The following is a 56,833-nucleotide window of genomic DNA, read 5'->3' on the forward strand; positions in this document are numbered from 1 at the left end:
GGCCGACGGCAACGCCGTCACCGTGCTCACCGCCGAGGTGCCGGACTCCACCGGCTACGGGCGCATCGTCCGGGACGCCGGCGGCGCCGTGACCGCCATCGTCGAGCACAAGGACGCCACCGACACCCAGCGCGCCATCCGCGAGATCAACTCCGGCGTGTTCGCCTTCGACGGCGCCCTGCTCGCCGACGCGCTCGGCAAGGTGCGCACCGACAACAGCCAGGGCGAGGAGTACCTCACCGACGTGCTGGGGATCCTGCGCGAGGCGGGCCACCGCGTCGGCGCGGCCGTCGGCAGTGACCACCGCCAGATCCTGGGCATCAACAACCGCGTCCAGCTCGCCGAGGCCCGCGCCCTGCTGAACGCGCGGCTGCTGGAGCAGGCCATGCTCGCGGGTGTGACGGTCGTGGATCCGGCCAGCACGTTCGTGGACGTCACCGTCACCTTCGGGCAGGACGCCCTCGTCCACCCGGGGACGCAGCTCCTCGGGTCCACCCACGTCGCCGAGGGGGCCGAGGTCGGCCCGAACACCCGGCTGAAGGACACCCGGGTGGGCCAGGGGGCGCGCGTGGACAACACGGTGGCCGACGGTGCCGTCATCGGCGAGCTGGCTTCCGTGGGGCCGTTCGCGTACCTGCGTCCGGGGACGGTCCTCGGCACCAAGGCCAAGGCCGGTACGTACGTGGAGATGAAGAACGCGACGATCGGCGAGGGCACCAAGGTGCCGCACCTGTCGTACGTGGGTGACGCGACGATCGGCGAGTACACGAACATCGGCGCGGCGAGCGTCTTCGTGAACTACGACGGTGAGCACAAGCACCACACCACCGTCGGCTCACACTGCAAGACGGGCTCGGACAACATGTTTGTGGCGCCCGTCACCATCGGGGACGGCGCCTACACGGCCGCCGGGTCCGTGATCACGAAGGACGTTCCGCCCGGTGCCCTGGCCGTGGCCCGTGGCCAGCAGCGGAATATCGAGGGCTGGGTGGCCCGCAAGCGTCCGGGAAGCGCTGCCGCGACGGCGGCCCAGTCGGCGGTCCAGGTGGACTCCGACAGCCGTTGAGGTGAACTGACCGGAAACGGGTACGCCTGGGACGGCGTACCGTGATAGGTGCACGCAATTCGGCTGGCTCACCGTGTGCGGGACGGACGCACGCGGGGGCGAGCAGCTTTCAACACGTCTGAGGAGACAGTGCTGTGACCGGGATCAAGACGACCGGCGAGAAGAAGCTGATGCTCTTCTCCGGCCGCGCCCACCCCGAGCTGGCCGAGGAGGTCGCGCACCAGCTGGGAGTCGGCCTCGTGCCGACCAAGGCTTTCGACTTCGCGAACGGTGAGATCTACGTCCGCTTCCAGGAGTCGGCTCGTGGCGCGGACTGCTTCCTGATCCAGAGCCACACGGCTCCGATCAACAAGTGGATCATGGAGCAGCTGATCATGATCGACGCGCTGAAGCGCGCGTCGGCTCGCTCCATCACCGTGATCATCCCCTCCTACGGTTACGCCCGTCAGGACAAGAAGCACAAGGGCCGCGAGCCGATCTCGGCCCGCCTGGTCGCGGACCTGCTGAAGACCTCGGGTGCGGACCGCATCCTGACGGTCGACCTGCACACCGACCAGATCCAGGGCTTCTTCGACGGCCCGGTGGACCACCTGTCGGCGCTGAACGTCCTCGCGGACTACGTGGGCGCCAAGGTGGACCGTACGAAGCTGACGATCGTCTCCCCGGACGCCGGCCGCGTGCGTGTCGCCGACCGCTGGTGCGACCGTCTGGACGCGCCGCTGGCGATCGTGCACAAGCGCCGTGACAAGGACGTCGCCAACCAGGTGACCGTCCACGAGGTCGTCGGTGAGGTCAAGGGCCGCGTCTGCGTCCTGGTCGACGACATGATCGACACGGGTGGCACCATCTGTGCCGCGGCCGATGCGCTGTTCGCGCACGGCGCGGAGGACGTCATCGTGACGGCCACGCACGGCATCCTGTCGGGCCCGGCCGCCGACCGTCTGAAGAACTCCAAGGTCAGCGAGTTCGTCTTCACGAACACCCTGCCGGACCCGTCCGACCTGGAGCTCGACAAGATCACGGTGCTGTCGATCGCCCCGATGATCGCGCGCGCGGTGCGCGAGGTCTTCGAGGACGGCTCGGTCACCAGCCTGTTCGAAGAGCAGCAGTAGGAGTCACCGCAGATCCTTCTGCTGTGATCATTTTTGAGGGCGGCCTCCCCGCCGGGTAGACTCATGAAGTTGCTCGGCGAGGGAGGCCGCACTTTCATGTGCGGGCACTCCGTTATCGACGCGCTCTTCGTAGCAGGCCGTTCCGGCCGGGTGACTGTCGTCCTTTTTCCGTCACCCCACGAGGAGTGAGTATGTCCGAGGTCAAGCTTTCCGCCCAGCTCCGTGACACCTTCGGCAAGGGCTCTGCCCGCCAGGCCCGTCGTGACGCCCTGACCCCGGGTGTCATCTACGGCCACGGCACCGCCCCGAAGCACGTCAACGTCGACGCCCACGCCCTGCAGCTGGCGCTGCGCACCCCGAACGTCCTGATCTCCCTGGACATCGCGGGCGACAGCACCGAGCTGGTCATCCCGAAGGCCGTGCAGAAGCACCCGCTGAAGCGTTCGGTCTCCCACGTCGACTTCCTGATCGTCAAGAAGGGCGAGAAGGTCACCGTCGACGTCGCGATCGTCACCGAGGGCGAGCTGGCCGCCGGCGGCAACATGCTGGAGACCCTCCAGAACACCATCTCCGTCGAGGCCGAGGCCACCCACATCCCGACCGAGGTCACCGTCTCGATCGCGGGCCTGGAGGCCGGCGCCACCATCCACGCCGCGGACCTGGTCCTCCCGGCGGGCACCACCCTGGCCGTCGACGGCGACATCGCCGTTCTGCAGGTCGTCTCCCCGCAGGCCGAGGAGCCGGCCGCCGCCGAGGAGACCGAGGGCGCCGAGGCCTGAGCCTCGCCTTCTCCCCTCAGCAGTTGCTGACCGACCGCCGTCCGGCTCCACTGGAGCGGGACGGCGGTCGTGTTTCGCCCAGGACCTAAGGAGCTTTTGATGTCGGACGACACGGCGCCCTGGCTGATCGTCGGCCTCGGCAATCCGGGACCGGAGTACGCGGGCAACCGCCACAACATCGGTTTCATGGTGGCCGACCTGCTGGCGGAGCGGATCCGTGGGAAGTTCAAGGCGCACAAGGCCCGGGCGCAGGTGGTGGAGGGTCGCATGGGCCCGCCGGGGCCGGCCAATCGGCGGGTGGTGCTGGCCAAGCCGATGACGTACATGAACCTGTCGGGCGGGCCGGTGACGGCGTTGCGTGACTTCTACAAGGTGCCGGTGGAGCGGATCGTCGCGATCCATGACGAGCTCGACATCGATTACCCGACGCTGCGTCTGAAGCTGGGTGGCGGGGACAACGGTCACAACGGACTGAAGTCGATGACGAAGTCGATGGGCCCGGACTACCACCGGGTGCGTTGCGGTATCGGCCGGCCGCCGGGCCGGATGCAGGTGGCGGACTTCGTGCTGAAGGACTTCTCCTCGACGGAGCGCAAGGAGCTGGACTGGTTCGTGGACCGGGCGGCGGATTCCGTGGAGTGTCTGATCGCGGAGGGGCTGGAGCGCGCCCAGTCGACGTACAACTCCTGAGTGACCGGGGGGCGTAGACCGATCGTTACTTCGGACATACCGTCACACAGGAATACAAGAGCATACGAATATTGACGCGTACCTCTTGACTGGTGTGGGACGTCATCAGCAAGCTGGCGGCGCCGCCCCCCACGGCCCGTCTTCCTCACTTGTTCCAGAGGTACTCCATGTCCCCTTCCAGGATGCGCCGGGCGGCATTCGCCGTCGCCGCGACCTCGCTCGTTCTCGCCGCCGGGGCGACTCCCGCTCTCGCCACCGACGCGTACACCGTTCCGCTGCACCAGCAGGTGCCCATCACCGCGGCTTCCTTCGGGTCGACGGAGAAGAAGTGCGCTGACATACCGTCGACCCAGGACGGCTGGCATTTCGTCGCTCCGGGCAACCCCAACGACATCTCCTTCGTGGAGCTGACGGTGACGTTCGAGCCGGGCGGCCAGAAGGTGATCACCACCTTCGGCCCGCCGAACGACAACCACGCCTACGTCGCCTCCGAGCCCGGCGCCAAGCTCACCTCGGCCGTCGCCAAGGTGAAGGGCGGCAAGCTGGAGTGGTTCAACCTGTCGCACACCTGCCCGTCGACCGTGACTCCGAGCGGCACGCCGAGCGGGACGCCGTCGAAGACGCCTTCGAAGACTCCGTCCGGTACGCCGTCGAGCACGTCCTCGGGCACCCCGTCGAAGACGCCGGCCACGTCGGTCTCCCCCTCCGGGTCGGTGACCCCGAGCCGGAGCGCTACTCCGTCGGGTACGCCGAGCGGGACGGCGACCTCGCCGGCCCCGGTCGCCGGCGGTGACCTGGCCAACACCGGGTCCGGCCTGCCGGTCGCCCTGGTCTCGACGCTGGCCGCCCTGCTGGTCGCGGCCGGTGGGGTGCTGGTGGTCCGCCGCCGTCGCACGCAGCCGTAGCCGTAGCCGTAGCCGGTACGCAGGCAGCCCGTACGGGAGAAGCCCCCGCACCTTCGGTGCGGGGGCTTCTGCGTGTCTGCGGGCGGTCGCGGATTCAGCCGGTGTTGCGCAGGCCGGCGGCGACGCCGTTGACGGTGAGCAGCAGGGCGCGGGCGAGCAGCGGGTCGGGATCCTCGCCGCGGGCGGCTGCGGCGCGCTGGCGGGCGAGCAGGGACACCTGGAGGTAGGAGATGGGGTCCAGGTAGGCGTCGCGTACGGCGAAGGTCTGCTGGAGCACCGGGTGGGAGTCCAGGAGCTTCTCGCCGCCGGTGATGCGCAGGACCTCGCGGACGGTGAGCTCGTGCTCGGCCTCGATGCGGGTGAAGACGTGCTTGAGGTCGTCCGGTACGAGGGTGTCGACGTAGTGGCGGGCGATCCGCAGGTCGGTCTTGGCCAGCGTCATCTCGACGTTGGACAGGAAGTTGCGGAAGAAGTGCCATCGCTCGCCCATTTCGGCGAGGACGTCTCCTTGGCCGGCTTCGCGCAGGGCCTTGAGGCCGGAGCCGACTCCGTACCAGCCGGGGACGATCTGGCGGGACTGGGTCCAGCCGAAGACCCACGGGATGGCGCGCAGGCCGTCGAGGCCGGCGCCGGAGTCGGGGCGGCGGGAGGGGCGGGAGCCGAGGTGGAGGTCGGCGAGCTGGTCGACCGGGGTCGCGGCGAAGAAGTACGAGGGGAGGTCCGGGTCCTCGACGAGCTCGCGGTAGGCGGCGTGCGCGGCGTCGGAGACGGTGTCCATGGCCGCGTCCCAGCGGGCGAGGGCCTCGTCGGACTGGCGGGGCGCGGTGTGCAGGGCGGAGGCCTGCAGGGTGGCCGCGACGGTCAGTTCGAGGTTCTCGCGGGCGAGGGAGGGGACGAGGTACTTGTCGGAGATGACCTCGCCCTGCTCGGTGACCTTGATCTCGCCTTCGAGGGTGCCCCAGGGCTGGGCGAGGATCGCGTCGTGCGAGGGACCGCCGCCGCGGCCGACGGTGCCGCCGCGGCCGTGGAAGAGGCGCAGGCGCACGCCGTAGCGGTGGGCGACGTCGCGCAGTCGGCGCTGGGCGCGGTGGATCTCCCACTGGCTGGTGGTGATGCCTCCGAACTTGGAGGAGTCGGAGTAGCCGAGCATGACCTCCTGGACGTCGCCGCGCAGGGAGACCAGGCGCCGGTAGGAGGGGTCGGCGAGCATCTCGTCGAGGATGACGTCGGCGGCGCGGAGCTCGTCGGTGGTCTCCAGGAGCGGGACGATGCCGATCTTGGCCCAGCCGGCGTGGAGGTCGATGAGGCCGGCCTCGCGGGCGAGGACGGCGGCGGCGAAGACGTCGTCGGCGCCCTGGCACATCGAGATGATGTACGACTCGATGACCTCGGGGCCGAACTTCTCGAAGGCGTCCTTGATGGCGGAGAAGACGCCGAGGGTCTTGTGTCCCGCGGCGTCGAGGGGGGCCGGGGTGGGGGCGAGGGGCCGGCGGGAGCGGAGTTCCTTGGCGAGGAGCTTCTGCCGGTAGTCGCGGGGCATGTCGGCGTAGCGCCAGGACTCCTCGCCGAGCCGGTCGAAGAGCTGGCCGAGGGCGTGGTGGTGGGCGTCGGCGTGCTCGCGTACGTCCATGGTGGCGAGCTGGAGGCCGAAGGCGGCCAGGGTGCGGATGGTGCGGTCCATGCGGCCGTCGGCGAAGAGCGCGCCGCGGTGTTCGCGCAGGGAGGTCTGGATGAGGGTGAGGTCGGTGAGCAGCTCGGCGGTGCCGAGGTAGTCGCGGCCTTCTTCGTGGGGGATGCCCTTGGCGAGGCGTTCGCGGGTGTTGAGGAGCTTCTGCCGGATGCAGGTGGCCTTGAGGCGGTACGGCTCCTCGGCGTTCAGCCGCTTGTAGCGCGGGCTGATCTCGGGGAGGCGTTCGAGGTCGGCCTGGAGGGAGGCGAGGAGTTCTTCGGTGGCGCCGGTGTAGCGGATGGAGTTGGAGAGGAGTCCGCGCAGGAAGTCGATGAGTTCGAGTGCGTCGGTGATGCCGTGCTCGTGCTGGAGGATCAGCACGTCGCGGGTGACGTCGGGGGTGACGTTGGGGTTGCCGTCGCGGTCGCCGCCGATCCAGGTGCCGAAGGTGAGGGGGCGGGTGCCGGCGGGGAGTTCGACGCCGACGCGCTGGAGTTCGGCGGCGAGGTCTTCGAGGACGTCGCCGACGGCGCCGGCGTGCAGCTCGTCGAGGTAGTAGATGGCGTTGCGGGCCTCGTCGGCGGGCTCGGGGCGGACGACGCGCAGTTCGTCGGTCTGCCAGACGAGGTCGATGTTCTCGGCGAGGCGCAGGTCGTGGCGGCGGCGGTCGCCGGCGCCGGTGACGGGCTCCTCCAGGAGGGCCGCGATGCGGCGCAGCTTGTTGAGGACGCTGCGGCGGGCCGCCTCGGTGGGGTGCGCCGTGAAGACGGGGCGGACGTTGAGGTTCTTGACCGTCTCGCGCAGGTGCGCGGGGTCGGCGTCCTTGAGCATGTCGGCGGTGCGGGCGAGGAGCCCGCCTTCGGCGGCGCGGTGGGCGCGCAGTTCCTTGCCGCGGTGCACCTGCTCGGTGACGTTGGCGAGGTGGAAGTAGGTGGAGAAGGCGCGCACGAGCTTGGCGGCGGTCTCCAGGTCGGTGTCGCCGAGGAGGGCGGCGGCTGCCTCGCCGTCGGTGCGGGTGAGGGCACGGACGCGTTCGACGAGGTCGAGGAGGTCCTGGCCTTCCTGGCGGACGAGGGTCTCCCCGAGGAGGTCGCCGAGGCGGCGGATGTCCGCGCGCAGCTCCGCGTTGGCGGTGGCGGCCGGGGTGACGGGGGCCTGGCCCTGGGGGGCCTGGTCAGCACTGCTCACAGGTGCGGCTCCTTGCAGTGTTCGAGCGCTACTGGGCGGTGGGCTCCCGGCCGTGCGCGGCGTCGCCGCTCCTGAGGTGCGCAGCTCGGGCTGCCCGTGCGGACCGCGCTGTCCGACGGGACCAGGATAGGTGTCCGAGGCGCGTGCCTGGGCAAATGTCTCAGCAGGCGGCTGGTGAACCGCTCGCGGCACGCTCTCGTGCCGGTTACCGGCGCGTCTCGTCGCGGTCACTTGGCCGACGTCCGGCCGTCCCGGCCGCGCTCCTGTTGCCTCCGGGCTGTCCTTTGCCATACTTACGATGCCGTAGGTTACGGGTCCGTAGGGTCCGCGATCAGGCTCCCTGACTCCTCACCCTCTCCTCACCCCCCAGGGGACACCCATGACCATCAGTCCCGATCTGGCCGAGGGCGTCACAGCGTCCTCCGGCACGTCCACGTCGTCCGCGTCGTCCGCTCCGTCCGTGCCTTCCGCGACGCTCGGCGGCGAGAACAAGCGTTCCATCGAGCAGATCGCCCTCCTGCTGTTCATCACCGTTCCCTTCCTGGCGCTGCTGGCGGCGGTTCCGCTGGCCTGGGGCTGGGGGGTGAGCTGGCTGGACCTCGGCCTGATGGTCTTCATGTACTTCCTGGCCTGCCACGGGATCACGATCGGCTTCCACCGTTACTTCACGCACGGTTCCTTCAAGGCGAAGCGGCCGCTGCGGATCGTTCTCGCCGTGATGGGTTCGATGGCGGTGGAGGGCCCGCTGGTGCGCTGGGTGGCGGACCACCGCAAGCACCACAAGTACTCGGACCACGAGGGCGACCCGCATTCGCCGTGGCGGTTCGGCGAGACGCTGCCGACTCTGATGAAGGGCCTGTGGTGGGCGCACATCGGCTGGCTCTTCGACGAGGAGCAGACCGATCAGCAGAAGTACGCCCCTGACCTGATCAAGGATCCGGCGATCCGGCGCATCTCGCGCGACTTCATCTTCTGGACGATGGTGTCGCTGGCGATCCCGCCGCTGGTGGGCGGTCTGGTGACGATGTCCTGGTGGGGTGCGTTCACGGCGTTCTTCTGGGGCTCGCTGGTGCGGGTCGCGCTGCTGCACCACGTGACGTGGTCGATCAACTCGATCTGCCACGCGGTGGGCAAGCGGCCGTTCAAGTCCCGGGACCGCTCGGGCAACGTGTGGTGGCTGGCGGTCCTGTCCTGCGGCGAGTCCTGGCACAACCTGCACCACGCCGACCCGACGTCGGCCCGGCACGGGGTGCTGCGCGGCCAGGTCGACTCCAGTGCGCGGCTGATCCGCTGGTTCGAGCAGCTGGGCTGGGCCACGGACGTGCGCTGGCCCTCTCAGGGCCGCATCGACGCCCGGCGCAGGGAAAACGAACCGAACGCGGCATGATGGGGGGTGTGGCGATCGACGGCGGTAATTCCAGCAGCGACAAGCCCAGGCGCGGCCGCCGGGTGAGGATGACGGGCGCGGAGCGGCGCCAGCAGCTGCTGGACATCGGCCGGACCCTGTTCGCGGAGAAGGGTTTCGAAGGCACTTCGGTGGAGGAGATCGCGGCGAAGGCCGGGGTGTCCAAGCCCGTGGTGTACGAGCACTTCGGGGGCAAGGAGGGGCTGTACGCGGTCGTCGTGGACCGGGAGATGCGCCAGCTGCTGGACGGGGTGACGGGCGCGCTGACGGCAGGGCATCCGCGGGAGCTGCTGGAGCAGGCGGCGTTCGCACTGCTGGACTACATCGAGTCCTACACGGACGGCTTCCGGATCCTCGTACGTGATTCCCCGGTCGCGCAGTCGACGGGCACGTTCGCCTCGCTGATCAGTGACATCGCCACGCAGGTGGAGGACATCCTGGGCCTGGAGTTCAAGGCCCGGGGCTTCGACCCGAAGCTGGCCCCGCTGTACGCGCAGGCGCTGGTGGGAATGGTGGCGCTGACGGGTCAGTGGTGGCTGGACGTCCGCCGCCCGAAGAAGGCGGAGGTGGCGGCGCATCTGGTGAACCTGGCCTGGCACGGGCTGGACGGGCTGGAGTCGAAGCCGCAGCTGGTGGGCCGGCGCAAGAGCTGAGCGGCGTACCGTACGCGACCTGTACGACGGCGCCCCGTCACCGGAGATCCGGTGGCGGGGCGCCGTCGTGCGGTCGGCATCAGCCGACCGGGTCCGGGCCGTGCGGTTCCGGGCTGTGCGGTTCCAGGAATTCGAGCCTGTTGCCCACGGGGTCCTCGGAGTAGAAGCGGCGGTGGCCCGGCAGGTTGTCGTCCCAGACGACCTCGGCGCCCCGCTCCCGAAGTCTGCTCGCGTAGGCGACGATGCCGGTCACCCGCAGTCCCGGGTGGGCCTTGCGGGCGGGCCGGAAGTCCTCCTCCACGCCGAGGTGCAGCTGGACCGGGCCGGCGGCGAACCAGCAGCCGCCGCGCGCGGCGAGGACGGCCGGTTTGGGGATCTCGTCCATGCCGAGGACCTCGGTGTAATAGGCCCGCAGGCGGTCCTCCGATCCGGGCGGCGCGGCGAGTTGGACGTGGTCGACGGCGGTCAGCACGGTCAGGCCTCCTTGCGGGCGATGGCGAAGATCCTTCGGAACGGGAAGACGGTGCCGCGCGGCCCGGACGGGTAGGCCTCGCGCAGCCGGTCGCGGTACTCGGCGAGGAAGGCGTTCGCGGCTTCCCGGTCGTCGCCGAGGGCGGTGAGGACGGGCCGCAGCGCGGTGCCCTTGACCCAGTCGAGCACCGGGTCGGGGCCTTGGAGCAGTTGGTGGTAGGTGGTCTCCCAGACGTCCGCGGCGCAGCCGAGCTCGGTGAACCGGGCGAGGTATTCGGCGGGTTCGAGGAGATGGACGTAGCGGGCGCCGTGCCCGGCGAGGCGGGACCGCCAGCGCGGGGTGTCGCAGAGTTCGGCGAGTATGGCGTGGCTGGGGGCGGTGAAGTTGCCGGGGATCTGGAAGGCGAAGGTGCCGCCGGGGCGCAGGCTGTTGATCCAGGCGCCGAAGGAGCCGGGGTGGCCCGGGACCCACTGGAGGGCGGCGTTGGAGACGATCAGGTCGTAGGGCTCTTCGGGCAGCCAGCCGGAGAGGTCCGCGTGGCGGAAGTCGAGGCTGCCGCCGCCGGTGGTGGGGCCGGCGTACTCCTCGATGGCGCGGTGGAGCATCTCGGGGGAGAGGTCGAAGCCGGTGATGCGGGCCTCGGGCCAGCGTCCGGCGAGCAGGGCGGTGACGTTGCCGGGGCCGCAGCCGAGGTCGGCGATGCGGGCGGGCCTGGTGGGGAGTTCGGGTATGCGGGTCAGGAGGTCCAGGAACGGGCGTGTTCGATGGCCGGCATGCCGGAGGTACTGATGGGGATCCCAGGTGGGGGCGGAGGGCGCGGTGGCCGTGGGAATCCCGGCCCGTGCCGTATCGGAATGCATGTTCGATCCTCCCTGCTGGCGGGTCGGTCGGAAGCGGAATCAGCTCCGGCCCCTCCATGCCCCCTGCTCGCGCCAATTATATCTCGATGTCAAGATACTTGATCACAAGATGCATGACGTGAAGAGACTTCATGTCGACAGACCCCTTACACTGATCCGCATGGAGGACGAGGTCGACCGACTGGTAGCGGCATGGCGGCGGGAGCGCCCTGACCTCGACGTGGAACCGCTCGAGGTACTGAGCCGCGTCAGCAGGCTCGCGCGCCACCTCGACCGGGCACGTCGGCTGGCCTTCTCCGAGCACGGCCTGGAACCGTGGGAGTTCGACGTCCTGACCTCGCTGCGGCGCGCGGGCGCGCCCTACCAGCTCTCTCCCGGCCAGTTGTTGACGCAGACCCTGGTCACCTCCGGCACGATGACCAACCGCATCGACCGGCTCGCCAAGAAGGGCCTCGTCGAGCGGCTGCCGGACCCCAGCGACCGCCGGGGGGTCCTGGTGCGGCTGACCCCCGAGGGCCGGGACCGCGCCGACCAGGCCCTCGCCGGACTGCTGGCCCAGGAGCGGGCGATCCTGGCCCAGCTCTCGCAGAACCAGCGCGGCGATCTCGCCGCGCTGCTACGCCAGTTGACCGCTCCGTTCGACAACATCCCCGGCTAGGTCGGCGGGTCGTACGCCGGCCCGCCGGGCCAGCGCCACCGCGGCGAGGGTGGAGTGCACCCCGAGCTTGCCCAGCACGTTCTGCATGTGGGTGCGGACGGTGTGCGGGGACAGGAACAGCCGCGCCGCCACGTCCTTGCGGCCCAGCCCCGCCACCATGCAGCGCAGCACCTCGTGCTCGCGCGGGGTGAGCGACTCGACGAGCCGTTCGCTGTCCGTACGGTGCTTGCGCGCCGCGGTCAGTTCGCGGAGGACTCCGGTGAGCAGCGCGGGCGGCAGGTGGGTCTCCTCGCGCAGGACCCCCCGGATGACGGCCAGCAGCCGCGAGAGCGAGCAGTCCTTCGCCACCCAGCCCGAGGCTCCCGCCTGCAGCGCGAGGGCCGCCCGGCGGGGGTCGTCGCGCTCCGCGAGGACGACCGCGCGCGCCCCGGGGTGGGACACCCGCACCCCGGCTACCAGCGCGATCCCGTCCGATGCGGGCGGCGGCCCGGAGCCGGGGCCCGGCTCCCGCTGGGCGGGCACTCCCCCGGCGGCGGCGCCCACGACGGCGCCGAGGTCGGCGTCGACCAGCATGACGTCGAAGCGGCGGCCCTCGGCCGCCGCGCGTTCGAGACAGCGCAGCGCGGCGGGGCCGCTGCCGGCCGCGGACACGTCCACGTCCGGCTCGGCCGCGAGCGCGGCCGCGAGCGATTCGGCGAAGATGCGGTGATCGTCGACCACGAGAACCCGGATACGAGCCACAAAACCCCCAAGGGTCGGGGAACGGACGACGGCGGGTACGACGCCCGGACCGGGTGATCCGCAGCCGCCGCGGCCGCCGCCGTGACATCTCTGCACTACCCCGGACCGGACGTCGTACCCGACTTGTCTCGACCCCTGAATCAACACCGGCCCCCACCGGTGTCACGCATCAGCGTAGGGCGCCGGGGGCCCGGGGTTGGCCGAATAGCGGAAGTTTTTCCAGCGTTTTTCCGGTGCGGGCGTGCTGAACCGCCTTTATGTTGGCCTGATTTCACCTGCACTGATAGCCCTGATGGCGGCTTGTGGACCGGCGCGTGCCACCGGCAGTTGCACGCTGCGCGTTTCACTCGGCGTGTGCACGCCGGGCGCCCGCGCGGAGCGCCCGGCGCCAGCGCGTTCCGGATGTGCGCACGCCCCCCGGACCGGAGGTTCGGGGGGCGTACGGGGAAAGCGGTGGTGCGGGTGGACACCCGTGGTTCAGGAAGTGTGCGCCTTGGCGAAGTTCCACGCGTCCGTGATGATGCCGGTGAGGTCCGGGCGGCTGGGGGTCCAGCCCAGACGCTCGTGGGCGGTGCGGGCGGAGGCGACGAGCGTCGCCGGGTCGCCGGCCCGGCGCGGGGCGATCACCTCGGGGATCTCCCGCCCGGTCACCTTGCGGACCGTCTCGACGACCTCGCGGACCGAGAACCCGGCGCCGTTGCCCAGGTTGCAGATCAGGTGCTCGCCCGCGGCGGCCGCCTGCAGCGCCGCCAGGTGGGCCTCCGCCAGGTCCGCGACGTGGATGTAGTCGCGTACGCAGGTGCCGTCCGGCGTCGGGTAGTCCTCACCGAACACCGAGATCGACTCCCGCTCGCCCAGGGCGACCTGGAGGACCAGCGGGATCAGGTGGGTCTCGGGGCTGTGCCGCTCGCCGAACTCCCCGTACGCGCCAGCCACGTTGAAGTACCGCAGGGACACCGCGGCCAGGCCGTGCGCCACGCACTCCCCCGCGATCATGTGGTCCACGGCCAGCTTCGAGGCCCCGTACGGGTTGGTCGGCGCGGTCACCGAGGCCTCCGTCAGCAGGCCCTCCGTCGGCTCCCCGTAGGTGGCGGCGGTGGAGGAGAACACCAGCTTTCGCACGCCCGCACCGCGCATGGCGGCGAGCAGGGCGAGGGTACCGCCGACGTTGTTCTCCCAGTACTTGCCCGGGTTCACCACGGACTCGCCGACCTGCGAGAAGGCCGCGAAGTGCAGCACCGCGTCGTAGGAGGAGTCCAGGTACTCGGCGGCGTCCTGGATCCGGCCCTCGATGAACTCGGCGCCCGCCGGCACTCCGGCGCGGAAGCCGGTGCTGAGGTCGTCGAGGACGGTGACCTCGTGGCCCGCCTCCAGGAGGTGGGCCGCGACCACGCTGCCGACGTAGCCGGCGCCGCCGGTTACCAGGTACTTGTGATTCGCCGTCTTGCTCACTCGCCTACTGCCTCTCGCGGGGGACCACGCGCCGGGTGCCTGCGCATGCAGACACTGGCTTACCCGATGAGAGCGCCCGCGGGGAAATCGGCCCCCGTCAGGCCTGGACGGCGGCGGGCGGCGCCATGGGCACCGCCCGGTCCAGCAGGCCGGTACGGGCGGCCAGCGCGGCCGCCTCCAGCCGGGAGCCCACGCCCAGCTTCATCAGCACCCGCTGTACGTGGGTACGGGCGGTGCTCGGCGCGATGGCCATGCCCTCCGCGATGAGCCGGGTGTCCTCGCCCTCGGCGACCCGGACCAGCACCTCCACCTCGCGCGGGGTGAGCAGGCGCAGCAGCCGGCTGCCTTCGTCGTCGGGCTGGGCCGCGGGGTTGAGGAGCTCCGCGAAGGCTCCGTGCAGCAGCTGAGGGGCGATCGCCACCTCGCCCGCCCTGGCCTTGGCCAGGGCCCGCTCCACGCCCTCGATGCGCTCGTCGTGGCGTACGTACCCCGAGGCACCCGCGGCGAAGGCGGCCGCGATCCCGCGCGGGCTGGGCACCGGGCCGAGGACGACGACGGCGATCTGCGGGCGCTCCCGCCTGATGCGTACGACGGGCTCGAACACGCCCGGCTCGGCGGGGGTGGCCGTGCCGAAGAGGCAGACCTCCGGGGCGCGGCCGACGACCAGTTCGGCGGCTCCCGCGGCCGGCGCGGCGGCGGCGAGCACCCGGTGGCCGCGCAGTTTCAGGGCAGAGGCGAGCGCCTCGGCCAGCAGCCGGTGCTCGTCGACCACCACGACCCGTACGCCCATTGCGGCACCCACCCCCCCACCCTTCTGCCCCGGCAAGCTACACGCTTGTTCGACGGCGCGCGGGTGTTACCGCGCAGAAGCCCCCGGAAGGCGGACCTTCCGGGGGCTTCGTGGACGCGGGCCGGTCAGCTCGCGGTGAAGGCGGTGAAGATGTACTCCGGGTCGGACGTGGCGGAGTACGGCTTCTTGACCGTCGTACGCGCGATGAAGAGCTTGCCGTTGTGGTAGCGGTACTCGTGGTGGTCGGGCAGGTAGGCCGTCTCGATGCGCTGGGTCACCTTGTCCGACGGGTTCTCCATCAGGACGGTTTCCTTCATCGTCTTGCCGTCGACGCTGACGATCTGGCCGCCCTTGTCGTACGGGGGGTCCTTGTAGACGATGATGTTCGACCCGTCCATGCGCAGCGGGTACAGCTTGTACCGCTCGCCCGCGTCGGCGCGGTCGCTGGTCTGCTTGCCGGTCTCCAGGTCGAAGGAGAGCAGCTCGTTGGTCTTGGCGTAGGGGTCCTGGCCCTGGTGCTCGTACGAGGGCAGGTAGAGCTTGCCGTTGCCGACGACGAAGCCGGAGCACTTCTCGACCTCGGTGTTGCACTCGCCGCCGAAGTTGCCGGAGGAGAGCGAGATGTGTGCCTTCAGCTGGCCCGCGGGGTCGACGACGAAGAGGTCGCTGACGCCGCTGGCGTTCTTGGCGGTCTTGCCGACGTCGGCGGCCACGATCAGGGGCTTGGTGGAGACGATGCTGGCGGTCTCGATGCCCGCGGAGAGCTTGTACGAGGACTGCGGGGCGCCGGTGGCCGGGTCGAGGATCTGTGCCTGCAGGCTCTGGTTGGGGCTCCGGCCGCACTTGCGGATGACGCCGAGGGCCTCGCCGCCGGCGTAGCCCGCGTCGTAGCAGCCTTCACCGTCCGTCTTGGGCACCCACAGCGACTTGCCGTCGGCGAGGTTCCAGGCGGCGCCGCCCGAGGAACCGGCTGCGGCGACGGTCTGCCCGCTGAGGGTGACCTCGTAGTAGGACGCGGGCTTGTCGCCGCTGGTGGCGCTCTTGGCGTTGCCGGTCCAGACGAGCTTGCCGGCGTTCAGGTCGATGACGCCGACCTCGGTGCACGGCGGGTACTTGTTCTCCGGCGTGGCCATCGCGGGCCTGAAGAGCACCGCCGACTTGTTGTCGGTGACGTGCGGGGTGGCGCCGCAGATTTCTCCCGCGAGCGGCACCTCCCACTTCTTGCCGCCGTCGACGAGGTTGTAGCCGACGATCTTCGCCACGTCGGACTTGACGTAGGTGGAGTCGGTCAGCCAGGAGCCGGGGACCTGGACCATCTCCTCCGGCGTCGGGCTCGGCTGGTTGACCAGCACCTTCGACTTGGGGTTGGAGGGCACCTTCTCGCTGCCGCCCGCGCCGGCCTGGCCCTTGTTCTCGCCCGGTGCGACGGGACCGCTGTCCGCGGTGTCCTTCTTGCCGCCGCCGCCGCCGTCGCCGGAGACGTACCAGAGGCCGCCGCCGACGATGAGGACGATGGCCAGGAGGGCCGCGCCGACGATCATCAGCTGGTTGCGCTTGTCGTTGCCGCCACCGCCGCCCGCGCCGCCAGCCGGGGGCTGGGCGGTGTGCATGGGCGTGGTGGGCGGTCCGAAGGGCGCCGGGGCGCCGGGCTGCTGCGGGTAGCCGTAGCCGGGCCCGGGCTGCTGCGGGTAGCCGTACGCGGGCTGCGCGGCGGGCGGCGCGGCCGGCGGCTGCTGCGGCGGTGCGGCCGGCGGCTGCTGCGGGGGCGCCGGCGGTACGGGCGGCGTCGGCGGCGCGAACCCGCCCGGGGCGGGGGTCCCTCCTGCGGTGGCCGGGGGAGGGTCCTGCGGCGCTCCGAAGCCGCCGGACGGCGGCTGGCTGGGGGGCGGCGGGGTACTCATGTGTTGCTACTGCCTCTCGGTGGACTGCTCGGGGACGCGTTCATTTGCCGAAGACCATCAGGAACTTCTCGTCCTTGCCCCGGGCGAGCAGATGCGTGACGGAGAGGAAGAACCGACCGTCGACGTAGTCGGCCTTCGGGGAGAAGAAGGAGCTCTCGACCGGAGCGGCCGGGCCTGAGGGGTGGCGCAGGAGCGCGGTGGGCTCGCCGCCCGCGGCCGGGATCGACAGGACCTCGCCGCCCTTGTCGTACTCGGCCTTGCGGTAGGCGATCAGCGAGCCGTTCGCGGCCTTGACGAGGGTGAGGGTGCGCTTGTCCCCGGCCGGGGTGCGCCACTTGGCCTTGCCGGAGGCCAGGTCGAAGGCGACGATCTCGTTGCCGGTGCCGGCCTCGGTCGCCGTGGGCAGGTAGAGCGTGTTGGAGTCGACGAGGCCTGCGGCGCAGGCCTGGAGGGACCGGCTGAAGGAGCTCCTGCAGCCGCTCGCGAAGCTGCCCTCGCCGGTGACGGTGGCGCGCTGCTTCCCGTCGGGTCCGATGACCACGATGGAGCGTTCCTTCTTCTCCTCGTTGCCGATGTCGAGGACGAGCGGGTCCACCGAGTAGACGCTGGAGACCTGGAAGCCCTTGGGGAGCTTGAAGGACCAGGTCGACTTGCCGGTGGCCGGGTCTGCGTCCTTGACCTCGACGGTGCGGTCGGCGTCCTGGCAGGTGGCGATGCCGATCATCTTGCCGTTGCCGCCGAGGTAGGAGCCGGTCATGCAGCCCTCGGACGGGGTCGCGAAGAGCTTGTCGCCGGTGCTGACCTTGAAGACGCTGGCGCGGGTGACCCGGTTGACGGAGACGGCGTCCCCGGTGAGGCTCAGGCTGGGACTGGCGAAGAGGTCGAAGAGGCCGTCCTTGGGCACTTCCTTCGTCCAGCCCTCCTTGCCCGTCTTGAGGTCGACCATGCGCATCTGGTTGCAGTCGGCGGTGTCGCTCTCGCCGTTCCTGAACAGGACGACGGTCTTGCCGTCGGCGGTCATCTGGCCGGTGACGGCGCAGATGTCACCGGGGAAGGAGATCGTCCACTTCTCCTTGCCGTCGGCCGCGCCGTAGCCGGTGAGGTTCTTCCAGACGGTCTTGGCGACGGTGTCGCCGACGACCCACTGTCCGTCGGTGTCGACTCCGACGCCGGGGCCGTCGATCTTGGCGGTCTTGAGCCAGAGGACCTTGTCCTCGCCCTGCTTGCGGGCGGAGTTGAGGTCGCCGTCCCCGGCTCCGTTGCCGCTGCCGTCGCCGTTGTCGACGGAAGGGGAGCCGGAGGGCTTGGCGTCGGGGGACGTGGACTCCTGCGCGACGGGCGGCTCGGGGTCCTTGTCGTCCTTGAAGAAGCCGACGTAGGCGACGGTGCCGGCGACGAGCACTGCGGCGACCGAGGCGGCGATCAGCACGGTCAGCTTCTTCTTCGGCGTCATGCCGGAGGAGGGCTGCGGCATTCCCGGCAGGCCGGGGGGCGGCGGCGGGTAGTAGGCCGGCTGCTGCGGGGCGGTCGGCGGCTGCTGCGGGACGGTGGGCGGCTGCTGGGCGTACGGGTTCTCGCCCTGCTGCGGGTAGCCGTAGCCGGGCTGCGGCGGGCCGGGGAGGTGCCCGTAACCGGAAGGAGTCGGCGGCTGGTTCGGCGGCTGGGGCGGCTCGGTCATCAGCGCGTACCTTCGGTGTCAGGGTCGTGGAAGATGACCTTTCTATCACTCACACAGGCCATACGCCGGGCCGGTCCGCCCCCTGTTCCCAAGGGAGGACCGGCCCGTGACGCCGTCGTTATCCGGTCAGTTGGCCGCTCGGGGCGGCCTGGGAGCCTAGGCCTCCTCGGCCAGCTCCAGCCAGCGCATCTCCAAATCGTCGCGGTCCGCGAGGAGTTCCCGGAGCTCCGCGTCGAGCTTGGCCACCTTGTCGTAGTCGGTGGAGTTCTCGGCGATCTGGGCGTGCAGGCTGCTCTCGCGGTCGGAGAGCTTGTTCAGCTGCCGCTCGATCTTCTGGAGTTCCTTCTTCGCTGCGCGGGAGTCACCGGAGGCGGTGGACTTCGCGGCGGCTGCGGCCGGGGCGGGCGCCGGGGCGGCCGCCTCGATCATCCGCTGGCGGCGCTCCAGGTACTCGTCCAGGCCGCGCGGCAGCATCCGCAGGCTCGCATCGCCGAGCAGCGCCATCACGGTGTCGGTGGTGCGCTCGATGAAGAACCGGTCGTGGGAGATCACGATCATCGATCCGGGCCAGCCGTCGAGGAGGTCCTCCAGCTGGGTCAGGGTCTCGATGTCGAGGTCGTTGGTGGGCTCGTCGAGGAAGAGGACGTTGGGCTCGTCCATCAGCAGGCGCAGGATCTGCAGCCGGCGCCGCTCGCCGCCGGAGAGGTCGCCGACGGGCGTCCACTGCTTCTCCTTGGTGAAGCCGAACTGCTCGCACAGCTGGCCCGCCGTCATCTCGCGGCCCTTGCCGAGGTCGACGCGGTCACGGACGCGCTGGACGGCCTCCAGGACGCGCAGGGACGGGTCGAGTTCGCCGACCTCCTGGGAGAGGTAGGCCAGCTTGACGGTCTTGCCGACGGTGACCTGTCCGGCGGCCGGCTGGGTCTCGCCCTGAGTGCGGGCGGCCTCGGCGAGGGCGCGCAGCAGGGAGGTCTTGCCGGCGCCGTTGACGCCGACGAGGCCGATGCGGTCGCCGGGGCCCAGGTGCCAGGTGAGGTGCTTGAGCAGCGTCTTGGGGCCGGCCTGGACGGTGACGTCCTCCAGCTCGAACACGGTCTTGCCGAGGCGGGCGTTGGCGAAGCGCATCAGTTCCGAGCGGTCGCGCGGCGGCGGCACGTCGGCGATGAGCTCGTTGGCGGCCTCGATGCGGTAGCGGGGCTTGGAGGTCCGGGCGGGGGCGCCGCGGCGCAGCCAGGCCAGCTCCTTGCGCATCAGGTTCTGCCGCTTGGACTCCTCGGTGGCGGCGATCCGCTCACGCTCGGCGCGGGCGAAGACGTAGTCGCTGTAGCCGCCTTCGTACTCGTGCACGTCGCCGCGCTGGACGTCCCACATGCGGGTGCAGACCTGGTCGAGGAACCAGCGGTCGTGGGTGACGCAGACCAGGGCCGAGCGGCGCTCCTGGAGGTGCCGGGCCAGCCAGGCGATGCCCTCGACGTCGAGGTGGTTGGTGGGCTCGTCGAGTACGAGGAGGTCCTGGTCGGCGATGAGCAGCTTGGCGAGTGCGATGCGGCGGCGCTCGCCGCCGGAGAGCGGGCCGATGACGGTGTCGAGGCCCTGGCCGAAGCCGGGCAGGTCGAGTCCGCCGAACAGGCCCGTCAGGACGTCGCGGATCTTGGCGTTGCCGGCCCACTCGTGGTCGGCCATGTCCCGGATGATCTCGTGGCGGATGGTGGCCGCGGGATCGAGGGAGTCGTGCTGGGTGAGCACGCCCATGCGCAGGCCGCTGTTCTGGGTGACGCGGCCGCTGTCGGGCTCCTCCAGTTTGGCCAGCATCCGGATCAGGGTGGTCTTTCCGTCGCCGTTGCGGCCGACGACACCGATCCGGTCCCCCTCGGACACGCCGAGGGAGATGCCGTCGAGCAGGGTACGTGTGCCGTACACCTTGCTGACTGCCTCGACATTGACCAGATTGACGGCCATCAGACGCGCTCCAGGGAAGGGTTTATGGATCAGCCCCTCAGCCTAACGCTCCGGGACGACGCTGACCGTTCCACCAGGACCCAGCCGCCCAGCGCCATGGCGATCGCGGCGGGCGCGGTGACGGGAAGGGCGACGAGGGTGGCGCTGTGGCCGTCGAGCAGGCCGCCGAGGCCGGTCATGGACAGGCCCAGGACGCCGAGCAGGCAGAGGGTGATGCCTGCGGCGGCGCGGGGGCCGCTGCCGGGGGCGGTGGCAGGGCGGCCGGGGGCGGTGGCAGGGCGGCCGGGGGCGGCAGCAGGGCGGCCGGGGCCCTCGAAGCGCCGGAAGAGGGCGACGAGCACGCCGGTCAGCGCGGCGGCCACGAGGATCCTGACCGGGACCTGGGCCCACCAGGTGGCGGAGGCCGGTGCGGGGAGCCCGATCCCGAGGGCGAGCTGGGCGGCGTAGACGGCGAGCATGGCGGTGAGGTGCCAGAGGAAGGCGGTCATGGCGATCCCGTTGGCGGCGACGACGCCGCGCCAGACGCGGGGGCGGGCGAGCCAGGCGGTGGCGGGGCGGGCCAGGAGCTGGACGGCGCCGACGAGCCACATGCCGTGCGCGAGCAGGGCGAGGGTCGGCGGGGCCATGTTGGACACCTTTTCTCCGGGCATCCCGACCATGGACAGCGGGTAGGGGCCGTAGGCGACCAGCGCCGCGGCCGCGGCGAGCCCGGCTGCGGCCAGGGCGGCGGGGAAGCGGATCCGGCCGTCGGCGCGCAGGAAGCCGAGCTGGTGGACGGCGAGCCAGACGAAGGCGAAGTTCAGGAACTCGACGTACGGGATCCCGAGCGCGAAGCGCAGTACGTCGACGAGCGCGGCGGCGGCGAGGAGCCCGGCGAAGGCCCCCCACCCCCACCGCTCGTGCAGCTTCAGCAGCGGCGGGGTGAAGGCGACCATCGCGAGGTAGATCCCGATGAACCAGAGCGGCTGGGTGACCAGCCGCAGCGCGGCCCCGGTCAGCCCGCCCGCACCGTGGCCCGCGAGCTGGACGGCGAGCGCGGCCGCGCTCCAGACGAGGACGAAGACGAGGGTGGGCCGCAGCAGCCGCTGGAGCCGGGCCCGCAGGAAGGCGGCGTAGACGGGCCCCGTGGCGGCCCGGCGGGCCAGGGAACGGTAGGACAGGGCGTGCGAGAACCCGCCGACGAAGAAGAAGACGGGCATGACCTGGAGCCCCCAGGTGAGGACCTGGAGCGGGGGCACGAGGGCGAGCAGGTTCCCTATGCCGTCGCCGCTGACGGCGGCCATCAGCCAGTGCCCGGCGATGACGGTGGCGAGGGAGGCGACCCGCAGGAGGTCGACGTACCGGTCGCGGTCTGCGGGGGTGGCGGCGGCCATGTCGCGTGCGCTGACTGTCATGGCCCTACGGTCGCCTCCGGCGGGGGACCGCCGACAGGGCGCGGGTACTCAACTCCGCCTGAGTACCGCTCAGCCGAGCCGACCACGCGGTCGACGGAGATCCGGCCCGCGCGGCCACCGCCTCCAGCTCACGGAGCCGAGCCGCGCGGGCGGGGTGCCGCTGAACCGCGCGGCGTGGATTCAGGGCAGCAGGACCGTGGCTCCGGGGGCCGGGGAGGACGCCACGCGGGTGGCGCGGCACGTGCCCGAGGCTTCGAGGGCCGCGGCCACCTTCTCGGCGGATTCCGGGTCGCGGACCAGGAAGGCCGTCGTCGGGCCCGATCCGGAGACCAGCGCGGCCAGCGCCCCGGCCTCCGTGCCCGCGGCCAGCGTCCCGGCCAGCTGCGGGCGCAGCGACAGGGCCGCCCGCTGGAGGTCGTTCGCCAGTACGGGGGCCAGCGCGTCCGGGTCTCCCGAGGCCAGGGCCGCGAGCAGGGCCGGCGAGGCCTCGGGGTCGGGGATCCTCGTACCCGCGGTGAGGCGGTCGAACTCGCGGAACACGGCCGGGGTGGACAGGCCCCCGTCGGCCACCGCGAACACCCAGTGGAACGACCCCGCGTCCACCGGCGTCAGCAGCTCGCCGCGCCCGGTGCCGAGCGCGGCGCCGCCGACGAGGCTGAAGGGGACGTCGCTGCCCAGCTGGGCGCAGATGTCGAGCAGTTCGGCGCGCGGGGTGCCCAGACCCCACAGGGCGTCGCAGGCCAGCAGGGCCGCGGCGCCGTCCGCGCTGCCGCCCGCCATGCCGCCCGCGACCGGGATGTTCTTCGCGATGTGGAGGTGGACGGCGGGGTCGATGCCGGCCCGGGCCGCCAGGATCTCGGCGGCGCGCGCGGCGAGGTTGGTGCGGTCCAGGGGGACCTGACCTGCGTCGGGGCCGGCGCAGGTCACCGTCAGGGCGTCGGCCGCCGTCGCCGTGACCTCGTCGAAGAGGGAGACGGCGAGGAAGACGTTGGCGAGGTCGTGGAAGCCGTCGGGGCGGGCCGCGCCCACCGCCAGCTGCACGTTGACCTTCGCGGGGACTCGTACGGTCACGCTCGTGCGGGAGCTCACAGTGCGGGCCTCTCCGCCGCGGGCTTGTTCTCGGCGATCGCGGCGAACTCCTCCACCGTCAGCGACTCGCCGCGCGCCTGCGGCGAGACGCCCGCGGCGACGAGCGCGGCCTCGGCCCCGGCAGCCGAGCCGGCCCAGCCGGCCAGCGCGGCGCGCAGGGTCTTGCGCCGCTGTGCGAACGCCGCGTCCACGACCGCGAAGACCTCGGCCTTCGTGGCGGTGGTCTTGATCGGCTCCGTGCGCCGCACCAGCGAGACGAGGCCGGAGTCGACGTTCGGCGCGGGCCAGAAGACCTTGCGGCCGATGGATCCGGCGCGCTTGACGTGTGCGTACCAGTTGGCCTTGACGGAGGGGACGCCGTACACCTTGTTGCCCGGCTCGGCGGCGAGCCGGTCGGCGACCTCGGCCTGCACCATCACCAGGGTCCGTTCGATGCTCGGGAAGCGGTCGAGCATGGTGAGCAGGACGGGCACGGCCACGTTGTACGGCAGGTTCGCGACGAGCGCGGTCGGCGCCGGGCCGGGCAGTTCGGTCACCAGCATGGCGTCGGAGTGGACCAGGGCGAAGCGGTCCTTGCGCCCGGGCATCCGGGCCTCGATGGTGGCGGGCAGCGCCGCCGCCAGGATGTCGTCGATCTCGACGGCGGTCACCCGGTCGGCGGCCTCCAGCAGCGCGAGCGTCAGCGAGCCCAGCCCGGGACCGACCTCGACGACCACGTCGTCCGGCCGCACCTCGGCGGTGCGCACGATCCGGCGCACCGTGTTGGCGTCGATGACGAAGTTCTGGCCCTTCTGCTTCGTCGGGCGTACGCCGAGGGCGGCGGCCAGTTCCCGGATGTCGGCGGGGCCGAGGAGGGCGTCAGAAGGGGTCTCGTTGGGCTGCTGCTCTGCGGTGCTCACCGGCTAAGCGTACGGCCGCAGTGCGGCCACGGACTCGCCCCCCGCTGCACGTAGAGCTTCTTGGCCCGGTACGTCTGCTCGGCGCCCGAGGCGTCCTGGGGGCGGCCGCTGCCGCCGAGGGCGTGCCAGGTGTGGACGTCGAACTGGTAGAGCCCGCCGTAGGTGCCCGAGGCGTCGGTGGCCGACGGGCGGCCGCCGGACTCGCACTGGGCGAGGGCCTCCCAGTTGAGGCCGTCGGCGCCGGCGACGGAGGCCGGCAGGGGCTGTGTGCCGACCCTGACGAGCTGGGTGACGGGTTCGCGGACGGTCTCCTCCGCGATGGGGCGGGGCCTTTGCCGGACGCCGTTGACGGTGCGCAGGCTGTACGTGACCCGGCGCGCCCCGGGGCGGCCGGCCCGCTCGACGACCTCGGTCCCGGCGAAGAGGGTGTCGTCCTCGGTCCGCTCCGTCGCGTACGGGATGCGCTCCTCGCGGACCTCTCGGGTGCCGGTGATGCGCAGCACGGTGACGGTCTGGCCGTCGCGCGGGAAGTCGGTGGGGGGCACGGAGGTGGTGTCCTGGCCGTGCAGGGTGATTCCGGCCTGGTCGAGGGCCTCCTGGACGGTGGAGGCGTTGGTGCGGATGGTGCGTTCGAGGCCGTCGGCCATGAAGGTGACGCTGCGTTCGGTGCGGACGCTGAGGGTCAGGCCGGCGCGGGGGACCGGGGCGGTGCGGGGGGCGGAGAGGTAGGCGCCCTCGGCGCGGACGCCGAACTGGCGCAGTGCGCCCTCGACGGTGCGGGCGGTCGTCCACATCTGGCGCTGCTGCCCGTCGAGGGTGAGGAGCAGGGGGCGGCCGTAGCGGACGACCACCTGCTCGCCGTCTTCGAGGGGTTCGCCGGGGGCGGGGGCGACGAGGTCGTGCGGTCCGGTGCCGACGCCTTCGGCGGCCAGCAGTTCGTCGACGTCGTCGGCGAAGGTGTGCAGGGTGCGGGGGACGCCGTCCACGGTGAGCCGTACCGACTTGTCGGCGGCGACGAAGGCGGTGGTGCCGCCCGCGAGGAAGGCGACGACCAGCGCCTGGGGCACGATCCGCCGCCAGGTCCCGCCCGGGATCTCCAGGGTGAGGAGTCCGGGCCCGGCGGCCCGGCCGCGCGAGCGGTGGCCGCCGCCGGTGGCGGCTCCCCCGGCCGCGGGAGCGGCCGCGCGGCGACGGCCGGTGCCCGCCGGGGGCTCGTCGGTGGTGGCACGGCCACGGGCCCGGCGGCCCGAGCCCCCCGGGCCGGCGGCGATGGCCGTGTCGGCGCCGGGCATCGGCCCCGGGGCCCGGCGGCGGCCCGAGCCGGGTGCGGAGGCTGCGTCGGGCCACGGGGTGCCCATAGCCCCGGTGTCCGGCCGGGCGGCCGGGGCCGAGCGGCCGCGGGCCCGGCGGCGGTCCGCCCGCCGGTCGCCGCCGCGCGGCGCGGGAACCGCGGGCTCGGGGTCTCCCGGTCCGGCCGGCCGGGCCACGGGCACTGCCTCGTACGCCTCCGGGACGGGACCGCTGCGGCGGTGACTGCCGTGTGTATCGCTCACGAAGCTCGCTCCACTGGTCCGGACCCTCATGGCTCGGGCACGGCACCATAGCGGAGCGGACGTCACTCACCAAAGTCGGGTGGCTACACAGCGTGTCGGAGCGGGCGGGGGCGATGCGGAGGGACTCAGTAGGCGAAGGCGCGAGCGGTGTTGACGGCCAGCGCGGTGGCCATCGCGTCCTCGTCGAGGCCGCGGACCGCCGCCATGGCCCGCACGGTCAGCGGAATGAGGTAGGGCGCGTTGGGCCGTCCGCGGTACGGGGCGGGGGTCAGGTACGGCGCGTCCGTCTCGACGAGGACCAGTTCCAGCGGGGCCACGGCCAGGGCCTCGCGCAGCGGCGCCGCGTTCTTGAAGGTGACCGTTCCGGCGAAGGACATGTAGTACCCGGCGGCGGCGCACTCCCGGGCCATTTCGGCGTCACCGGAGTAGCAGTGGAAGACGGTGCGCTCCGGCGCGCCCTCCTCGCGCAGCACGCGCAGCACGTCCGCGTGGGCGTCGCGGTCGTGGATGACCAGCGCCTTGCCCTGCCGCTTGGCGATCTCGATGTGGGCGCGGAAGGAACGCTCCTGGGCCGCCATGCCCTCCGGCCCGGTGCGGAAGTAGTCCAGCCCGGTCTCGCCCACGGCCTTGACGTGGGCGAGACCGGCGAGGGCCTCGATCTCGGCGAGCGCGTCGTCCAGGGCCGCCTCGCCTCCGCCGGTCCGGGCGCCCTGCCTCGACCAGCCTCCCCCAGCCCCAGAGGGCTGGGAGGTGGCCCCAGGGTCGCCGTGGACGATGCGCGGGGCTTCGTTCGGGTGGAGGGCCACGGCCGCGTGGACGTTCTCGTACGCGGCGGCCGTCTCGGCGGCCCACCGGGAGCCCTTCACGTCGCAGCCCACCTGGACGACCGTGGTGACGCCCACCGAGGCGGCCTTCGCGAGGCCCTCCTCGACCGTGCCGGACTGCATGTCCAGGTGGGTGTGCGAGTCCGCGACCGCCACCCGGAGGGGTTCGGGCAGCGGCGGCGGTGCGTCCTTCGAAGCAGAGGAAGAGCTCATACGGCCGATCTTATGACCGGCGGAAGATCCCCAGCAGACGGGAGATCAGGCCCCCGCGCTTGTCGGCCTCGTCGAGGGCGACGGGTCCGGGGGCGTCGTGGTGCCGGGGCGCCTTGTGCGGCTTAGGGGTACGGGGGACGTCCGCGCCCGCGGGGACGGGCCCGGCGATCCCGGGTGCGATCTGGTGGTGGTAGAGCTGGTCGATCGTGCCGAGCACCGTGGAGACCTGGCCGGCCCGCATGATGCGTACGACGTGTCCGCCGCAGTTCAGGCAGGTCGGGTTGGACAGCGGGGAAGGCACCCGCTCGCTGTTGACCGTGTACATGATGAACGGCTGGCCCTTGCCGTCGACGTGGTGTTCTATCGCGTACGCCTGCTCCCAGCCGTACCCGCACCTCATGCAGGCGAAGGAGTACGCCTCGCGCACGGTGTGCACGTCGGCGGCCGTCTGGATGGGTACGGAAACAGGTACCGGGGTGTCAGCGATCTCACTCATGCCAGCTCCTCTTGTTCCACTGGTGCCATTGCCAGTGGACGCCTCTTCGGGCGGGAGCGCATCAGGCCCTGTCTAGTGTTGGACGGTCTTTGGGCGACTCATGCCCCAAAGCGCCCGGTGCGCGGTCTGAGCTTTGCTTTTCAGGTTAGCTCTTTACCGACCTACGGCATCTTTTGTGCCGCATTCTTTGCCGCGACCACCGCGTCGAACACCTCGCGCTTGGGTAGCCCTGCCTCGGCGGCGACCGCTGCGATGGCCTCCTTGCGCCGCTCTCCCGCCTCCTCGCGCACCCGTACCCGGCGCACCAGCTCCTCGTCGTCCACGTCTCCGGGTGCGGCCGCCGGGGCGCCCTCGACGACGACGGTGATCTCCCCGCGCACGCCCTCGGCGGCCCAGGCCGCCAGCTCGCCCAGGCCGCCGCGCTTGACCTCCTCGTAGGTCTTGGTCAGCTCGCGGCACACGGCGGCGCGGCGCTCGGCGCCGAAGACCTCGGCCATCGCGGCCAGGGTGTCGTCGAGCCGGTGCGGGGCCTCGAAGTAGACGAGCGTGCGCCGCTCGCCCTCCACCTCGCGCAGCCGGCCGAGGCGCTCGCCCGCCTTGCGCGGCAGGAACCCCTCGAAACAGAACCGGTCCACCGGAAGCCCGGACATGGCCAGCGCCGTGAGCACCGCGGACGGCCCGGGGACGGCGGTGACCTTGATGTCCTTCTCCACGGCGGCGGCGACCAGCCGGTAGCCGGGGTCGGAGACCGAGGGCATCCCCGCGTCGGTCACCAGCAGCACCCGCGCCCCGCCGGCCAGGGCCTCGACCAGCTCGGGGGTGCGCGCCGACTCGTTGCCCTCGAAGTACGACAGGACGCGCCCGGTGGTGTGCACGCCGAGCCCCTGGGTCAGCCGGCGCAGCCGCCGGGTGTCCTCGGCGGCGATCACGTCGGCGCGCTCCAGCTCGGCCGCGAGCCGCGGCGGGGCGTCCGCGAGGTCGCCGATCGGGGTGCCCGCGAGGACGAGCGTGCCCATCGAGCCGGCGGCGGAGGCGGGGGTTTCGGAGCCGAGGGGCTGGTCAGTTGTCACCCGTCCATCCTCTCAGCCCCGCACCCCGACCCTCCCCGCCACTGGGGCACTCACAGATCCTTTCCCTACGATGGCCCGGTGACCAAGACCGCGACGCCGCCGCCCAGCCCCGCGGGGGCCCCTCCCGCCCCGCCGGCGGGACGCGAAGAAGAGCCGCCCACCTGGCTGCGCCGCCTGCGCGCGTTCGGCTACGCGCCGCACGGCGCCGCGTCGCGGCGCGCGGACGTCCGCACCCGCCTGGTGCCCCCGTACGCCCAGCCGTCCCCGCAGCTGTGGATGACCTTCGGCCTGCCGCAGCAGGTGTGGGGCACGTGGCAGCGCATCCTGTCGTGGGCGGGGCCGCTGCTGGTGGCGCTGGTCGCCGGGGCGCTGCGGTTCGCGCACCTGGGCAGCCCCAAGGCGGTGATATTCGACGAGACGTACTACGCCAAGGACGCCTGGGCCACGATCAAGCAGGGCTACGAGGCGAGCTGGCCCAAGGACATCGACAAGTCGATCCTCGCCAACCCCGACGGGGTCAGCCTCCCGCTGGACCCGGGCTACGTCGTGCACCCGCCCGTCGGCAAGTGGGTCATCGGGCTCGGCGAGTGGATGTTCGGCTTCACCCCCTTCGGCTGGCGGTTCATGACCGCCGTGCTCGGCACCCTGTCGGTGCTGATGCTGTGCCGGATCGGGCGGCGCCTCTTCCGCTCGACGTTCCTGGGCTGCCTGGCGGGCGCGCTGCTGGCGGTGGACGGCCTGCACCTGGTGATGAGCCGCACCGCGCTGCTCGACCTGGTGCTGATGTTCTTCGTGCTCGCCGCCTTCGGGGCGCTGCTCATCGACCGGGACAAGGCCCGCGCCGCACTCGCGGACGCGCTCCCGCTGGACGGTGGGGGTACCTCCCAGCCCCCTGGGGCTGGGGGAGGCCGGACTCGGCCCGACACGAAGATCGCCGAGACGCTGCGGCTGGGCTGGCGACCGTACCGGATCCTGGCCGGGGTCTGCCTGGGCCTGGCCGCGGGCACGAAGTGGAACGGCTTCGTCGTGCTGGCCTTCTTCGGCGTCCTCACGGTGCTGTGGGACGCGGCCGCGCGGCGCACGGCGGGCGCGGGCGCCCCGTACGCGGCGATGCTGCGCCGCGACGCGCTGCCGGCCTTCGTGTCCACCGTGCCGGTGGCGATCGTGACGTACCTGGCCTCCTGGTCGGGCTGGATCTTCAGCCCGGACAACGGCAAGGGCGGCTATCTGCGCGACTGGGCCGCCAAGAACGACCAGGACAGTGCGCTGTCGTTCCTGCCGGAGTGGGTGCGCAGCCTGTGGCACTACGAGACCGAGGTGTACAAGTTCCACGTCGGTCTGACATCGGGGCACACCTACGAGTCGAACCCGTGGAGCTGGCTGGTCCTGGGCCGGCCCGTGTCGTACTTCTACGAGTCCCCCGAGCCGGGCACCGACGGCTGCCCGGCGACGGAGGCAGGCAAGTGCGCCCGCGAGGTGCTGGCCCTGGGCACACCACTGCTGTGGTGGGCGGGCTGCTTCGCGCTGCTGTACGTGCTGTGGCGGTGGTTCTTCCGCCGCGACTGGCGGGCGGGCGCGATCGCGTGCGCGCTGGGCGCGGGCCTGCTGCCCTGGTTCAACTACCAGGAGCGGACCATCTTCTTCTTCTACGCCGTGGTCTTCGTGCCGTACCTGTGTCTGGCGGTGGCGATGATGATCGGCGCGCTGCTCGGCCCGGCGGGTTCGACCGAGAGACGGCGGACGCTGGGCGCGATCGGGGCGGGGGTGCTGGTCCTGCTGATCGTGTGGAACTTCATCTACTTCTGGCCGATCTACACGGGCCAGACCCTCCCGATGGACTCCTGGCGGGCCCGCATGTGGCTGGACACCTGGGTCTAGCAACAACCACGAAGGCCCCGGCGCTCGGTGAGCGCCGGGGCCTTCGTGGTTGTTGTGGTTGTCGTGGATGCCGGGCCATTCAACGTGTTCGCGCATATAACGATTCGCAACCGCTGCGCACGTGCGGAGACCGGAAAACCCTCTCGCCGCTCCCCCGATTCGACATGCCGTGTATCCGGGGAGACCATGGAACGGCGTCCCGGGACTTCTGGAGCCACGGTCCGCCCTGCAATATGGAGGGCCTTCGACCTACGGCCTCTCGGGGGGCCGATATGGGCTACTCAGACCGGTATTACATACCCATCACGCCACTCTGCGTGCTTTTGTTTCCCACCTCGTAAATTTGCCCGCGACCTCCCCAAAAAGAAGGTGCAGCAATGAACAGGCGTATGCGAATGGCCGTACTGCCTCCCCTCTCGGTTTCGGCACTGGCACTCGGGTCGGTGACGTTCTTCGCGACACCGGCACAATCAGTCGGCCCCTCCTGTGCGATAGCCCCGACCGGAGTGGGAACTTCAATCTCGGTCTCGGGCAAGAATTTCGTACCGAACAAGACCGTGATCGTCGACTCCGGCGGCTCGGACGCCAGTATCAAAGCGAACGCCACCGGTGTATTCACAGTGCAGTTGCCTGATGCAACGGGCACGGTCACCGCACAGCAGCTCAACAAGGCCGCGGTCAAATGCGGAACGGTCGAGGAGCAGGAGGCGACCGAAGGCAAGGCCGCGTACGACGAGGGCTGGCAGATGGGATTCAAGAGGGGCAAGGCCACCTGCAAGACGACGCCATTGCAGGGCACCGTTGCGAACACGGAGCAGTTCAACAAGGGATTCGAGGCCGGCGCAAAGGCCGCGGTGGACAAGTTCTGCTAGGACTTAGCACCAGATCGACCGCCTCAAGACGACGGTCGGAGGCAAGAACCCCGACGCCTGACGCCGACGCTGACGTGAAGGTCGGGACGCAGCGGGTGTCCCGGCCGCCGCAGGGAACTTCTGTGGACCTGGCGCGACGCGCAGTTCCACGCCCTGGACCAAGTCCAGGGCGGCTGCGGTGCCGACGGGATTTGAACCCGCGGACAGATGGGGGCAGGTCCGCCCCGTCTCCGTCAGTCGCCGTGGGAGGGACCTCGCCCACGGCGATCGCATTGGACCGCTCTGCCACGGCACCGCAACCTGCGGGAATGCGCGCACTCCCGCTCCGACCCAGGGTAGAGACATCCTTCTCTGCTGACGAACCTTTATCTCGGACACCGGCAACCGCTGCCATGGTCACAGAAGTTGCGCCACGAACACCGGTGGACGGCTCAAGACGCCCGCCACGGCCCCCAACAGGCCCGGAAGCCTGCCCGCGGTCGGCGCCGACAGGTCACTCCTGGCCGTCGGCGGCCTGACCGTCGGTCAGGTCCCGGGCTTGCCCCGGGCCTTCCCGGGCAGGGAGGGCCCTCCTGCCGTTTAACGATCCTTTTCGGCCATCGATGTTCCGGTCAGGTAACAAGAGGCGCCCCGTCCGCTCGCGGAGCGTAAGGTCCGCACCAGAGGTTCTTTGAACACGTTCAGGGAACGGGGACTCTGGAGGGGACGCAAGTGAACGGGGCAGCGAAGGGCGCCATCGTCGGCGGGGTATTCCTCGCAATGGTCGGCGGCGCCGGGTACGGGGTGTACGCCCTGGTCGGGGACGCCGGCGGCGGCGACGGCAAGGGGGGCGGGAAGGCGGAGGCCTCCGCCCAGCCGACGAAGGGCAGCGGGCCCGTCACCGAGAAGGAGACCGCCGCGACCGCCAAGGCCTTCCTGGCCGCGTGGGCGGCCGGGAACGAGCAGGCGGCCGCCGAACTGACCAACAACGACCAGGCCGCCCGGACCGCGGTGGCCGACTTCAAGGGCAAGGCGTACGTCTCCAAGGCCGTGATCACCCCCGGCACGCCGAAGGGCGACACCGTGCCCTTCACGGTCGCCGCGGAGATCACGTACGAGGGCACCACCAAGCCCCTCGCCTACGAGTCCAAGCTGACCGTGGTGCGCGGCCTGACCAGCGGGAAGCCGCTGGTCGACTGGCAGGCCTCGGTGATCCACCCGCAGCTCCAGCGGGACGAGAAGCTGCGCGCGGGCGCCCCGGCGAGCCCGCCGGTCAAGGCGGTCGACCGGAGCGGCGAGGAGCTGACCGCGGAGAAGTACCCCTCGCTGCGGCCGGTCCTCGACCAGCTGCGCGAGACGTACGGCAGCAAGGCGGGCGGCAAACCGGGTGCCGAGGTCTGGATCGAGCCGGCCACCCCGAACGAGCCCAAGCGGACGCTGCTGACCCTGGTCGAGGGGGAGCCGAGCACCATCAAGACGTACCTGGACGCGAAGGTGCAGGCGGCGGCCGAGAAGGCGGTCGCCAGGTTCCCCGAGGCGTCGGTGGTCGCCGTCAAGCCGAGCAACGGGCACATACTGGCCGTCGCCAACAACCGCAAGGACGGCTACGACGCGGCGCTCACCGGCAACCGGGCGCCCGGCTCGACGATGAAGATCGTGACGGGCGAGATGCTGATGGACCGCGGCAAGGTGGCGGCCGACAAGCCGGCGGAGTGCCCGAAGGAGGTGTCCTGGGGCGGCCGTTCCTTCCACAACCTGGACAACTTCGACCTGCCCGGCACCGCGACCTTCGCGACCAGCTTCGCCAAGTCCTGCAACACCGCCTTCATCAAGCAGATCAAGGCGGTCGACGACGACGGCGCGCTGGCGAAGGAGGCCACGGAGGTCTTCGGCATCGGGCTGGACTGGAAGACGGGCGTCAAATCCACGGACGGCAAGGTCCCGGCGGCGACGGGCGCGGAGGCGGCCGCCGCGTACATCGGCCAGGGCAAGATCACCATGAACCCGCTGAACGTCGCGTCCATCACGGCGACCGCACGCACCGGCGTGTTCCGCCAGCCGCTGCTGGTCTCGCCGGACCTCGACGGCCGTACGATCGCCACGGCGCAGCGCCGGATGAAGTCCTCGGTGCAGCAGCAGCTGGTGTCGATGATGCGGTTGACGGCGACGAGCGGAACCGGCCAGAAGGCGATGTCCTCGGTCAGCGGCTCGGACAAGGGCGCGAAGACCGGATCGGCGGAGGTCGGCGGCTCGGGCAGCCCGGACAGCTGGTTCACCGGCTTCAGCGGCGACGTGGCCGCGGCGGCCATGGTCGAGGGCGGCGGCCACGGCGGGGATGCGGCGGGCCCGATCGTGGCCGCCGTACTGAACGCAGGCTGAGGCGCGGGGGCCGGGCGCCGCTCCCGCCCGGCCCCGTCGCCCCCGTCGCTCCCGTCGCTCCCGTCGGTCTGGTCGCTCCTGTCGGTCCGTCAGAGCACGGAGCGCAGGGCCCGGACCAGCGCCTGCGCGCGCGGGTCGGCGGTGACCGACTTGGCGTGGGCGTTGGTGACGTAGCCGAAGCCGATGCCCGCCTCCGGATCCGCGAAGGCCAGTGAGCCGCCGCGGCCCGGGTGGCCGAAGGAGGCCGGAGAAAGCAGCGGCGAGGCCGGGCCGTGCAGCATGTAGCCGGGGCCGAAGCGGGTGTTCACCACCAGGACGCGGTCCGGGCCCGCAGAGAACTCCTTGCCGGCGAGCGCGGTGGTGGCCGGTGTGAAGATCCGCGCGCCGTCCTCCACCACGCCGATGGTGGCCCCGTAGAAGCGGGCCAGGGCGCGGGCCGTGCCGATGCCCGCCGAGGCCGGCAGTTCGGCCGCCCGGTAGGCGGGGTCGTTCTCGTCCGGCACGGGGTCGATGGCCGCGAAGGCGCGGCGGGTGAGGGAGTCCGGGTCGGCGTAGGCCTCGGAAACGTTTCGCCTCGGCCGGGTCCTGAGCAGGCCCGCGCTCTCCGGCGGGTCGACCGGGGCCACCCGCCCCACCCGGTGGGCCTGTGCCTCCGGCAGGCCGATCCAGAAGTCCAGGCCCAGCGGCTCGGCCATCTCCTCGGCCAGGATGCCGCCGATGGTGCGGCCGGTCGCCCGCAGCACCAGCTCGGACAGCAGCCAGCTGAAGGTCTGCGCGTGGTAGCCGTGCGCGGTGCCGGGCTCCCAGAAGGCCCGCTGCGCGGCGACCGCGCGCGCCCCGGACACACCGTCCGCGGCCTCCGCCACGGTCAGCCCGCGGTCCAGGGCCGGGACTCCGGCGCGGTGCGCGAGCAGGTCGCGGACCAGGGTCTTCTCCTTGCCGCCCGCCTTGAACTCCGGCCAGTACGAGGCCACGGGCGCGTCCAGGTCGAGCAGTCCGCGCTGGTGGAGCAGAAGCGGTACGGCGGCGGCCACGCCCTTGGTCGCGGAGCGGACGATCTGCACGGTGTCTGCAGTCCACGGCTCGGTGCCGTCGGCGTCCTTGGTGCCTCCCCAGAGGTCGACGACCTTGCGCCCGTCCCGGTACACGGCCACCGCCGCACCCCGGTCCCCGAGCACCTCGAAGTTGCGTACGAACGCGTCCCTGACGGGCTCGAAGCCCTCCGTCACCACACCCTGGATGTCCACGGGCAGTCCAACAACCGGCGACCGGTGCTTATGCCACCGAGACCGAACGGGGATCGAAGCCGAAGGGCAGCTCAAGGCGGTGGGCGCGCATGAGGTCCTCGTCGCATAGGAGGTCCTGGGTACGGCCGTCGGCCGTGATCGCGCCCCCGCTCAGGATGACCGAGCGCGGGCACAGCTCCAGCGCGTACGGCAGGTCGTGGGTCACCATCAGCACCGTCACGTCCAGCGAGCGCAGGATGTCGGCGAGCTCGCGCCGCGAGGCCGGGTCCAGGTTGGACGAGGGCTCGTCCAGCACCAGGATCTCGGGCCGCATGGCCAGTACGGTCGCCACCGCGACCCGGCGGCGCTGCCCGAAGGACAGGTGGTGCGGGGGCCGGTCGGCGAACTCGGCCATCCCCACCTGCTCCAGGGCGTCCCGGACCCGCTCCTCCAGTTCGGCGCCGCGCAGGCCGGCCGCGGCCGGGCCGAAGGCCACGTCCTCGCGGACGGTCGGCATGAACAGCTGGTCGTCGGGGTCCTGGAAGACGATGCCGACCCGGCGGCGGATCTCGGCGAGGTTGCGCTTCTCCACCGGCAGTCCGGCCACGGTCACGGTGCCGACGCCGCCGCCGAGGATGCCGTTGAGGTGCAGCACCAGGGTCGTCTTGCCGGCGCCGTTCGGTCCGAGGAGGGCGACCCGCTCGCCCTGTGCGATGGCCAGGTCGACCCCGAAGAGGGCCTGGTGGCCGTCGGGGTAGGCGTAGGCGAGGCCGGTCACTTCCAGCGAGGGCGCAGTCGTGCTGATCACGGAGTCGGTCACGAGGTCGGTCACGGGGTCGGTCACAGGGTCCATCCCATCAGACAGACGGCGAGGGCCGTCACCGGGAGCGCGGCCGCGTACGCCCACTGCGCGCGCGTGGCCACCACCTCGTCGATCACCGGCATCGAACCGGCGTAGCCGCGGCTCACCATGGCCAGGTAGACCCGCTCGCCGCGCTCGTAGGAGCGGATGAACAGCGCGCCCGCCGTCTTGGCCAGCACCCCCCAGTGCCGGATCCCCCGCGCCTCGAACCCGCGCGAGCGCCGGGCGATGGACATCCGCCGCAGCTCGCCGGTGACCACGTCGCCGTACCGGATCATGAACGAGGCGATCTGCACCAGCAGTGGCGGCAGCTTCAACCGCTGCATGCCCAGCAGCAGCGCCCGCAGCTCCGTCGTCGAGGCGAGCAGTACGGACGCGGCAACCCCGAGCGTGCCCTTGGCCAGGACGTTCCAAGCGCCCCACAGTCCGGAGACGCTGAGCGACAGGCCCAGTACGTCCACCCGCTCGCCCTCGGCCACGAACGGCATGAGCACCGCGAACGCCACGAACGGGATCTCGATCAGCAGCCGCCGCAGCAGGAAGCCGGCCGGTACCCGGGCCGCGGCCGCGACCCCGGCGAGCAGGACGGCGTACAGCCCGAAGGCCCACACCGCCTCGCGCGGTGTGGAGACGACGACGACCACGAAGGCGAAGGTCGCGGCGAGCTTGCAGTGCGGCGGCAGCGCGTGCACCGGTGAGTGCCCGTGCCGGTAGAGCCGGTGGGCGTGGCCCGCACCCATCTCAGACCGCCGATGCCCCGGCCGCGGCCGGCTCGGCGGTACGACGGCGGCGCACGACCCAGAAGACCCCGGTGCCGGCGGCGACGGTCGCCCCGACGCCGAGGGCGCCCGCGAGGCCGCCGGACAGGCGGGCGTCGGCGACGTCCTTGACGGCGTAGTCGGCGAGCGGGGAGTCCTTGGCGGCGTGCTCCTCGACCTTGGCGTCGATGCCCTTGTCGGCGGCGACCTTCTCCAGGCCGTCGGGGCTGGCCGAGGCGTAGAAGGAGACGAACCCGGCGAGGACGAGGGCGGTGACCAGGCCGGTGGCCCACACCTTCGTGGTGGAGCGGGCCGCGACGGGGGCGGGGGCGGCGGCCGGCGCGTCGACGAGTTCACCGCCCACGCGCAGCTTCAGCGGCGTGGTCAGTCCGCGCGCCCCGTGCACCAGGTCGGGCCGTACGGCGATCACGGCGCCGACGGTCGCGGCGGTGATGACGGCCTCGCCGACGCCGATGAGCACGTGCACGCCGACCATGGCGGTGAACACCTTGCCGATGGCCACGTCGGTGGTGCCGCCGACCGCGTAGATCGCGGTGAAGGCGGCGGCCGCGCCGGGCACCGAGAGCAGGGCTCCGGCGAAGGCGGCGACGGTCACGGAGCGGCGGGTACGGGGCAGCACCCCCAGCAGCCCGCGGAAGACCGCGTAGGAGACGACGACGGTGACGACGCCCATGACGGTGACGTTCACGCCGATGGCGGTCAGCCCGCCGTCGGCGAAGAGGATGCCCTGCATGAGCAGGACGACGGACACGCACAGCACACCCGTGTAAGGGCCGACGAGTATCGCGGCGAGCGCTCCGCCCAGCAGGTGCCCGCTGGTGCCGGCGGCGACCGGGAAGTTCAGCATCTGCACGGCGAAGATGAAGGCGGCGACGAGACCGGCGAGCGGCGCCGTGCGCTCTCCCCCGGAGCCTCCGGCCTGGGAGGGACCCCCAAGTTCCCGCCGGGCGCCGCGGAGGCTGACGGCCACAGCGGCGGCGGCCACCACTCCGGCGGCCACCGACACGGGTGCGTTGATGAATCCGTCGGGCACATGCATGGAGTGGCTCCGCTTCTCACAGTTTTCAGCCGTCCAAGAATAGTGCCCTCTTGCAAATGGTTGGCAACAGCGTCTCCGGCACAAATACGCCCTCGCACTTCCGTCGGAATGTGCGAGGCTGGACGGGACAAAAGAGCACATACGGCACTTTTGTTCGAAGCTCCGACGCGAGGAGTCTTGTCGATGTCATCCACCGCCGAGAATCCATCAGCCACCGCGGCAGCCACTGCGACAGCCACGGCGACCGTCCCTCTCGTCGAGGAGCGCGTCAGAGCCCGCGTGATCACCGACGATCCGCTCTACCGGGCGATCCCCGTCGTCCTGCGCTTCGTCCCCGCGGAACCGCTGGCCGTACGGATCGTCTTCCCCGCGGACCTGTCCCCCGAGGGCACCGACAACGAGTGGGTCTTCCCCCGCGCCCTCCTGGAGGCGGGCCTGCAGGCCCCGAGCGGGACCGGCGACGTACGCGTCTGGCCCTGCGGCCGCGTCCAGGCCGTCGTCGAGTTCCACTCCCCCGAAGGCGTGGCCGTGGTCCAGTTCGACATCGCCGCGCTGCGCCGCTTCCTGCGCCGTACGTACTCGCCCAGGCTCCGGCCGGGAGTTGCCCCCACCGTCACCCGTTAGGCGCAACGGGCCCGGCCCCGCACCTGAGGTTCAGGTGCGGGGCCGGGCTGTCGTACGTACGAATCTCGACGTCAGGCGTTGACCAGCTCGCGGTCCTTGCCGTGGCCGTCGGAGCCGTCGGAGCGGTCGGAGCTGTCGGAGAGGTGCTTGCGCAGGCTCTCGCCCTCCACGTCCACGTTCGGCAGCAGCCGGTCCAGCCAGCGCGGCAGCCACCAGGCCTTGTGCCCGAGCAGTGCGAGCACCGCCGGGACGATGGCCATCCGGACCACGAAGGCGTCGAAGAAGACGGCGACGGCCAGACCGAAGCCGATCATCTTGACCATCTGCTCACTGGCTCCGATGAAGCCCGCGAACACGGCGATCATGATGATGGCGGCGGCCACGACCACCCGCGCGCTGTACTGGAAGCCGGTCACGACGGCCTGGCCCGGGCGCTCGCCGTGTACGTACGCCTCGCGCATCCGGGTGACGAGGAAGACCTCGTAGTCCATGGCCAGGCCGAAGACCACACCCACCATGAAGATCGGCATCATCGACATGATCGGGCCGGTCTGCTCCACACCGAAGAGCGAGCCCAGCCAGCCCCACTGGAAGACCGCGACGACCGCGCCGAGGGCGGCGACGACCGAGAGCAGGAAGCCGAGGGCCGCCTTGAGCGGGACCAGGACCGAGCGGAACACCAGCATCAGCAGCAGGAAGGCGAGGCCGACGACGAGCGCGAGGTAGGGCAGCAGCGCGTCGTTCATCTTCTGCGAGAAGTCGATGTTCATCGCGGTGGCGCCGGTGACCATGACGTCGTCCCCGCTGCCGTCGCGGATCGTGTGGACCAGGTCCTCCGTCTGGGTGGAGGAGGGACGGTCCTTCGGGATGACGGTGATCATCGAGGCGTCACCGGCCTGGTTGGGCATCGGGGGCATGACCGCGGCCACGCCCTCCAGGCCCTTGATCCGCTCGACGGTGGAGTCGGCCAGGGCCTTGTCCCCGTCCACGACGATCATCAGCGGGCCGTTGAAGCCCGGACCGAAGCCGTCGGACAGCAGGTCGTACGCCTGGCGCTGGGTGGTGGAGACCGGCTGGGCGCCGTCGTCCGGCAGGCCCATCTCCAGCTTGCTCGCCGGGATGGCGATGACGCCGAGGCCGATCACGCCGACCAGCAGGACCATGACCGGGCGGCGCAGGACGAAGCGCGCCCAGCGGGTGCCGCCGTTGGCCTTCTTCCCGGCGGCGGCCGCCGAGCCGGAGGCCTGCTTCCCCTTGCCGAACAGCTTGCTCTTCTCGCCGGCCGGCAGGACCTTCTTGCCCGCGAAGCCCAGGATGGCCGGGACCAGCGTGAGGGCGACCAGCACCGCGATGACCACGGTTCCGGCGGCCGCGAAGCCCATCTTGGTCAGCATCGGGATGTTGACGACGGCCAGGCCCACGAGGGCGATGACCACGGTCAGACCGGCGAAGACGACGGCGGAACCGGCAGTTCCGGCGGCCCGCCCGGCGGCCTCGTCGCGCTCGCGGCCCTCGGCGAGCTCCGCGCGGTAGCGGGAGACGATGAACAGGGCGTAGTCGATGCCGACCGCGAGGCCGATCATCATCGCGAGGGTGGAGGTGGTGGAACCGAGGTCCAGCACGTTGGCCAGCGCGGTGATGGAGGAGACGCCGATGCCCACGCCGATCAGCGCGGTCAGCAGCGGCAGCCCGGCGGCGATCAGCGAGCCGAAGGTGATGACGAGGACGATCGCGGCGATCAGGATGCCGATGACCTCGCCGGAGCCGGTCTCGGGGGCCGCCATGAGCGCGTCGCCGCCGATCTCGACGGTGAGCCCGTGCGCCTGGGCGTCCTTGCCGGACTCCTTGAGCGCGTCGCGGGTGGCGTCGGTCAGCTCCATGCCGCTGACCTTGTACTTGGCGCTGATGTAGGCGGTGGAGCCGTCCTGGCTCACGGCCTGGCTCTGGTACGGGTCGGCGACCGAGGAGATCTGGTCCTTGCCCGGACCGGACTTCAGACCCTCGACGATCTTCTCGACCTCGGTCTTGGTGCCCGGGTCGGTGACCTTGGCGCCCGCCGGGGCCTTGATGACGATCCGGGCGGTGGCGCCGTCGGCGGCCATCCCCGGGAACTTCTTGTCGAGCACGTCGAAGGCCTTCTGGGCCTCCGTGCCGGGTATCGAGAAGGAGCCTGAGGTGGGGGCGGACGCCGAGGCCGCGCCGAAGCCGGCGGCGAACAGCAGCGCCACCCAGACGAGGGCGACGAAACGGCGGCGCCTGAAGGCGCCCCGGCCGAGTCGGTAAAGGAAGGTGGCCACGTCGGTGGTTCTCCCGTTCGGGTCGTGGGATGGATCCGGAGAACCGGATCTGGGCATGAGGAGCCGGCCCGACGACGAGAGCGGCGTGTCAGGAACAGCGGGAAAGCAGCGGGGACGGGACGGAGAAGAAGGAGGTCAGACGCCGAGGGCGGGGAAGACCACGGCGTCGATGAAGTCACTGAGGAAGGCCCGGTCGACCGACCGGTCCTCGATCAGCGGGAGCGCGATGAACGCCCCGATGAGCATGTGCGGTACGAAGTCCAGTGCAGGGCAGTCCGGGCGGATCTCGCCCCGGTCCACAGCGCGCTGGAGCATCGTCTGCAGGCCGTTGATCTCCGGGTCGACGAGCAGGTCCCGCAGTGCCTTGTGGAGCTCCGGGCTCTCGTGGACCGCATGGGCCAGACCCCGCATGAGCGCGGTGTCCTTGGCCATCTGCGCGTCGTCCGAGTGCTCCACCATGCGCGCGAAGTCCGTGCGCAGGCTGCCCGTGTCGATCTCCCGCAGCGAGACGGGCTGGGTACATCGCAGGGCCTTGGCGACCAGCTCCGGCTTGCTCCCCCACTGGCGGTAGAGGGTGGCCTTGCTGGACTTGGTGCGGGCGGCGACCGCGTCCATGGTCAGCGCCTCGTAGCCCACTTCGCGGAGCAGGTCGAGCACCGCCCCGTGGAGTTCGGCTTCCCGTTCGGGGGTGATCCGGCTGCGCCGGGCCGCCATCGCCTCGGTCATCTCCGTGCCTCCGTCCGAACGTCCGAACACGTCCCTTATCGAAACGAAAGTGTTCCGTACGCATACGACGATACCCCCGCTCCTAGCGAAACGAAACCGTTCCGTTTCGCTTCGGGCAGTGGCATGGATCACGTGTACGAGTTGCCAGGCCCCCCTGACGCGGAAAGCATTGGGGGGTGAGTCACGACGTCGCGTACCTCCGCTTCCCGCACCTCCACGACGACCTGCTGTGCTTCGCCACCGAGGACGATCTTTGGGTGGCGCCCTTGGTTCCCCCTGGAGATCCGGTCGGCCGGTCCTGGCGGATCACCGTCGACCGGACCCGGGTCAGCCATCCGCGCTTCTCCCCGGACGGCAGGCACATCGCCTACACCACCTGGCGGAGCCTCGACCCCGAGATCCACCTGGCCCCGGTCGACGGCGGCCCGGCCCGCCAGCTGAGCTACTGGGGCGCCACCGACACCCGCGTCTGCGGCTGGACGCCACCCGACGAGGACGGCCGCAGCGACATCCTGGCCGTCTCCTCGCACGGGCAGCCCTTCTCCTACTTCGCCTGGGCCTACAGCCTGCCCACCGACGGCAGCCCCGGCGGGCGGCTGCCCTGGGGCCCGGTCTCCGACATCCAGGTCCACGACGACGGGTCGGGCGAGCGGCGCACCCTGCTGCTGACCGGCAAGCCGCCGCACGAACCCGCCGCCTGGAAGCGCTACCGCGGCGGCGCCACCGGCCGGCTGTGGCTGCACGGCCGGCAGATCCTGGAGGACGTCGAGGGCCACCTCGACTCCCCGATGTTCGTCGGCGGCCGGATCGCCTTCCTCTCCGACCACGAGGGCATCGGCAACCTGTACTCCTGCCTGCCCGACGGCACCGACCTGCGCCGGCACACCGACCACGAGGAGTTCTACGCCCGGCACGCCTCCAGCGACGGCTCCCGGATCGTCTACCAGTGCGCGGGCGACATCTGGCTGGTGGACTCGCTGGCCCCCGACGCCGCCGCGCGCAAGCTGGAGATCCGGCTCGGCGGCCCGCGCGCGGGCCGGCGTACGTACCAGGTGCCGGCCGGCAGCCACGTCGACTCACTGTCCGTGGACACCACCGGACGGGCCAGCGCGGTCGTGGTGCGCGGCAGCCTGTACTGGCTGACCCACCGCGACGGCCCCGCCCGGACCATCGCCGACACCCCGGGCGTACGGGTGCGGCTGCCCGAGATGCTCGGCAGCGGCGGGCAGGTCGCCTACGTCACCGACGCCGAGGGCGAGGACGCGATCGAGATCGCCTACCTGCCGCGGGCCTCCGGGGAGCGCGAGCCGCGCCGGCTGGCCTCCGGCGAGCTGGGGCGCGTACTGGAGCTGCTGTCGGACCCGGACGGCGAGCGGCTCGCCGTCGCCTCCAACGACGGGCGGCTGCTGCTGCTCGACGCCACCGAGGAGTCCGACGGCGAGGTCACCGAGTTGATCCGGTCCATCAACGGGCCCGTCACCGACCTGGCGTTCTCCCCCGACGGATGCTGGCTGACCTGGTCCCATCCGGGTATCGGACGGTCGCTGCGGCAGATCAAGATGGCCCGGATCTCCGGCCCCGGCGGACGCACGGTCATCGACGTCACCAACGGCCGCTTCGAGGACGAGAGTCCGGTCTTCACCCGGGACGGGCGCTACCTCGCCTTCCTGTCATGGCGCGGTTTCGACCCGGTGTACGACGTGCACACCGGCGACCTGTCCTTCCCGCTGGGCTGCCGCCCGTACCTGGTGCCGCTGTCCTCGGCGACCCCTTCCCCCTTCGCGCTGTCCGCCGAGGGGCGGCCCGCGGCGGGCGGACTCGACCCGGTGGAAGGGGACTCGGGCGACACCGGCGAAGGCGCGGTGATGGTCGAGGTGGAGGGGCTGGAAAGCCGCGTCACGCCCTTCCCGGTGGCGGCGTCCAAGTACTCGGCCCTGTACCCGGTGCACGGCGGCGGTCTGGTGTGGCTGCGCTGGCCGATCTCGGGCGCGCTCGGCGAGACCTTCGCCAACCCCGCCGACATCAGCGGCAAGCCCACGCTGGAGCACTTCGACCTCACCAAGGCCCGCAAGACGGAACTGGCCTCCGGACTGGACTGGTTCGCCCTCAGCGGCGACGGCACCCGGCTCGTGATCAACGACGACGGCGACCTGCGGGCCGTCCCGGCCACCGAGTCTGGCGACAGCGACTCGACCGTCTACCTGGACCTGCGGCGCATCCTGCACGAGGTGGACCCGGCGGCCGAGTGGCGCCAGGCCTACGAGGAGGCCGGGCGGATCATCCGCGCCTACTTCTGGGAGCCGAAGATGTGCGGCATCGACTGGGACGGGGTGCTGAGCCAGTACCGCCCCCTCGTCGAACGGGTCGCGTCCCCCGACGAGTTCGCCGACCTGCTGCGCGAGGTCCTCGGCGAACTGGGCACCTCACACGCCTACGTCTCCCCCGCCCGCCGCAACGAAGGCCCCCCGCACTACCAGCGGGCGATCGGGCTGCTCGGCGCCAACCTCGTGCCCCGGGACGGGGCATGGGTGGTCAGCCGGATCCTGCCCGGCGAGTCCTCCGACTCCAAGGCCCGCTCCCCGCTGGCCGGCACCGGCATCCGGGACGGCGCGGTGCTCACCCATGTCGACGGACGGCCGGTGGATCCGGTGACCGGCCCGTACCCGCTGCTGTCCGCGGCGGGCGGAACGACCGTGGAGCTCACCTTCCGGCCCTCCGAGGGCGAGGGCGGGCCCCGCAGGGTCGCGATCGTGCCGCTGATCGACGAGCGGCCGCTGCGCTACCAGGACTGGGTGTCCAAGCGGCGGGCCGTGGTCCGGGAGCTCAGCGGCGGCCGGTGCGGCTACCTGCACATCCCCGACATGGGCGGCTCGGGCTGGGCGCAGTTCAACCGCGACCTGCGGATGGAGATGTCCAGGCCCGCGCTGATCGTGGACGTACGCGGCAACGCGGGCGGCCACATCAGCGAGCTGGTGGTGGAGAAGCTGACCCGCTCGATCCTCGGCTGGGACCTGACGCGAAACGCCCAGCCGGTCAGTTACGCCTCCAACGCGCCCCGCGGTCCGATCGTGGCGCTCGCCGACGAGGCGACCTCCTCGGACGGGGACATGATCACCGCGGCCTTCAAACTGCTGGGGCTGGGCCCGGTGGTGGGCCAGCGCACCTGGGGCGGGGTGGTCGGCATGACCGGCCGGCACACCCTGGGCGACGGCACGGTGATCACCGTGCCGATGAATGCCGCGTGGTTCCCGGAGTACGGGTGGTCGGTGGAGAACAACGGCGTGGAACCGGACTTCGAGGTCCTGCGCACCCCGCTCGACTGGGCGGAGGGGCGGCACGCGGGGCTGGACGACGCCGTGAACCTGGCGTTGGAACTGCTGGAGCAGGACCCGGCCGCGGTGCCGCCCGGCTACACGGACGTGCCGGACCTGCGCCGCCCGAAGCTGCCGCCCAGGCCGTAGGCGCGCGGAAGGGGCGCGACCCGTGGAACCGCACGGGCCGCGCCCCTTCACTCGGTACGCGAAGTACCTGAGGTACGCCGGATCAGTCTTCGAAGCGGTCGCCGTAGACGTCCCGGGCCTTGCTCGACTGGTCCTTCACGTCCTGCCGGCGCTGCGGGGAGCGTTCGGAGGCCTGGTCCTTGGTGCCTGCCGCCCTGGCCTTGGCCTGCTCCGCGAGCTGCTTCGCCTTGTCCTGGAACTGGTCCTTGATACCCATGCTCTTCACTCCATGAGGGGTGTTGGTGGTGGGGCCTCGACCAGACTTGCACGAGGGAACACGGCACGCATTTCGATCAGTCACTCCCAGCTACCGCGCGGAGGTGCCCCCGGTGCGCGCCTGCTCGTCCGCGGCCCCGCCCGCCCCCACAAGTCCCTTGGAGACACCGGCCAGCCGCGGCTCGAACCGCTTCATCTCGCGCTGCCCGACGGCCCCGATGATCCCCGGCAGGTAGCCGCGCACGCCCTGCATCCCGCGCAGCCACCACTGCGCGTACACATGCGCCGAGCGCCGCTCGATGCCCGCGACGATCCGGTCGACGGCCGGGCCCAGCGGGTACGTGCGGTTCGAGGGCCACGGCAGCCGCTGGCGCAGCTCCCGCATGACCTCGTCCCGGTCGGCGCCGCGCACCATGTCGGTGTCGGTCCAGGAGAGGTAGCCGACGCCGACCTTGACGCCCTTGTAGCCGACCTCGGCGCGCAGGCAGTGGGCGAAGGCCTCGACGCCGGACTTGGAGGCGCAGTAGGCGGTCATCATCGGCGCCGGCGTGATCGCGGCGAGCGACGCGATCTGCAGGAAGTAGCCGCGGCTCTCGGTCAGGACGGGCAGGAAGGCCCGGGCGGTCACCGCCCCGCCGATGAGGTTGACCTCGATCACCCGGCGCCAGGCGTCGGGGTCGGAGTCGGCGAACGGCCCGCCGGAGGCCACGCCCGCGTTGGCGACGACGATGTCGACCTTGCCGAAGCGCTGCTTGACCTCCTGCGCGACCCGGGCCATGGCCTCGTGGTCGGTGACGTCGGCGTACCAGTGTTCGCTGTCGGTGTGCAGCCGCTCGGAGACCTCCTTGAGGGCCTCCGGCTCCAGGCCGACGAGGGCGATCTTCGCGCCGCGCGCGGAGAGTTTGCGGGCGAGCAGTTCGCCGACCCCGCGGGCGGCGCCGGTGACGACGGCGACCTGGCCTTCCAGACTCCTGCGAGCGCTCACGGCGTCTTCTCCTTCTCGGTGGTGTTCGGCGCGGCGAGATACAGCGTGGCCAGCTCGCGCACGGCTTCGGTGACGGCCTCCGGGGCCTCGATCGGTGTCATGTGCCCCATGCCGGTGAGCTCGGTGAGCCCCACGCAGTGCGGGAGCGCGGCCGCGAGCCCGCGGGCGTGCACGACGGGCGTGAGCCGGTCGTCCTTGCCGCCGATGACGGCGGTGGGGACGGTGAGCCGGGCCACGTCGGCGTCCAGGTCCAGTCCGGCCAGTACCTGGGACCACGCGCGGCGGACCGCGGTGGGGCAGGCGTGCACGATACGGGCGCACGCCTCGACCTTGTCGGGCGCGGAACCGGCGCCCATGGTCGCGTACTTGAGGACCTTCTTCGCGACGGGCGTGACGGGCCCGAGCGGGGCGCGGGAGCCGAGGACCGCGCCGGTGATACGCGACCGCACGCTCCCGGGGCGCAGGGGAACGACGCGCGCCTCCGCGACCAGCCGGGCGCTGCCGGTGCTGCACAGCAGCGCGGCCGCGACACGTTCGGCGAACTCCGGGCGGGCTGCGGCCGCCATGATCGTCATGCCGCCCATGGAGTGCCCGGCGACGACCGCCCGCTCCCCCGGGGCGAGGGCCGCTTCGAGTACGGCGACCAGGTCGTCGGCGAGGGCGGTGGTGCTGTGCTCCCGGGCGGCGGGGCTGCGCCCGTGGCCGCGCTGGTCGTAGGCGATGACCCGGTGGTCCTTGGCCAGTTCCCGTATCTGGGCGGCCCAGAACGCGGTGGAGCAGGTCCAGCCGTGCGCCAGCACCACGGCCGGCGCGCCCTCGTCCCCGTGGACCTCGACGTGCAGCCGGGCCCCGTCGACGGAGACGGAGGCGAACTCGCGGCGCGCGACCGGGGGCGCGTACCGACCGGTGGTGACGTGCGGCGGGCTGCTCACGCGGCGCTCTCCTCGGCGGTGACTTCGGCGGTGACTTCGGCGGTTGCCCCGGCTGCCCTCGCGGCGGCCGGGACGGGCTCGCGCTCCCGGATGCGCAGGACCTCGTACTCCGACAGGTCGACGGTCCTCGTCTCCTTGCGGAACTCGCCGGTCGTGCCGGGCCAGACGGTGGTGTTGCGGCCCTGGGCGTCCAGGTACCAGCTGGTGCAGCCGCCGGTGTTCCACACGGTGCGCTCCATCCGGGCCTGCACGTTCCGGTTCCACTTGTTGACGGCGGACGGCCTGGCCGCGAGCGCGGCCCGCCCTCCGAGGCCGCCTCCATCGAGGAGGGCGAGCTGTCGCAGGTAATCGGCCATGTAGTTGAGCTGCGACTCGATCATCAGGATCATCGAGCTGTTCCCGAGCCCGGTGTTCGGGCCGATGATCGTCATCCAGTTGGGGAAGCCGGCCGCGGTGGCCCCGCGCAGCGCCTGCATCCCGTCCTTCCACACGTCCGCGAGGGTCATGCCCTCCGCGCCCACCACCCGGTCGGCGATCGGCATGTCCGTGACGTGGAAGCCGGTGCCGAAGATGATCGCGTCGACCTCGGTCTTGGTCCCGTCCGCGGCGACCAGGACCGAGCCGCGGATCTCCTTCAGCCCGGAGGCGACCAGGTCCACGTCGGGCCTGGCCAGGGCCGGGTAGTACTCGCTGGAGAGCAGGATCCGCTTGCAGCCGATCCGGTACGAGGGGGTCAGCTTGGCGCGCAGCGCCGGGTCCTTGATCGAGCGGGCCATGTTGGCCTTGGCGAGCGCCTCGACGGGTCCGAGCTGGTTCGGCCGCTTGCAGAAGGCGCTGACCTGGAGCTCCCGGATCCCCCACAGCAGCCCGCGCCGCGCCGCACGGGTGAAGGGCAGCTGGCGGTGCAGCCAGCGCTCGGCGGCGGTGATGGCCCGGTCGGAGCGCGGCAGGACCCACGGCGGGGTCCGCTGGAAGAGGGTGAGGCGCTGCACCTCGGGGGCGATGGCCGGCACGATCTGGATGGCGGAGGCACCCGTACCGATCATGGCGACGCGCTTGCCGCGGAGGTCGTAGTCGTGGTCCCAGCGTGCGGAGTGGAAGACCTTGCCGGGGAACTCGGCGAGCCCGGGGATCTCCGGCATCTTCGGGTCGGACAGCGGCCCGGTCGCCGACACCACCACGTCGGCGGTGAGCGCACCGGCGGAGGTCTCGATCTCCCAGCGCAGCGCGTCCGCGTCCCAGCGCATCGTCAAGACCTCGGAGTCGAGGCGGATGTGCGGGCGCAGGCCGAAGGTGTCGGCGACGTGCTCCAGGTAGGCGCGGATGGTCGGCTGCCCCGAGAAGGTCCGGGGCCAGTCGGGATTGGGCGCGAAGGAGAAGGAGTACAGGTGGGAGGGGACGTCGCAGGCGCACCCGGGGTAGCTGTTGTCGCGCCAGGTCCCGCCGACCGAGTCGGCCCGCTCCAGTACGACGAAGTCGGTGATCCCCTCGCGTCGCAGCCGCACGGCCGCGCCGAGCCCGCCGAATCCGGACCCGATCACCGCCACGCGTACGTGCTCACGTTGCGCGATGTCACTGCCGTCCATGCCGCCCATGCCCGCCGCCTTCCGTATCCGCGCCCACAACGCTGCCAGCAATCACTGGCACAATCGGGAGAGTAGAGCAGCCCCGTACTCATGGGTAGGGGTCACGCCCGGAAAGTTACTGCCGGTACGCCATAGGCTGCGGCTGTGGCGAAGGAAGAGACGGAAGCGAAGACAGTGCGCGAGTACCGCACGGAGGAACTGGCCGAAGCGGCCGGCATCCCCGTCCGCACCCTGCGCTTCTACCGCGAGCGCAAGCTCCTGCCGCCACCGCGCCGCGAGGGCCGCATCGCCTGGTACGACGACCACCACCTGGCCCGGCTGCGCACCATCGCCGCCCTGCTGGAGCGCGGCCACACCCTCGGCGGCATCGCGGAGCTGACCGCCGCCTTCGAGAGCGGCCGCGACGTCAGCCAGCTCGGGGAGCTGCTCGGCATCGGCTGGTCGCAGGAGACCCCGGTCCGGCTGACCCCGGAGGCGCTGGCCGACTACTTCGAGGGCGAGGTCACCCCGGAGAACCTGGCGGCCTCGCTCGACCTCGGCTACCTCGCCACCGACGGCGACGAGATCGTGCACGTCAGTCGGCGCCTGCTGGACGTCTCCTCGGCCCTGGTCCGCGAGGGCGTCCCGCTCTCGGCCGTCCTGGAGACGGGCCGCCGCGTCCGCGAGCACGCGGACGCGATGGCGGCCCTGTTCACCGAGCTGATCACGGTCCACCTCTCGCAGGACGCCCTCCCGCGCCTGCGCCCGCTGGCCAAGAGCGTGGTCGAGGCGGAACTGGCGATGGCGATGGACCGCCTCCTGGCGTCCGGATCCGGTCACACACCCAGCTCGTAGACGACGGTCACGGGCGCGTGGTCGGACCAGCGCTCGGGGTGCGTCTCGGCGCGCTCGACGAACGCCTTCACCGCCTTCGCGGCCAGCCCGGGCGTCGCGACCTGGAGGTCGATGCGCCAGCCGGCGTCGTTGTCGAAGGCCCGCCCGCGGTAGGACCACCAGGAGTACGGGCCCTCCGTGTCGGGGTGCAGCGCGCGCACGACGTCGACATAGCCGGCGTCGCTGTACACCTTCCCCAGCCACTCCCGCTCCTCGGGGAGGAAGCCCGCGTTCTTCCGGTTGGTCTTCCAGTTCTTGAGGTCGGCTTCCTGGTGGCAGATGTTCCAGTCACCGCAGACCACGACCTCGCGCCCGTCCGCGGCGGCCCGCACCTTCAGCGCCTGGAGGTAGCTGTGGAACTCCGCCATGAACCGGTACTTCTGGTCCTGCTTCTCGGTCCCGGCCTCGCCGGAGGGCAGGTAGAGGCTGGCGACCGTCACACCGGGCAGATCGATCTCCAGGTACCGCCCGCCGGTGTCGAACTCGTCACTCCCGAATCCGACCTGCACCCGCTCGGGCGCGCGGCGCGTGTACAGCGCGACCCCGGCCCGTCCCTTGGCGGCGGCCGGCGCGAACACGGTGTGCCAGCCCGCGGGAGTCCGGACCTCCTGCGGAATCTGCCCCTCCTCGGCCCGTACCTCCTGAAGGCAGACCACATCGGCGTCTGAGCCTTCGAGCCACGCCCCGAAGCCCTTCTTGGCGGCGGCGCGGATCCCATTCACATTCACGGAGGTCACGGTGAGCATCCCTGCACCTTAGCGGGATGGTTCCGTACGATATTCGAATGTCTCACGGTATAAACCTCCGCGTGGTGCCGTACGACCATCCGGATGCGGTCAAGCTCGATGGCCAGGTCCAGCTGGAGTACCAGGCGCGCTACAACGACGGTGAGGGCGACGCCACCTTCCTCGACCCCGCCATGTTCGCCCCGCCGCAGGGCCTCTACCTCCTGGCGTACGACGCCGCGGGCGCGCCGGTCGCCAGCGGCGGGTGGCGCAGCCAGGAGCTGAACGACGAGGGCTACTCGGACGGCGACGCCGAGCTGAAGCGCATGTACGTCATACCTGAGGCCCGCGGCCTGGGCCTGGCCCGCCGGATCCTGGCGGTCCTGGAGGACGACGCCCGCGCGGCGGGCCGTACCCGGATGGTCCTGGAAACGGGCGACCAGCAGCCGGAGGCGATCGCCCTCTACCTGTCGTCCGGCTACGCCCTGTCCGCCAAGTTCGGCCACTACCGCTTCCACGACTCCAGCCGCTGCATGACGAAGCCGCTCCACGGCCTGGGCTAGGGCGTGAGCCAGACGGCGCGATCCGTGCCCCAGCGGGACGGCCCCGCCGCCCAGTCCCCGAAGGGACTGGCGGCGTACCGGAGCGGTCCGTATCCCGAGTCCGTTTCACGCAGCCACGGCCGCGCCGAGTAGCCCGGTGCGCCGGGCCCGGCTGCCGGGACGTCTCGGACCAGCCACGACGCCGTTCCCGCCAGCGAGAACCGCAGCGCGCGCCCGCGCCCTTCCGCCAGCGCCCTCAGCACCCCGGCCGCCACCAGGTACCCCGTGCCGTGGTCGAGCGCCTGCGCCGGCAGCACCCCCGGTACGCCGTCCGGACCGGCGTACCGGGCGGCGATCCCGTAGCCCGCCTGGACCAGCGAGTCGAACCCCCGCCGGGCGGCCCACGGCCCGTCCCAGCCCCACGCGCACAGCTGGGCCACCACCAGCCCGGGCCTCCGCTCAAGCAGCTGCGCCGCCCCGAGCCCGTACCGCTCCAGAGCCCCCGGCCGGTAGCCCGTCACCACCACGTCCGCCTCGGCCAGCAGCCCCTCGAACACGGCCCGGTCCGCCGTGGCCGCCAGGTCCAGCAGCACCGACCGCTTGCCGAATCCGGTGTCCGCGTACGCGTCGGCCGCCTCCGGCAGCCCCGGCGAGTCGATCCGGAGCACGTCCGCGCCCAGCAGCCCGAGCGTGCGCGTCGCCACCGGCCCCGCGATCACCCGGGTCAGGTCCAGCACCCGCACCCCGGCCGCGGGCAGCCCCGCGGGGGCCGGACCCAGTGTCCGGCCCGGCGCCCCGGATTCCCCCGCGGCCTCGACCAGCGGCCGCGGGTCCCCGTACTCCCGCGCCACGGCCACCGCGAGGCCGCCCTCCCCGTACACGCGTTCCTGCACCTCGGCGGCGGCCAGGCCCGCCACGGCGGCCCGTACCGCCTCCGGCGTCGCGGACGGCAGCCGCAGCGCACGTACCAGCGCGGCCTCGTGGTGCGGATAGTTGGCGTGGGTGCGCACCCAGCCGTCGGCCGCCCGCCAGAAACCGGACAGGGGTGCGAAGCTCACCGGCTCGCGCCCCCGCACCCGCAGGTGCCGCTCGCTGACGAAGGCCGTCGCGACGGCGCCCTCGTCCACGACGGGCGGAGCCGCGTCGGCGGCCCCGCCCCCGGCCCGTACGGCGGCCAGCTCCGCCGCGGCCAGCGCGCACGCCCCGACCGTGGCCCGCGCCAGCTCCCGTACGGGCAGCGACCCCTGCCCCAGCCCCGGCGCCCCGCGGTACCGCACCCGCCCGGCGAGCTCCGGTGCCCCGCCGAGAGCGACCCACGCCTGCGCCGTCGCGCCGTCCCACCCACTTGTGATCGTCATGGGGGCCATTCAACCCACTCAACACCCCAGCAAATTCGATAGGTTGTGCGGATCCCGTTCTCGAAAGGCACCACCGTGAAATACCGCGTCATCGGCTCGGCGCCCGGAACGCGCCGCGAAGTGAGCGTCCTTAGCCTCGGCACCATGACCTTCGGCACCACCGTCGACGAGGCCACCTCGTACGCGATCCTCGACCGCTTCGCGGAGGCGGGCGGCACCTTCATCGACACCTCCAACAACTACGCCTTCTGGGTGAACGGCACGCAGGGCGGCGAGAGCGAGGAACTCGTCGGCCGCTGGCTGCGCAGCCGCGGCGTCGGCGACGAGATCACCGTCGCCACCAAGCTCGGCGCCCGCCCCAACCACCCGACCAGCGGCTTCAGCCTCGACGTGGAGGGCCTGTCCGCCAAGGTCATCCGCGAGTCCGCGGAGCGCAGCCGCGAGCGACTCGGCATCGAGCGCATCCACCTGCTGTACGCGCACATCATGGACGAGAACACCCCGCTGGAGGAGACCGTCCGGGGCTTCGCCGAAGTCGTCGCGGACGGCACGGCCGGCCTGCTCGGCGCGAGCAACCACTGGGCCTGGCGCGTGGAGCGCGCCCGTACGCTGGCCGCCGCGGCCGGCGTACCGGGCTACGAGGTGCTCCAGCACCACCACAGCTACCTGCGCCAGCGCACCGACATCCCCAGCCTGCGCTCGCCCGACGGCAACCAGGGCCTGGTCAGCGGCGACCTGCTCAGCTACCTCCGGGACAACCCGTCGCTCACGCAGGTCTCGTACTCCCCGCTGATCGCGGGCGCCTACGTACGCGACGACAAGCCGCTCGGCCCCGGCTTCGAGCACGCGGGCACCGAGCCCCGCCTGCGCGCGGTCCGCGAGGTCGCCGCCGAGACCGGCGCCACCGTCAACCAGGTCGTCCTGTCCTGGCTGATGGGCGGCGACATCCCGGTGCTCCCGCTGGTCGGCGCCTCCTCGGTGGCCCAGCTGGAGGAGAGCCTGGGCGCGGTGGAGCTCGAACTGACGGCGGATCAGCGCGCCACGCTCGACTCGGTGAACTGACGCCCGACCCGACACCGAGGGCCCGGCCGATCCTGATCGGCCGGGCCCCTCGTCTGTTCGCGCGGTCCGCCAGGAGCCGGTGTTCGCGGTCAGCCCGTGCTGCGCGAGTACTACCCGGCGAGTTCGCTGAGCGGGCCGCGAACGCGATCAGCACGCCGAGCCCGAGCACGGTCGCCAGGCAGTTGGCCATCAGCTGGATGCCGACGTCCTTGGACAGCTCGGCGGCCTGGAGGCCGGAGCCGACCACGACCGCCACCAGCACCGCGGTCCCGAGCGCCTCCGCGGCCGCACGGCGGCCAGCGGCACCGGGCGGGCGGTCACCCGGCCACCCCGGCGGCCGGCGGGGTCTTCAGGACGGCGGCGAGCCGTTCCAGGGCTGCGGGCAGGACCCAGTAGTAGACCCAGGTCCCGCGACGTTCGCAGTCCACGAGGCCGGCCTGCCGCAGCAGCTTGAGGTGGTGGGAGATCGTCGGCTGGGACAGCTCGAAGGCGGGGGTCAGCTCGCACACGCAGACCTCGCCCCCGTCCCGGGAAGCGATCATCGACAGCAGTCGCAGCCGAACCGGGTCACCCAGGGCCTTGAACACCTTCGCCAGCTCGGCCGCCCGGTCCTCGTCCAGCGGGGCTGCCGCCAGCCGGCCGCAGCAGCCGTCGGCGTCCTGGCCGAGCACCACAAGTTCTCGTTTCGACATGGCTCTATGTTGACGTTCTTCGATCCAAGGCGCAAGGTTGTATAGAGAAACATCAATGCAACCTGTTCGGGCCCCGCCGATTAGGGCCTCCTTCCGTTGGGAGTCATCGTCATGAGCGAGCAGTCCATCGACCTGCGTGAGACCGTCCGCCGCCGCTACGCCGCGGCGGCCGTGAAGGTCAGAGAGGGAGGCACCGCTTGCTGCGGGCCCGAGCCGGTCGAGGTCGACGAGAACTTCGGCTCGACCCTCTACGCCGCCGACGAGCGCGAGACTCTGCCGGCCGAGGCCGTCGCCACCTCCCTGGGCTGCGGCAACCCCACCGCAGTCGCCGACCTGAACGAGGGCGAGCACGTCCTGGACCTTGGCTCCGGCGGCGGCATCGACGTGCTCCTCTCCGCCCGCCGCGTGGGCCCCACCGGCAAGGCGTACGGCCTGGACATGACCGAGGAGATGCTCGCCCTGGCCCTCGCCAACGCCGCCAAGGCCGGAGCGACGAACGTGGAGTTCCTCAAGGGCACCATCGAGGCGATCCCGCTGCCCGCCGCCACGATCGACGTGGTGATCTCGAACTGCGTGATCAACCTGTCCACCGACAAGCCGGCGGTCTTCGCCGAGACCTTCCGCGTCCTCAAGCCGGGCGGCCGTATCGGGGTCTCCGACGTCGTCGCCGAGGACGGCCTGACCTCCGAGGAGCGGGCCGAGCGCGGGGACCACGTCGGCTGCATCGCCGGCGCCCTCTCCTTCGCCGAGTACCGCCGTGGGCTGGAGGCCGCCGGGTTCACCGATGTCGAGATCACCGCGACCCATCACGTCGCCGACGGCATGCACTCCGCCATCGTCCGGGCCGTCAAGCCCGCCACCGCACCACCCGCACCGGCCGCCGACGCCTGCTGCGGGGTCACCACCTGCTGCACTCCGGCCGAGGAAGCTGTCACCCCGGGCACCACCGTCAGCGAGGCAAAGGCCGCGGCGGGGTGCGGCTGCGGGAGCTGAGTCCGCAGCCGGCGGCCTGGGAGTCCCTTCCACGGCCCAGCCCCGCCGGGCCGGGTCCAGTTGGCTGAACACCGTTGGTTCGGCCTCGACTTGACCGCTCAGCGACCTGAGGCGTCTCACACACCCGGCCGATCGTCTACCGGCCAACCGCCCGAAGCCCCGCCCGCGTTCGGACACCCCCCGAACTCACCCCGCAAACGCCGAGATCCCGCCCGGTCTTTCGACCGGACGGGATCTCGTGACGATCCTTGAGAGCTACTCAAGAACTGTCGTCTGTGGACCTGTGGGGATTTGAACCCCAGACCCCCTCGATGCGAACGAGGTGCGCTACCAGACTGCGCCACAGGCCCTTGCGACGTGTGAAACATTAGCATCCCCGCGCGGGTGCTCCAAAACCGGTATGCGGGGAGCGTCCGCGCAGGTCACGGATCACTCGTTCGCGGCCCGCGGCCGGCCGTCGCTCTCGTACTGGTCGAAGAGCGGGGTACGGCCGCGCTCGCGGCTGGCGCGCGGGTGCGGAGTGCTCGGGGTCTTCGGCTCCGGCTTGGGGGCCGCGGGCTGGGCGCGCAAGCGCGGCTCCGTCGGCTCGGCCGTGCTGGAACGGGTCGAACTCCACGCGTCCGGGGACGCCGGGCCCGTGGCGCGCGGGGCGACCGGGGCCGTCACGTACGTGGGCAGCGGGACCGGGACCGGCTCCCAGCTGTCACCGCGGGCGGGGCCGCGTTCGCGCTCGCGCTGCTGGTCCACCCACTCGGCGTGGTCGGTCTGCTCGACCAGAGCGCGGCGTCCGGCTTCCTGCGGGGAGACCGGTGGCGCGGGGTCCGGTTCGGTGTCCGCGGTGGAGGTGTCCTCGGGGTGGCGGCGGCGCGGGCGGTTCTCCCGCAGGTGACGCGCGGCCGCCTCGGCGCGCCGCCGGTCCATCGTGAACTCGTAGCGCCGCCGCTCCTGCACCCGCAGGTGGACGATGTAGCTGCTCAGCAGCAGGGCGGGCACCGCGGGGGCCCACAGGAAACGCAGCCCGCCCACCGCGGCGACGACCGCGCCGAGGGTGAAGACGAGGAAGAGGAGCGCGGTCGTACGCCGACGGCGCGCGAGGACCTGGAGGCGCTGTTCGCGCCGGGCCCGCTCCGCGCGGTGCTCCCGCTCGACGGTGGCCGGTCTCGACTCCGCCCTGGTCGGGGGCACGACGACGGCCCGGGCGTCGGCGTCCACGGAATTCACCGTTTCCGTCGCGGCGTCCGGGTCCGCGTGGGGCTGGGGCCCCGCCTGCTCGTCACCGCGCTCACGCAGCCCCTTGGCGTAACGGCGCTCCATTCCCGCCCGGCCGGAAAGCAGCCGAATGGCAGTGGAGAAGCGTTCCGTCGGACGAGCTTCGTTCAGCTCGTCCTGCCTCCGGAGCCACATGGGCACCAAGTAGGCGGCCCAGGCCCCGACAATGACTGCGTAGATGAGGCCGCTGCTGCTCACACCTCACACCGTAGAGGGACGCGGGCGAGGGGATCGGCCAATTGGGCCGGTGTGTCGCGCGATCTCGCTGATATCACGGACTTTTTTTGTGATTCTTCGGATCAGGTTATGGGCGAATCGGTTCCGTGCCTGCATAAATTCGAACAGATATTCGCATATGGTTTCGGGCGGGCACGGTCATTTCTGCGACTGCCGGATCCGGTGCCAGCGGCGCAGCAGGCCGTCCGGCACCTCCTCCACCGTGACCGCGTACACGAGGTGGTCGCGCCATGCCCCGTCGATGTGCAGGTAGCGGGGCCGCAGTCCCTCCTCGCGCAGGCCCAGCTTCTCCACGACCCGCCGGCTCGGCTTGTTCTCCGGGCGGATGCACACCTCGATCCGGTGCAGTCCGACCTTCCCGAAGCAGTGGTCGATCGCGAGGGCGACCGCCGTCGGCATCACGCCGCGGCCCGCCACGTCGCGGTCCACCCAGTAGCCGATGTGGCCGGCGCACATCGAGCCCCAGGTGATCCCGGCGACCGTCAGCTGTCCGACGAGCCGGCCCTGGTACTCGATGACGAAGGGCAGCATCCGGCCCGCGTTCGCCTCCGCCCGCAGGTGGCGGACCATCTGGCGGTACGTCGGCCGCTGGATCACCGGACCCCACGGCGCGGGCGGCGGAATCGTCGCCTCCCACGGCCGCAGCCAGTCGCGATTGCGCCGGTTGGCCTCCCGCCAGGCCTTCTGGTCCCGCAGTTTTATCGGCCGGAGCGTGACGTCGCCGTCCGTCAGGACCGCCGGCCAGGAGGGGCCGTTCAGCTCGCGCTCCCGGGGGCGTCCGCCGGTCTGGGGTGGTCGCCGCCGCGGATCTGCTCCACGGCGTGCGGCAGGATTCGGGACAGGACGGCGAGGCCGTCGCGCACGCCGCCCGTCGAGCCCGGCAGGTTGACGATCAGCGTGCGTCCGGCCACGCCCGCCATTCCCCGGGACAGGGCCGCGGTCGGCACCTTCGCCAGCCCTTCGGCGCGGATGGCCTGCGGGATGCCCGGGATCTCGTAGTCCAGCACCTCCGCGGTGGCCTCCGGGGTCCGGTCGGTCGGCGAGATGCCGGTCCCGCCCGTGGTCAGGATGACGTCGTACCCGGCTGCCACGCCCTCGCGCAGCGCCTGCCCGACGGGATCCCCGTCGGGGACGACCCGGGGGCCGTCCACCGCGAAACCGAGCTTCTCCAGCGCCTGGGCCAGCAGCGGGCCGCCCTTGTCGGCGTACACGCCCTGCGAGGCCCGGTTCGAGGCCGTCACCACCAGGCCGCGCGGCGCGGGGGCCGCGGAGCGGGTGGGGGCCGCGGAGGGCTCGGCCGCCGGGGGGACGTGGCTGTGCACCTCGCCGCCGCGCGGGGCGTTCACGAGCGCGTCCAGTCGCCGGACTTGCCGCCGGTCTTCTCCTCCACCCGGACGTCCGTGATGACCGCGCCCTTGTCGACGGCCTTCACCATGTCGATCACGGTGAGCCCGGCGACGGCGACGGCGGTCAGGGCCTCCATCTCCACGCCCGTGCGGTCGGTCGTCTTCACCGTGGCGAGGATCTCGACGGCGTCGTCGGCGACCGACAGGTCGACCTTCACGCCCGACACCGCCAGCGGGTGGCAGAGCGGGATCAGGTCGGGGGTCTTCTTCGCGCCCATGATCCCGGCGATCCGCGCGGTGGCGAGGGCATCGCCCTTGGGGACGCCCTCGCCGCGCAGCA

The 56,833-nt window shown here is 71.8% G+C and carries 50 protein-coding genes and 2 tRNA genes (2 of these 52 running past the window's edge); 17 read left to right on the forward strand and 35 right to left on the reverse strand.

Annotation, left to right across the window (positions count from 1 at the left end):
- The 5 genes from glmU to ACFYOB_RS14860 form a co-directional block, all read left to right on the forward strand.
- Positions 1-1,066 carry the 3' portion of a bifunctional UDP-N-acetylglucosamine diphosphorylase/glucosamine-1-phosphate N-acetyltransferase GlmU gene (gene glmU, locus ACFYOB_RS14840; protein WP_388559772.1) on the forward strand. It extends 380 nt beyond the left edge of the window, so 1,066 of the gene's 1,446 nt are visible here — the last part of the coding sequence; the start codon falls outside the window, past its left edge; its stop codon occupies positions 1,064-1,066.
- Positions 1,067-1,200: 134 nt separating this feature from the next.
- The gene (locus ACFYOB_RS14845) at positions 1,201-2,178 is read left to right on the forward strand and encodes a ribose-phosphate diphosphokinase (RefSeq protein WP_030723354.1); all 978 of its coding nucleotides are present in this window, start codon (positions 1,201-1,203) and stop codon (positions 2,176-2,178) included.
- A gap of 191 nt (positions 2,179-2,369) precedes the next feature.
- Positions 2,370-2,957 carry a 50S ribosomal protein L25/general stress protein Ctc gene (locus ACFYOB_RS14850; protein ID WP_388559775.1) on the forward strand — a complete coding sequence of 196 codons (588 nt, stop codon included), beginning with the start codon at positions 2,370-2,372 and terminating at the stop codon, positions 2,955-2,957.
- A 99-nt stretch (positions 2,958-3,056) separates the two neighbouring features.
- On the forward strand, positions 3,057-3,647 hold the full coding sequence (gene pth / locus ACFYOB_RS14855; RefSeq protein WP_388559778.1) for an aminoacyl-tRNA hydrolase: 591 nt from the start codon (positions 3,057-3,059) through the stop codon (positions 3,645-3,647).
- Positions 3,648-3,814: 167 nt separating this feature from the next.
- A complete protein-coding gene (locus tag ACFYOB_RS14860; RefSeq protein ID WP_388559781.1) occupies positions 3,815-4,552 on the forward strand; it encodes an LPXTG cell wall anchor domain-containing protein in 738 nt (245 codons plus the stop codon).
- Between the two features lie 94 nt (positions 4,553-4,646).
- Here ACFYOB_RS14860 and ppc read toward each other — a convergent pair whose 3' ends face one another.
- Positions 4,647-7,409, reverse strand: a complete 2,763-nt coding sequence (gene ppc, locus ACFYOB_RS14865) for a phosphoenolpyruvate carboxylase (RefSeq protein ID WP_388559784.1) — start codon at positions 7,407-7,409, stop codon at positions 4,647-4,649.
- Positions 7,410-7,788: 379 nt separating this feature from the next.
- Between ppc and ACFYOB_RS14870 the strand changes: the two genes are divergently transcribed.
- The gene (locus ACFYOB_RS14870; RefSeq protein WP_388559787.1) at positions 7,789-8,796 is read left to right on the forward strand and encodes an acyl-CoA desaturase; all 1,008 of its coding nucleotides are present in this window, start codon (positions 7,789-7,791) and stop codon (positions 8,794-8,796) included.
- The gene (locus tag ACFYOB_RS14875) at positions 8,793-9,467 is read left to right on the forward strand and encodes a TetR family transcriptional regulator (RefSeq protein WP_386186608.1); all 675 of its coding nucleotides are present in this window, start codon (positions 8,793-8,795) and stop codon (positions 9,465-9,467) included. Before ACFYOB_RS14870 ends, ACFYOB_RS14875 begins: the two co-directional genes overlap by 4 nt.
- 79 nt (positions 9,468-9,546) lie before the next feature.
- Here the strand turns inward: ACFYOB_RS14875 and ACFYOB_RS14880 are convergent, their stop codons facing one another.
- Positions 9,547-9,939: a VOC family protein gene (locus ACFYOB_RS14880; RefSeq protein ID WP_388559790.1), complete on the reverse strand. Its 393-nt coding sequence runs from the start codon at positions 9,937-9,939 to the stop codon at positions 9,547-9,549.
- Between the two features lie 2 nt (positions 9,940-9,941).
- Positions 9,942-10,799 (reverse strand): trans-aconitate 2-methyltransferase, encoded by an 858-nt coding sequence (locus tag ACFYOB_RS14885; protein WP_388559793.1) that lies wholly within the window; start codon positions 10,797-10,799, stop codon positions 9,942-9,944.
- Positions 10,800-10,959: 160 nt separating this feature from the next.
- Between ACFYOB_RS14885 and ACFYOB_RS14890 the strand changes: the two genes are divergently transcribed.
- Positions 10,960-11,457: a MarR family transcriptional regulator gene (locus ACFYOB_RS14890; RefSeq protein ID WP_328926082.1), complete on the forward strand. Its 498-nt coding sequence runs from the start codon at positions 10,960-10,962 to the stop codon at positions 11,455-11,457.
- Here ACFYOB_RS14890 and ACFYOB_RS14895 read toward each other — a convergent pair.
- The 13 genes from ACFYOB_RS14895 to rsmI form a co-directional block, all read right to left on the reverse strand.
- Entirely contained in the window at positions 11,416-12,198 is a 783-nt protein-coding gene (locus ACFYOB_RS14895; RefSeq protein WP_388559796.1) for a LuxR C-terminal-related transcriptional regulator, read from the reverse strand. The two genes, ACFYOB_RS14890 and ACFYOB_RS14895, sit on opposite strands and share 42 nt — an antisense overlap.
- 477 nt (positions 12,199-12,675) lie before the next feature.
- The gene (galE, locus tag ACFYOB_RS14900) at positions 12,676-13,650 is read right to left on the reverse strand and encodes a UDP-glucose 4-epimerase GalE (protein ID WP_388559799.1); all 975 of its coding nucleotides are present in this window, start codon (positions 13,648-13,650) and stop codon (positions 12,676-12,678) included.
- A gap of 97 nt (positions 13,651-13,747) precedes the next feature.
- Positions 13,748-14,440: a response regulator transcription factor gene (locus ACFYOB_RS14905; RefSeq protein WP_388560223.1), complete on the reverse strand. Its 693-nt coding sequence runs from the start codon at positions 14,438-14,440 to the stop codon at positions 13,748-13,750.
- A 125-nt stretch (positions 14,441-14,565) separates the two neighbouring features.
- On the reverse strand, positions 14,566-16,341 hold the full coding sequence (locus ACFYOB_RS14910; protein WP_388559802.1) for a PQQ-binding-like beta-propeller repeat protein: 1,776 nt from the start codon (positions 16,339-16,341) through the stop codon (positions 14,566-14,568).
- Between the two features lie 40 nt (positions 16,342-16,381).
- Positions 16,382-18,019, reverse strand: a complete 1,638-nt coding sequence (locus ACFYOB_RS14915) for a PQQ-binding-like beta-propeller repeat protein (protein WP_388559805.1) — start codon at positions 18,017-18,019, stop codon at positions 16,382-16,384.
- A 156-nt stretch (positions 18,020-18,175) separates the two neighbouring features.
- Positions 18,176-19,978: an ABC-F family ATP-binding cassette domain-containing protein gene (locus ACFYOB_RS14920; protein ID WP_388559808.1), complete on the reverse strand. Its 1,803-nt coding sequence runs from the start codon at positions 19,976-19,978 to the stop codon at positions 18,176-18,178.
- Between the two features lie 29 nt (positions 19,979-20,007).
- Positions 20,008-21,372 (reverse strand): acyltransferase, encoded by a 1,365-nt coding sequence (locus tag ACFYOB_RS14925; protein WP_388559811.1) that lies wholly within the window; start codon positions 21,370-21,372, stop codon positions 20,008-20,010.
- Between the two features lie 180 nt (positions 21,373-21,552).
- The gene (locus ACFYOB_RS14930; protein ID WP_388559814.1) at positions 21,553-22,461 is read right to left on the reverse strand and encodes a 4-(cytidine 5'-diphospho)-2-C-methyl-D-erythritol kinase; all 909 of its coding nucleotides are present in this window, start codon (positions 22,459-22,461) and stop codon (positions 21,553-21,555) included.
- Positions 22,458-23,360 carry a 16S rRNA (adenine(1518)-N(6)/adenine(1519)-N(6))-dimethyltransferase RsmA gene (gene rsmA / locus ACFYOB_RS14935; protein WP_388559817.1) on the reverse strand — a complete coding sequence of 301 codons (903 nt, stop codon included), beginning with the start codon at positions 23,358-23,360 and terminating at the stop codon, positions 22,458-22,460. The genes ACFYOB_RS14930 and rsmA overlap by 4 nt, the downstream gene beginning before the upstream one ends.
- Complete coding sequence (locus tag ACFYOB_RS14940; protein WP_388560225.1) at positions 23,357-24,652, reverse strand: ubiquitin-like domain-containing protein; 1,296 nt, start codon at positions 24,650-24,652, stop codon at positions 23,357-23,359. The genes rsmA and ACFYOB_RS14940 overlap by 4 nt, the downstream gene beginning before the upstream one ends.
- A 386-nt stretch (positions 24,653-25,038) precedes the next feature.
- On the reverse strand, positions 25,039-25,950 hold the full coding sequence (locus ACFYOB_RS14945; RefSeq protein ID WP_388559820.1) for a TatD family hydrolase: 912 nt from the start codon (positions 25,948-25,950) through the stop codon (positions 25,039-25,041).
- A gap of 10 nt (positions 25,951-25,960) precedes the next feature.
- Positions 25,961-26,446: a hypothetical protein gene (locus ACFYOB_RS14950; protein ID WP_388559823.1), complete on the reverse strand. Its 486-nt coding sequence runs from the start codon at positions 26,444-26,446 to the stop codon at positions 25,961-25,963.
- A 161-nt stretch (positions 26,447-26,607) separates the two neighbouring features.
- On the reverse strand, positions 26,608-27,462 hold the full coding sequence (gene rsmI / locus ACFYOB_RS14955) for a 16S rRNA (cytidine(1402)-2'-O)-methyltransferase (protein WP_388560227.1): 855 nt from the start codon (positions 27,460-27,462) through the stop codon (positions 26,608-26,610).
- A gap of 132 nt (positions 27,463-27,594) precedes the next feature.
- Here rsmI and ACFYOB_RS14960 point away from each other — a divergent pair, with 132 nt between their 5' ends.
- Positions 27,595-29,394 carry a dolichyl-phosphate-mannose--protein mannosyltransferase gene (locus ACFYOB_RS14960; RefSeq protein WP_388559825.1) on the forward strand — a complete coding sequence of 600 codons (1,800 nt, stop codon included), beginning with the start codon at positions 27,595-27,597 and terminating at the stop codon, positions 29,392-29,394.
- Positions 29,395-29,837: 443 nt separating this feature from the next.
- A complete protein-coding gene (locus ACFYOB_RS14965) occupies positions 29,838-30,266 on the forward strand; it encodes a hypothetical protein (RefSeq protein ID WP_388559827.1) in 429 nt (142 codons plus the stop codon).
- A 176-nt stretch (positions 30,267-30,442) separates the two neighbouring features.
- Here the strand turns inward: ACFYOB_RS14965 and ACFYOB_RS14970 are convergent.
- A tRNA-Gly gene (locus ACFYOB_RS14970) sits at positions 30,443-30,561 on the reverse strand.
- A 416-nt stretch (positions 30,562-30,977) separates the two neighbouring features.
- Between ACFYOB_RS14970 and ACFYOB_RS14975 the strand changes: the two genes are divergently transcribed.
- A complete protein-coding gene (locus tag ACFYOB_RS14975; protein ID WP_388559830.1) occupies positions 30,978-32,624 on the forward strand; it encodes a penicillin-binding transpeptidase domain-containing protein in 1,647 nt (548 codons plus the stop codon).
- A gap of 89 nt (positions 32,625-32,713) precedes the next feature.
- Here ACFYOB_RS14975 and ACFYOB_RS14980 read toward each other — a convergent pair whose 3' ends face one another.
- The 4 genes from ACFYOB_RS14980 to ACFYOB_RS14995 are packed head-to-tail and all read right to left on the reverse strand — an operon-like array spanning position 32,714 to position 36,530.
- Positions 32,714-33,877, reverse strand: a complete 1,164-nt coding sequence (locus ACFYOB_RS14980) for a serine hydrolase domain-containing protein (RefSeq protein ID WP_388560229.1) — start codon at positions 33,875-33,877, stop codon at positions 32,714-32,716.
- 22 nt (positions 33,878-33,899) lie between these two features.
- Positions 33,900-34,703 (reverse strand): energy-coupling factor ABC transporter ATP-binding protein, encoded by an 804-nt coding sequence (locus ACFYOB_RS14985; RefSeq protein WP_388559833.1) that lies wholly within the window; start codon positions 34,701-34,703, stop codon positions 33,900-33,902.
- Positions 34,691-35,452, reverse strand: a complete 762-nt coding sequence (cbiQ, locus tag ACFYOB_RS14990) for a cobalt ECF transporter T component CbiQ (RefSeq protein ID WP_388559836.1) — start codon at positions 35,450-35,452, stop codon at positions 34,691-34,693. Before cbiQ ends, ACFYOB_RS14985 begins: the two co-directional genes overlap by 13 nt.
- Before the next feature lies 1 nt (position 35,453).
- Positions 35,454-36,530, reverse strand: coding sequence for an energy-coupling factor ABC transporter permease (locus ACFYOB_RS14995; RefSeq protein WP_388559839.1), 1,077 nt, complete (start codon positions 36,528-36,530; stop codon positions 35,454-35,456).
- Between the two features lie 183 nt (positions 36,531-36,713).
- On the opposite strand from ACFYOB_RS14995, the gene ACFYOB_RS15000 reads away from it, so the two are divergent.
- A complete protein-coding gene (locus ACFYOB_RS15000) occupies positions 36,714-37,154 on the forward strand; it encodes an SsgA family sporulation/cell division regulator (RefSeq protein WP_388559843.1) in 441 nt (146 codons plus the stop codon).
- A 71-nt stretch (positions 37,155-37,225) separates the two neighbouring features.
- Here ACFYOB_RS15000 and ACFYOB_RS15005 read toward each other — a convergent pair whose 3' ends face one another.
- Positions 37,226-39,451, reverse strand: a complete 2,226-nt coding sequence (locus tag ACFYOB_RS15005; RefSeq protein WP_388559846.1) for an MMPL family transporter — start codon at positions 39,449-39,451, stop codon at positions 37,226-37,228.
- Between the two features lie 135 nt (positions 39,452-39,586).
- Positions 39,587-40,177, reverse strand: a complete 591-nt coding sequence (locus ACFYOB_RS15010; RefSeq protein WP_388559849.1) for a TetR/AcrR family transcriptional regulator — start codon at positions 40,175-40,177, stop codon at positions 39,587-39,589.
- Positions 40,178-40,353: 176 nt separating this feature from the next.
- Between ACFYOB_RS15010 and ACFYOB_RS15015 the strand changes: the two genes are divergently transcribed.
- Positions 40,354-43,638, forward strand: coding sequence for a S41 family peptidase (locus ACFYOB_RS15015; protein ID WP_388559852.1), 3,285 nt, complete (start codon positions 40,354-40,356; stop codon positions 43,636-43,638).
- 82 nt (positions 43,639-43,720) lie between these two features.
- Here ACFYOB_RS15015 and ACFYOB_RS15020 read toward each other — a convergent pair whose 3' ends face one another.
- From ACFYOB_RS15020 to ACFYOB_RS15035, 4 genes are all read right to left on the reverse strand, one after another.
- Complete coding sequence (locus ACFYOB_RS15020) at positions 43,721-43,894, reverse strand: hypothetical protein (RefSeq protein ID WP_388559855.1); 174 nt, start codon at positions 43,892-43,894, stop codon at positions 43,721-43,723.
- 90 nt (positions 43,895-43,984) lie between these two features.
- Positions 43,985-44,878: an SDR family oxidoreductase gene (locus ACFYOB_RS15025; protein WP_388559858.1), complete on the reverse strand. Its 894-nt coding sequence runs from the start codon at positions 44,876-44,878 to the stop codon at positions 43,985-43,987.
- On the reverse strand, positions 44,875-45,810 hold the full coding sequence (locus tag ACFYOB_RS15030; protein WP_388559861.1) for an alpha/beta fold hydrolase: 936 nt from the start codon (positions 45,808-45,810) through the stop codon (positions 44,875-44,877). The genes ACFYOB_RS15025 and ACFYOB_RS15030 overlap by 4 nt, the downstream gene beginning before the upstream one ends.
- On the reverse strand, positions 45,807-47,381 hold the full coding sequence (locus tag ACFYOB_RS15035) for a flavin-containing monooxygenase (RefSeq protein WP_388560231.1): 1,575 nt from the start codon (positions 47,379-47,381) through the stop codon (positions 45,807-45,809). The genes ACFYOB_RS15030 and ACFYOB_RS15035 overlap by 4 nt, the downstream gene beginning before the upstream one ends.
- A gap of 159 nt (positions 47,382-47,540) precedes the next feature.
- On the opposite strand from ACFYOB_RS15035, the gene ACFYOB_RS15040 reads away from it, so the two are divergent.
- On the forward strand, positions 47,541-48,230 hold the full coding sequence (locus ACFYOB_RS15040) for a MerR family transcriptional regulator (RefSeq protein WP_388559864.1): 690 nt from the start codon (positions 47,541-47,543) through the stop codon (positions 48,228-48,230).
- On the opposite strand, the gene ACFYOB_RS15045 is transcribed toward ACFYOB_RS15040, so the two are convergent.
- Complete coding sequence (locus ACFYOB_RS15045) at positions 48,212-49,015, reverse strand: exodeoxyribonuclease III (RefSeq protein WP_388559867.1); 804 nt, start codon at positions 49,013-49,015, stop codon at positions 48,212-48,214. The genes ACFYOB_RS15040 and ACFYOB_RS15045 overlap by 19 nt on opposite strands.
- 38 nt (positions 49,016-49,053) lie before the next feature.
- On the opposite strand from ACFYOB_RS15045, the gene ACFYOB_RS15050 reads away from it, so the two are divergent.
- Positions 49,054-49,557 carry a GNAT family N-acetyltransferase gene (locus tag ACFYOB_RS15050; RefSeq protein WP_388559870.1) on the forward strand — a complete coding sequence of 168 codons (504 nt, stop codon included), beginning with the start codon at positions 49,054-49,056 and terminating at the stop codon, positions 49,555-49,557.
- Here ACFYOB_RS15050 and ACFYOB_RS15055 read toward each other — a convergent pair.
- Positions 49,554-50,894, reverse strand: coding sequence for a CoA transferase (locus ACFYOB_RS15055; RefSeq protein ID WP_388559873.1), 1,341 nt, complete (start codon positions 50,892-50,894; stop codon positions 49,554-49,556). The genes ACFYOB_RS15050 and ACFYOB_RS15055 overlap by 4 nt on opposite strands.
- Before the next feature lie 75 nt (positions 50,895-50,969).
- Here ACFYOB_RS15055 and ACFYOB_RS15060 point away from each other — a divergent pair, with 75 nt between their 5' ends.
- On the forward strand, positions 50,970-51,956 hold the full coding sequence (locus tag ACFYOB_RS15060; RefSeq protein ID WP_388559876.1) for an aldo/keto reductase: 987 nt from the start codon (positions 50,970-50,972) through the stop codon (positions 51,954-51,956).
- A 317-nt stretch (positions 51,957-52,273) separates the two neighbouring features.
- Here ACFYOB_RS15060 and ACFYOB_RS15065 read toward each other — a convergent pair whose 3' ends face one another.
- Positions 52,274-52,648, reverse strand: coding sequence for an ArsR/SmtB family transcription factor (locus ACFYOB_RS15065; RefSeq protein WP_388559879.1), 375 nt, complete (start codon positions 52,646-52,648; stop codon positions 52,274-52,276).
- Between the two features lie 111 nt (positions 52,649-52,759).
- Between ACFYOB_RS15065 and arsM the strand changes: the two genes are divergently transcribed.
- A complete protein-coding gene (gene arsM, locus ACFYOB_RS15070; protein WP_388559882.1) occupies positions 52,760-53,641 on the forward strand; it encodes an arsenite methyltransferase in 882 nt (293 codons plus the stop codon).
- Positions 53,642-53,917: 276 nt separating this feature from the next.
- Here arsM and ACFYOB_RS15075 read toward each other — a convergent pair.
- The 5 genes from ACFYOB_RS15075 to moaC form a co-directional block, all read right to left on the reverse strand.
- Positions 53,918-53,991: transfer RNA gene (locus ACFYOB_RS15075), tRNA-Ala, on the reverse strand.
- 79 nt (positions 53,992-54,070) lie between these two features.
- Positions 54,071-55,108 carry a hypothetical protein gene (locus tag ACFYOB_RS15080; RefSeq protein WP_388559885.1) on the reverse strand — a complete coding sequence of 346 codons (1,038 nt, stop codon included), beginning with the start codon at positions 55,106-55,108 and terminating at the stop codon, positions 54,071-54,073.
- 177 nt (positions 55,109-55,285) lie between these two features.
- Positions 55,286-55,906, reverse strand: coding sequence for a GNAT family N-acetyltransferase (locus ACFYOB_RS15085; protein WP_388560233.1), 621 nt, complete (start codon positions 55,904-55,906; stop codon positions 55,286-55,288).
- Positions 55,903-56,469 (reverse strand): molybdenum cofactor biosynthesis protein B, encoded by a 567-nt coding sequence (locus tag ACFYOB_RS15090; RefSeq protein WP_388560235.1) that lies wholly within the window; start codon positions 56,467-56,469, stop codon positions 55,903-55,905. The genes ACFYOB_RS15085 and ACFYOB_RS15090 overlap by 4 nt, the downstream gene beginning before the upstream one ends.
- A gap of 20 nt (positions 56,470-56,489) precedes the next feature.
- Positions 56,490-56,833, reverse strand: partial view of a cyclic pyranopterin monophosphate synthase MoaC gene (moaC, locus tag ACFYOB_RS15095; RefSeq protein ID WP_328926112.1) — the 3' portion only. The gene runs 136 nt beyond the window's last position; only the last 344 of its 480 coding nucleotides appear in the window; its start codon lies beyond the right edge, outside the window — the gene reads right to left on this strand; it ends in the stop codon at positions 56,490-56,492.

The organism is Streptomyces sp. NPDC006463, from assembly GCF_042870715.1.
Lineage (GTDB): Bacteria > Actinomycetota > Actinomycetes > Streptomycetales > Streptomycetaceae > Streptomyces.

Bases quoted from the DNA above. Each gene is read 5' to 3' on its own strand.
- ACFYOB_RS14850 (WP_388559775.1), top strand. From the start codon at position 2,370: ATGTCCGAGGTCAAGCTTTCCGCCCAGCTCCGTGACACCTTCGGCAAG.
- pth (WP_388559778.1), top strand. From the start codon at position 3,057: ATGTCGGACGACACGGCGCCCTGGCTGATCGTCGGCCTCGGCAATCCG.
- ACFYOB_RS14860 (WP_388559781.1), top strand. From the start codon at position 3,815: ATGTCCCCTTCCAGGATGCGCCGGGCGGCATTCGCCGTCGCCGCGACC.
- ACFYOB_RS14870 (WP_388559787.1), top strand. From the start codon at position 7,789: ATGACCATCAGTCCCGATCTGGCCGAGGGCGTCACAGCGTCCTCCGGC.
- ACFYOB_RS14875 (WP_386186608.1), top strand. From the start codon at position 8,793: ATGATGGGGGGTGTGGCGATCGACGGCGGTAATTCCAGCAGCGACAAG.
- ACFYOB_RS14885 (WP_388559793.1), bottom strand. From the start codon at position 10,799: ATGCATTCCGATACGGCACGGGCCGGGATTCCCACGGCCACCGCGCCC.
- ACFYOB_RS14890 (WP_328926082.1), top strand. From the start codon at position 10,960: ATGGAGGACGAGGTCGACCGACTGGTAGCGGCATGGCGGCGGGAGCGC.
- ACFYOB_RS14905 (WP_388560223.1), bottom strand. From the start codon at position 14,440: ATGGGCGTACGGGTCGTGGTGGTCGACGAGCACCGGCTGCTGGCCGAG.
- ACFYOB_RS14910 (WP_388559802.1), bottom strand. From the start codon at position 16,341: ATGAGTACCCCGCCGCCCCCCAGCCAGCCGCCGTCCGGCGGCTTCGGA.
- ACFYOB_RS14915 (WP_388559805.1), bottom strand. From the start codon at position 18,019: ATGACCGAGCCGCCCCAGCCGCCGAACCAGCCGCCGACTCCTTCCGGT.
- ACFYOB_RS14920 (WP_388559808.1), bottom strand. From the start codon at position 19,978: ATGGCCGTCAATCTGGTCAATGTCGAGGCAGTCAGCAAGGTGTACGGC.
- ACFYOB_RS14925 (WP_388559811.1), bottom strand. From the start codon at position 21,372: ATGACAGTCAGCGCACGCGACATGGCCGCCGCCACCCCCGCAGACCGC.
- ACFYOB_RS14940 (WP_388560225.1), bottom strand. From the start codon at position 24,652: ATGCCCGGCGCCGACACGGCCATCGCCGCCGGCCCGGGGGGCTCGGGC.
- ACFYOB_RS14945 (WP_388559820.1), bottom strand. From the start codon at position 25,950: ATGAGCTCTTCCTCTGCTTCGAAGGACGCACCGCCGCCGCTGCCCGAA.
- ACFYOB_RS14950 (WP_388559823.1), bottom strand. From the start codon at position 26,446: ATGAGTGAGATCGCTGACACCCCGGTACCTGTTTCCGTACCCATCCAG.
- rsmI (WP_388560227.1), bottom strand. From the start codon at position 27,462: ATGGGCACGCTCGTCCTCGCGGGCACCCCGATCGGCGACCTCGCGGAC.
- ACFYOB_RS14985 (WP_388559833.1), bottom strand. From the start codon at position 34,703: ATGGACCCTGTGACCGACCCCGTGACCGACCTCGTGACCGACTCCGTG.
- cbiQ (WP_388559836.1), bottom strand. From the start codon at position 35,452: ATGGGTGCGGGCCACGCCCACCGGCTCTACCGGCACGGGCACTCACCG.
- ACFYOB_RS14995 (WP_388559839.1), bottom strand. From the start codon at position 36,530: ATGCATGTGCCCGACGGATTCATCAACGCACCCGTGTCGGTGGCCGCC.
- ACFYOB_RS15000 (WP_388559843.1), top strand. From the start codon at position 36,714: ATGTCATCCACCGCCGAGAATCCATCAGCCACCGCGGCAGCCACTGCG.
- ACFYOB_RS15010 (WP_388559849.1), bottom strand. From the start codon at position 40,177: ATGACCGAGGCGATGGCGGCCCGGCGCAGCCGGATCACCCCCGAACGG.
- ACFYOB_RS15020 (WP_388559855.1), bottom strand. From the start codon at position 43,894: ATGGGTATCAAGGACCAGTTCCAGGACAAGGCGAAGCAGCTCGCGGAG.
- ACFYOB_RS15045 (WP_388559867.1), bottom strand. From the start codon at position 49,015: ATGCTCACCGTGACCTCCGTGAATGTGAATGGGATCCGCGCCGCCGCC.
- ACFYOB_RS15050 (WP_388559870.1), top strand. From the start codon at position 49,054: ATGTCTCACGGTATAAACCTCCGCGTGGTGCCGTACGACCATCCGGAT.
- ACFYOB_RS15055 (WP_388559873.1), bottom strand. From the start codon at position 50,894: ATGACGATCACAAGTGGGTGGGACGGCGCGACGGCGCAGGCGTGGGTC.
- ACFYOB_RS15065 (WP_388559879.1), bottom strand. From the start codon at position 52,648: ATGTCGAAACGAGAACTTGTGGTGCTCGGCCAGGACGCCGACGGCTGC.
- arsM (WP_388559882.1), top strand. From the start codon at position 52,760: ATGAGCGAGCAGTCCATCGACCTGCGTGAGACCGTCCGCCGCCGCTAC.